The sequence below is a fragment of the Marinomonas posidonica genome (assembly GCF_043643765.1).
GTDB classification, from domain to species: Bacteria; Pseudomonadota; Gammaproteobacteria; order Pseudomonadales; family Marinomonadaceae; genus Marinomonas; species Marinomonas posidonica_A.
Genome location: NZ_JBHZSP010000003.1, coordinates 173,015 through 230,685 on the forward strand (window position 1 = coordinate 173,015; position 57,671 = coordinate 230,685).

Here is a 57,671-nt window from a genome sequence, read left to right on the forward strand (position 1 = left end):
CAAAGCCAAGTTGATGCGAAAAGAAGTCAATAATCGTATCTCGTTGGATTTGGATTTAATCTGGGACGGTGATGGTAGCAACCAAAATGCCGCTTTGACCATTTTCCGTCACTTCGATAACGCGTCGGTAGTGCGTGGTATGGTGGGGCAGCATCCTAAGACGGCTTGGGTCATAGATTATCCCTTGTTAGAGCGTATTCACTATTTGCTGGTGGCGGGGTTTGATGTGTATGGCAATGTGGGTCACCAATTGGTCACCCGTTTGTATATGGATTTCTTGCGCATGGAAGGGGAAATGAACTTCCTTATGTTGCTACCAAAAGAAGACCGAGAGCGTATTCGTCAATACTGGTATCGAGATGCCAACCAGATTATCAAAGACTACATTTTCAGTGATTACATCAAGGTTGGGATTCAGTCTAGCGTTAAATACAGCAGTTCGGATCGCCAAGCAGAACTTTATGAGATGCTGCGCACTAAATTGAGCGACATTTTGGATCAGAGTTATGATCTTCAGCAAAGTCAGCTGGCTTCGGACGATGTAACGGCATTATTGTCATTACAGCAAGTGCAAGGTGGTGGTATCCAGTATTTGCCCAATGTGGTTACCGTCTTGGTGACGCGCCAAGGCGAACCGCTTGAGGTACTGAGTGTGATTCACAATAAAGCCCACGCCAATATTTCCAGTTTGTTGGATGAAGAATCGACCCGTTTACCGCAAGAAGACGGTGTGACCATAGTGAAAGGCGTATTGGGGGATTACCCAAATGTGCTGATGCAAGTGGAAGCGTCGGAATTACAAAGTTGGGCAGCGCAAATTACCGCGATGCAAACTCGACAAGATTACCTAGAATTACTGAACGGTTTTGGTATTCGTCGTACCCATCCAAATTTCTGGTCAGTCAGTGACGCTATCGCACGCTTAAACAAACAAGATCGACCTAGAGAAAGTGGTATTCTGGACTTCAACCGTTTGGAAAATCGTTAAGCAAGGCGCTTATTAAATGGGTTTCAGTATTTGCTGCATGATTGATGACTTGTAACTGAGCGGCTCAGGGCCAACTATCAGGGTATTGTTTACATTCTTTGAGTAGGTTTTATGATTCCTTTCTCCATTCTCGATCTTGCGCCCGTTGCCGATGGCTTTTCGGTCGCAGATTCACTAAAAATGAGCGTCAAAATGGCGCAAACAGCGGAAGCTTTGGGCTACAAGCGCTTTTGGCTCGCTGAACACCACGGCATGGCTGGCGTCGCCAGTTCCGCCACCTCCGTGGTGCTGTCGCACCTTGGCGCACACACAAAAGACATTCGCCTTGGATCTGGTGGCGTCATGCTGCCTAATCACTCTCCCTTAGTGATAGCGGAACAGTTCGGCACCTTAGCGGAACTTTATCCGCAGCGTATCGATTTGGGCTTAGGGCGAGCACCTGGTACCGACATGATGACGGCGCGTGCTTTGCGTCGTAACATGGATGCAGGCGTGGATTCTTACCCTGACGATGTTCAAGAGCTGCAAGGTTATCTCAGTAACCAAGAGAAGAGCATTCGTGCCGTGCCAGGCTTTGGTACACAAGTGCCGATCTGGATGCTGGGCTCCAGCTTGTACAGTGCTCAAGTCGCCGCGCAATTTGGTTTACCTTATTCTTTTGCATCTCACTTTGCGCCTGACCAACTACACCAAGCCTTGACCACTTATCGACGTCATTTTAAAGCCGCCGAAGAGGGCGATCAGCCTTACGCTATGGCGGGTGTCATGGCGGTGGTGGCCGACACAGACGAAGAAGCACAATACCTGTTTACCTCAGCGCAACAGCAATTTGTTAACTTGCGCCGTGATCGAAATCGTCCGTTCCCGCGGCCAGTGGATTCCATGGACGGCATTTGGTCCGCGTCTGAAAAACACATGGTAGAGCACATGCTGCAATACGCTGTGGTGGGATCAAAAGCCTCCGTGGCCTTTCAATTAGAGCGCTTTATTGAGTCTACAGGGATAGATGAACTCATCATTTCCATGCCGATTCACGATGCTGACGCGAGACTTAAGTCCTTAACTCTGATGGCGGAAGTGAGAGACGAGATGGTGGGGTAGAGGGCGTTAGAGAGGCTACACAATAAAGGCCATTCATTTCAATAGCCCTGTGTCCAAAAGCCTTTTTGGTAATAAGCGTGTATAAAAGGGTCAGAGTGAATTTTTTAATTTTACTCTGACCCTTTTATTTTTATTATCTTTAGACTAAATTGTTGTCATATGCCTTCCAAACCTAAAGTGCATCCATTTTATAAGAGCTTATTATTACCTCTATATCTGTTGTGTTTACACTGCATATAAAATAAATATCTAATGTTATGATGAATTGAGGAGAATAATGGTGAAACTAAGTTCTGTACTAACCAAGCTTGTTATAATGTTATTTGTATTATCTATTGGTGGCTGTGCTAGCAGGTTATTAACCACCAATGAAACACAAGGCCTCAAAGAAGAATTCGCTAACTTAGTTGATTACAAGAAAATTAAAGTTTTTAACAAAAATGCTCAAAATAACGAAGTTTTCAAAAAAGAATTACAAACACTTCAATTAAACAATCCTTCTTTGACAAAAAAATCTTTGATCGATCGTCCTTTTGTTATTAATGATGACATTTACTATCCCGATGGTCAGTATTTAAAAGATTTTAAAATAGCAGGTGATTTTGTTGATTGGGGTGATTTTGTTCATGAGGTTTGTCATGTCGTTTCATATCACAAAAAACTTACCTCAAAAAAACATGATAACAAGCCCTATAATTGGAAGCTTGGGTTGTTAGAACAGGTTACTGTTGATCAAACTGAGCTATATAGAATCCCTGGACCTTCCCAATTGCCGAGTAATGCAAAGCTTTCAGACTATTATTTTGAACAACAATGCGAATTTTTTAGATCTTACGCAATGTATAAAAACAACCCAGCCTTCCAGCCTTATAAAAAAATGATTGATGAGGCCTTTGTAAAGGTAGCGATGGCAAAAAATCAAGTTGATCTGGATAGTGAATTAAATATTCAAGAAAATAACACATTACAAAATGGAAATTGGTCAATCGCTCCTGGAGAAGATCGCATTTCGCTTGTAGCAAGAACACGTATCAGCGAACCTGAAACTTCCTATCTTTTTAAAATAAGTTCGACGTCTCTTGATGTATTAGATGCCACTTTTAAGTTTATTGTGGATAAAAAAAGGTATATCCACCCTTACAGAGAAGGGAGTGAGATATTTATTGAAGGGAAAAGTATCGATATTGTGATTGATTCTCCGGGGGAAATACATGAGGGAAAATGGTCTATAGTTGATACGGTGCAATCAAACTCGATTACAACCAAAACTATTATCCTTCCCGCCAAGTATCCAAATGCTAATGTGGCTGTGTTTACTAAGCCACGGGATTTTGTTGTAACAGTTGGTGGGGGAAGCATTAAGCATGACTGTCAAAAAACAGTGAAAGTTGGTTTTAATATTGATGGTGCTGATGTGATTAACGGACAAAATAAAATTCTTTTTCTGGGAGTAGGCAGTAGTATGCTTGGGAAAGGGAAAAGTATAACAGCTGCTGTTATTTCTAGTGGGTGCCCAGCTAACTTTGAAGTCAGGATTGCAACTAAAATAGCCAAGCCAATATAAGCTTTTTATTATTTTATAGCATAGAATTAAGATGAAGTGGATTGTAAGTTATATTTAATTTTACTCTGACCCTAATTGTTTCTAATTGTTTCGCGGCCAGTGGATTCCATGGAAAGCATTTGGTCCGCGCCTGAAAAACACATGGTAGAGCACATGCTGCAATACGCCATAGTGGGATCAAAAGCCTCAGTAGCGTTTCAGCTAGAGCGCTTCATTGAGTCCACAGGCATAGACGAACTCATTATCTCTATGCCGATTCACGATGCTGATGCGAGGCTGAAGTCCTTAACTCTGATGGCGGAAGTGAGAGAAGGGTTGGCGGGGTAGAGGGGGATGGGTCAGAGTAAGGAGTATTTAATTTTACTCTGACCCTAACGCCCCACTCACCGGAATATCGGGAGCGGAGCGAGTGACATTTCCGTGTGCAGTGGTTTGTTATACCTGAAATTCAAAAGCATCAACAAATTTTTGAACTTCAATTGGGTTTGTAGTTGAAGCATTATAATCCGGGTCTTCCAAATAAGAATCATTTAGTTTTTCCGAAAGTAAATCCAGAAATCTTCCTATGTTTTCATCACTACAGAACGATAAAAAATCAACATCTTCTATATTTAGTTTTCTAAACAGTCCTGCCAGTATCATTGAAATTGAAACTTGAAACTTGTTACCCCTTTTTGAAACTCCATATATTTCTTTTGAAAAAGGAAACTCAGTATGCCTAGCTATTGACTTAATAAAATCATTAAACTTAGAAAATTGATCAAACGTTTTTTTTGTTAAAGCATCTAGATCATCATGTTCCGTCATTTCTAACCTTGACTTTTTCTCCATATAATACTCAGCATATTGAGGTGATTTATAGATTTTCTTAGGTTTTCCATCTTTATCTAGGACCTCTTGACTGACCCCATCTTCAATAATACTTAGAATAACAAACACATTCTCCTGACAAGTTTTCTTTTGATACCTATCCTTGGAAATTGCGTATGCTTTTGAAAGTGGATCTTTTGGATGATCCATCAACTCTTTACAGAATTTATTAACAAACTCATTAACTTTTGAATCGTATACAGCGTGTCTAATATCTTGAGGCGTAAGAGGTTTCGTACCCTTGTTATATCTGTTAAATATTTCCAGTTCAAAATCTTTACCGGGAAAGTCTCTAAAGGTAATTGTTGAAATATCCCTACTTTGAAGCGTATTTATATCATCAACATCAAGATCGTCGAAAAACATATTGTTTTTATTACTTTCAATGCTTAGGTCTGTAAGCTTAAATGAGTTTGAAAAGAAACGGTGGAATGCTCTTAGCCTATGCTGGCCATCAACAACATTTAGTACCTGAACACCTTTGTATTTAAAACTTGCCAAGAATATTGGTGGAATTGGAATTCCAATTAACGCAGATTCTATCAGTGAGCTTTCATCTGAAACACTTGAGCGATATTCTCTCTGATAATCAGGGGAAATTATTATTGCATCATTAAATTTTACGATTTGTTGTTTTGTTAATTCATCTTCTTTTAGCTCTTGAAGCTCATACCCTAGCTGAACTCGCTCAAATACTGTCTGCCAAGTTAAACCTATCGTAGTAGGGTTTATTTTAAAGTCATGACTCATTTTATTTATCCTCCCGCACTAGATCTGCGATATCTTGCTGCATCAATATATCCTTTGCTACTGAGGTTAGCTCTGGGTAAATATGGGTAAAACTGATCCCCATCGAATACAGAGATGCCAGCAATTCCTTCTTGCTCTCACCCTTGATGATAAGCTTTCGTAAAATTGAATCATCAAGGCTACTTTCTAGAGGTTTGTCATCGTCTTGAAATATAACAAAAAGGCCTTTTTGCGCATTCACTCTCGAATTAATTTTCCTGCCCTGAACAACAAATGGGCCATCATGTCCTTCACTACTTACAACAGTGTCACCAGATATGTTGATAATTTGCGATTGTTGTATTGATTTATTGTTCAATGCCGAGGGATTCAAGAAATAGACTACCGCATCATCATCACTTTCATCTTGAAATGATTTTTCAACTGCAAAAAGTAATGAAATAACATGTGACGTTGTAAAATCCATCAATTTCGTTGGTATTCCGTAATGCTGAGCATATAGCATCCACTCTATCTCATTTTTAACATCCCAAGGGGTATGCATGTATTGGTAGGAGTTTATTTTGAACTGATCTAAGAAATTTCTTATTACACGCTTACTATATTTTCTATTTTTCGATTCATCTAGGCGCAATGCACTTGGTAAGAGAGAATAGTCTTTGGACTGCCCTCTAGAAAGTGAAAACTCACTAGGTAACTCCTCAACATAGCTCATATATTCACTAAGCTTACTTATTTTCATTATCTATCCATTTATATTGATGCTTATTACTTCGCTTATATAGGTATAACATTTTTAATAGTGCGCATGCGCGTTTAGACAACTCAAAGACTTTGTTGATACCTTTGTAAATATCTGAAACTTAATGATTTTATGAAGATATTCACAAAAATTAACACTGGAAAAACGAGCCTGCGCGTTTACATATTTATCCACAGCGCGTTATTTCTGCTGTAGATATTCTTATCCATTGATACTAAAAGACTTTTTATTTTTCCGCCAGCGCAAACGCGCAATACTGTGATTGTTTTTTAGGCAAAGCGAGCCAATCATTGGCAACCTCAGAAATAAACTTTATCAAAGTATAGTTTTTGATGATTGCTCACAAGGTTTGTCTGATGGTGTTGCGCTTATCAAATCTACATATCGCTGTTTAAGGCGAGTAACTTTGAGGCTGTTGGACTAACCCCATCCTAACCTTGTATCTATCTTCCCCTTGAAAACATAAGGGAAAGGGACACGAGATTTGGTTTGGTTGTAGATGGTTTTGTCTGATGGCGCCGCGCTTATCAGGCCTGCATACTGTTGTTGGTGATGAATTCGTTTGAGGTTGCTGGACTAACCCCATCCTAGCCTTCCCCTTGAAAACATAAGGGGAAGGGACACGAGATTTGGTTTGGCTGAAACGCTTTTAAACGTAAAAAGAGGTAATGAGCAACTCAACCTTTGTCAGTTCGACGCGATCCTGATTGCGCGACCTTATGGTCTTCCCAAGTCAGTAACCGAAGACCTTTCTCCACCCATAATAACAGCTCAACACCTTACAATAGTGAACCCTGAGCAAAAATAGGAAGCCTTCGAAAGCAATGAGCCCTTATGATTCTGAAAAAGATTTTTTGGTTACTTTTGCATCGTTTGGCAAAAGTTACCCGCTCAGCAGAGCGGAAAAATGCTCCCCAATTAAAGCTAATAAGAGGAATCCAGAACAACCTAAGGAACAATGAATTTGAGGTTGCTGGATTAACCCCATCCTAACCTTCCCCTTAAAAAGGGGAAGGAACATGAGGTTTGGTTTGGTTGTAAATGGTTTTGTCTGATTGAGTGTATCTGATGGTGCTGCGTTGATCTGCCCTCTTAATATTCCTAATTTACGTTCATGTTTAGACCGATCTGTTGCTGCGGGCGCTGCGCATAAAACTCATTTGCCCGTAGCTGTGCCGCCGCCATTCTTTCTCTTGCCTCCTGAGCATTGAAAGATTTGACGGTAAAGATACAGCAGTCATCGGGTCTAGCACCTATTTCTGTAATATAACCTCGTTGTTGGTCTGGTTGACTATGGGGCTGATCCGTCCTGAAAAGTTGGTCGTAGGCGATGGCTCGATTTTGGGTAGTTGTTTCTGGATTAAACACTGCCACCATATTATTGCCGAAAGTCAGCAAGTTGACCGCAGCGGTACCAGCTTGTGCCGCCCACTGAGTTTCATCGAAGCGGCCGATAAAGCTTTGATGCTGGAAACCTTCGACATTATTGTCTTCGCTGGGTTGAATTTCGAGGCAAAACTCATGGCCATGGATTTGAACTTGTACGAACAGATGTTCTTGGTTGTTAGTTAAACCATCAAGATAGTTTTTCAAATGATTTGCACCGCTGCCTTGAATATACCCGTTTGATTCTGCGGCGGCAGCTTTGTCTTGACCGTTGTTTTTGCTTGTTGCATATACTTGATGTGCCTGCCATAACTGGGTAGAGGCATCGTTGCCGAGAAAAATTTTGCGATAGTTGGTGGCCGTTTGTCCGCACGCATCGTTTGGGCTTTGTCGCATGAGAGTGCGAAGCGCCGATGCCAATGGAAGCGTTAGCTCGGCATGTCCTGTCAGTATCTGCCTATATAGGTGGCCATTGGGATGCTGAGGATCAGGAGTGTCCAATACAGCGGTACCTTGCTGTGCGAGCAAGAGTGCGATATTTTGCGGTACCCAAGCGAATATATCGCGGATATTTTGAGCGGAAAGACCACCAAAACCAAGCGTGTTTTGCAATGTCATCATTTGGTTCATGCCGTGAGTGCTTCTCTCGGCGGCGGCTGCGTCATCGGTAGTATCAAATTGTAAGGCATAGGAGATGGAGCGCCGCATCATTTTATCGCCGCTACGCAGTGCGTGAAGAATCGAATTTGCCATCGTCGGTTTCCTTATTGAATTTCGCCATTGTTGAAGTAGTAGATCTCCAGTGTTGCTCCGTTGTCTTTGATCTGGTTGATGAAAGATTCTCTTAACCGGTCCAACATCCATTGCGTTTGAGCATTATTCGACAGAGTTTTCAACCCCATCTCTGGCCGCAGTATACGTCTTATCCAGCCGTTGCTCTGATAATTTTCAAACAGATAAAGCTGGCCTTTTGGGCCTATTTGTCCTACGCCGAAATCGAGATATTTATGAGGAGGAAGGCCTGTTCTGTTCGGTATTCCACCCCCCATGGCCTGTACTAACTGGGCTCGGCTGGCACCATTCCAACCAATGTTGTCATGTTGCAAAGGTCCAAGGACGGGCACGGGTAATTGATCTTGCAACCAAGCATTTTGAATATCTTCAATTTCCTGATTGGTAATGTTTTGCAGAACAAAGTGACCTGACATAGATGGCTCCTGTGTCGTCAAAAGCGTTATTTTTTATTAAACATTTACGTGAATTGAGTTGAGAGTGTATCGGTTTGACATCTTGATGGACTTGGGGGTATCTAGGGTTTATTGCTATAAAACGATGTTGTCAGTATTTATGTACAATAAGCTGTGGTAATTGCAGTGTCACAGGTGTTGGCGACATACTTGATCACTACAGACCAAGCTCATGCAAGGCTTCCCCTTGAAGACATAAGGGGAAGGGGCATGAGATTTGGTTTGGTTGTAAATGGTTTTGTTTGATGGCGCTGCGCTTATCAGGCCTAGAGATTGTTGTTTGTGATGAGCTGATTTGAGGTTGCTGGACTAACCCCATCCTAACCTTCCCCTTAAAAAGGGGAAGGGACAAGAAATTTGGTTTGGCTGAAATGCTTTTAAACGTAAAAAGAGGTAATGAGCAACTCAACCCTTGTCAGTTCGACGCGATCCTGATTGCGCGACCTTACGGGCTTCCCAAGTCAGTAACCGAAGACCTTTCTCCAACCATAATAACAGCTCAACACCTTACAATAGTGAACCCTGAGCAAAAATAGGAAACCTTCGAAAGCAATGAGCCCTTATGATTCTGAAAAAGATTTTTTGGTAACTTTTGCATCGTTTGGCAAAAGTTACCCGCTCAGCAGAGCGGAAAAATGCTCCCTAAACAAAGCCAATAAGAGGAATCCTGAATAGCCTAAGGAACAGTGAATTTGAGGTTGCTGGATTAACCCCATCCTAGCCTTCCCCTTGAAAAGGGGAAGGAACAAGAGATTTGGTTTGGCTGTATGTGGTTTTGTCTGAGGGCGGCTTATCAGGCCTGCTTACTGTTGTTTGTGATGAGTTCGTTTGAGGTTGCTGGATTAACCCCATCCTAGCCTTCCCCTTGAAAAGGGGAAGGGACACGAGATTTGGTTTGGCTGCCCTTGAAAAGGGGAAGGGACGCGAGATTTTATCAGGTGTACATAGTTATAAAACAATTCACCGCTTTTTAATCTTATAAGGTGAAGGGTCCTGCCGGTTCTTCTGCGTTTTAAACCGTCGGTGTGACCAGAAGTATTGCTCTGGCTTAGGTTCTATTTGTTTCTCTATTAACGAGTTGAGTAGGGTGGCATCCGCTACTTCGTCGCCACTTGGGTAGTTTTCCACTTCTTGTAATGACAGGAAGTAGCCATTTTGGGTGCGTCCGTAGTCGTACATGAGTATGGTGGCACCGGTAGATTTTGCCAAGCGGCTGATGTGGGAGATGGTGGCGCATTCGCGGCCATAGAAGGGCGCAAAGACGGAGTTTTTGCGTCCGTAGTCTTGGTCAACGGCGAACCAGACGGCTTTGTTGTCTTTTAATGAGCGAAAGATTTCTTTGGTGTTTTTGCGTTCAATGGTTTTGCTGAAAACCGCTTTGCGTTGACGCTCCATCACCCAGTTCATGACAGGGTTTCTTTGTAGCTTGTAAATAGGGTGGACATCGATAAAACGTGCCATCTGGGTGCCGCACAAGTCAATAGAGGAAAAGTGTGCGCCCACTATGATGGTGCCTTTGCCTTTTGCAACGGCTCTGTTTACTACGTCTTGGTCATTAAACGTGACTTTTTGTGCGGTTTTTTCTGGATTGCGAAACCAAGCGGTGAACATTTCAAACACGCCAATGGCCATGCTTTCAAAGTGGGCTTTGGCGAGTGTTTCTCGGTCGTCTGTTGGCAGGTCAGGGAAACAGATCTGCAAGTTTGTGTGGCAAATTTCCTTTCGACGACTGCTCAGTGCATAGTGTAGTTTGCCAAGGCATGTACCCAAGGCTTTTTGTATTGTCCAAGGAAGGAGGCTTAATGAATAGGCGACGCCCATGCCCAGCCAAGTCGGCCAATGTTGTGGGGCAATAAAGTGTTTGATGCTTTGGTTTAATGTGGTTTTTTTAGCCATGGTATCCTGCCAACAGCGCCGTCCATTGTGCGTCTGTTACTGTAAATTCGGGGTATTTGGTCGCTTCTTTGTCGAATGATCGCTTTAGTCGGTCAAGATTGCTTTGCATCCAACTTTGGTCGAGCTTTCTCTGGCGGCATTTGTCAAAGTCAATCAGCCAGACTTTGCTGGCGTTGTCTATCATGATGTTGTGACAGTTTAAGTCTGAATGAAAGATGCCAGCTTTATGGAATTGGGCAATAACCCGACCTATTTCTTTCCAGTCTAGTTGATCATTTTGTTGCTGCTTAATCAGGTCAAATAAATCTGTCGCGCCTTCTATTGTCTCAGTGAGTAATTCCGCTTGGTAAAAGCCTTTGTTTCGATGACAGATGGCGGCAATGGGGTTAGGAACGGGTAAGCCTTGATTGTACATGGTTTCGAGCAGGATCAGTTCTTGCCATGGGCGTGTACGCTGCAGTCCTGAAAACACGAAATGACGTTTGCTGAGTTTGGCAATCAAGCCGCCACGGCGATAGCGACGTAAAACAAATTTGCCGTATTGGCTATCGATAAACCACACATCGCCGCGGCCTGTTCCGGTTCCTTTCACGGCGTTTTGTTGTTGCCAGAAATCGGTATTAAACCAGTCTTGTGTGATGGGCAGTTGGGCGGCGCTCTGCATTAAGTAGCTATGAGCGTTCGTCTTAATCAGTTGTGGCATCTTGCTCGCTTAGGGTCATTCGTACTGTGTTCAGAAATTAGGACACTTTCCAGACTGGCTATTCTATAATACTTGCCGACGTTAAGCAGCCCTAGAGGAAGAGATGCAGCAAGATAAAATTCAACACCTAGCCGTGGTTCGTTTGTCAGCGCTAGGTGACGTTTGTCATGCCATGGCCGTGGTGCAGGCGATTATGAAGCAACACCCTGAGGTGCAGGTGACTTGGATAACCTCACCGCTGGAAGCCAATTTAGTGCGTTTATTGCCTGGGGTAGACGTCAAGGTATACAACAAAAAGACGGGGTTTAAAGGCATTTGGGCCTTGCGTAAAGCACTGGCTGGGCAGCAGTTTGATGCATTATTGCATTTACAATGGTCGTTGCGCGCCAGTTTACTGACACTGGCGGTGAAAGCCAAACGTCGTATTGGTTTTGCTTTGTCTCATTCTCGTGAAAAACAACATTGGTTTGTCAATGAATTGGCCCCTGAGCCACAGGGTGAGCATGTATTGGATTCGTTTCTTTCCATTGCCAGTGTGTTGGGTGTGACTACACCCAGTTTGCCCTGTGAGTTGACCTTGCCGGCTCATGAATTTGATCTGCCTGAACACTATGTGGTGATCAATCCTGCGGCATCTACTGCTGTGCGTAATTGGACCTTTGAGGGCTATAAAGCGTTGCTGTTGCATCTGTTAGCCAAGGGCAAGGTTCCTGTGTTGACGGGCGGGCCTGCTGACAATGAGCGAGAATTGGCGGACAAATTGGTCGCGCAAACGTCTTCTGAGGTGATCAACTTGGTGGGTAAAACGCCTTTGAATGCCATGTTGTCTGTGCTGAAAGGGGCACAATTTGTGATCAGTCCAGATACGGGGCCTGCGCACATGGCGACGTTGGTTGGTACGCCGGTATTGGGTTTATATGCTCATTCTAATCCTCAGCGCACCGGGCCTTACCGAGACTTGGACAAGGTGATCAGTGTGTATGAAGAGGGCATTGCGAAAGAATACGATAAACCTTTGGCAGAATTGCCTTGGTCGACTCGAGTGCATGACCCTGAGGCCATGCAGTCAATTGGTATCGAACGAGTATTGCAGCAAGTCGATTTGCTGATTTAGTAACTTATTAGTTAAGCCCTTGTTCGGCCAGTTTCAGATCCAAAGTGGCTTTTAGTAGGCGATACAGTTGTATAGAGGCGTCGATCTCTTCCTTACGGTTGGTCAAACTTTCAATGTTTAGACCCAGAGGTACGCCAAGCGGTAATGCCACTTCAATAATTTGCTCTAAGGCATTGCGGCAAATTTTAATGGATTCATCTAACGGTGTTTCCGAGTCCAAAATGCGATGTTTGGTGGCTTCTGGCACGGAGATGCCAAGCCATTCCATGAACTCTAGGGTTTTAGCGCTACCACAAGGCGTGAAAGTCAAAATAATGCGTTTAGGCGTGTTGCCTTCTTCTCTGCAAGTACGGGCATAGCGACTGATTAGGTCGGCTGTTGCTTGTGGGTTGTAGACGGCTTGCGAAATGAAAAAATCACAACCTGCGTTGGCTTTCTTGCTTAAGCGAAGGTGTTCGTCGCCTTTTTTCGCATGGCGCTCTGCGATGGTGACACCACCTAGGTTAAAGCCATGCTCGGAGGCGGCTAAGGTTTTGTAGGCTTCTGGTAAGGGCAGTTTGATGACGCCCTCAGAAGAGGGGGAGCCTACCAAGACGAGGTCACGAATACCGTAATCTTCCCACGCTTCGGTTAACCAGCCAGAAAAGGCTTCGGCGCTGCGTGAAGAAACGGACTTGTAAGTGACAACCGGTTTGTCTGAGGCCAGATGAAGACGTTTTGACCAAGCTCTTGGGTCGTGAGTTTCCATGAAAGGGAATGGGCGTGGCTTATCGATGCGACTGGTCTCGTCTTGGATGTCATAGACAATCAAGCCGTCTACATCAATGTCGGCTAATCGGTTTAGCAATTTAGCGCTGATTTCTTGTAGTTGCTCTTCTTGCACAGAGGATTTCGGTGGTGTCGTACCGATAAAATAGACGCCTCTGCTTGCGTCCTGAAACTTTCTTGCCAATTCCGATTTCATAATGTCACACTCTTATTCTGTGAGGCGGGGTTTAGGCCTCTACCTTGATTCAATAAGGTTATTCTATCAGTGAATGATTTTCACGGCTTCCATATGAAATTGAATAATATTGAAGTTAAAGTGAGGTGGGCTAATTTGTTGGCCCCATTATGAGGGGATTGTGGTCATGATTGACTTAAAACAGTTGCCGGATAACAAGGGTTTACCACCGGTACACCAATGGCAGCCGGATTTTTGTGGTGATATGGACATGTTGATTAAGGCTAATGGTGATTGGATTCATGAGGGTGGGAAAATTCATCGTCCAGCGATGGTGAAAATGTTCAGTCGGATTTTATGGCAAGAAGCGGGGGAACATTTTTTGGTGACCCCTGTGGAGAAGGTACGTATTCAAGTTGAGGACGCGCCTTTTCTGGTCACTCAGTGGCGTCGTATTGAAACGACAGCAGGGTGGGCTTATGAGTTTACCACTTCCACAGAGGATGTGCTGGTGTTAGGTGAAAACACAGACCTTTGGTTGGCAGACTTTCATGGTGAGCAGCGGCCTTACCTTGGTATGCGATATGGTATGAAGGCCTTAATGGGGCGCTCGGTATTTTATCATCTGATGGAATGTTTGGAGCCTGTCACCGTCGGAGAAGAAAGTGGCCTAGGCTTGATCAGTGCCGGGAAATCTTATCTATTAATGCAAGATGAATAAGGTATTTTTCTTTGTCTGAGTTATAATCACGACAATTCAGAAATTGACCCATTAGGGGTTATCTAGCAGACGTATTGAGGTGTTTTTTGTTATTCGAAGATTTTGGTTTTGATAATCGTATTTTAAAGTCCATTGGTCACCTTGGTTTTGATGAGGCGACGGAAATTCAAGCACGTGCGATTCCTGAAGCCATGGCTGGTCGTGATTTATTGGCCTCTTCGAAAACCGGTTCTGGTAAGACGTTAGCTTATATTTTGCCTGCCTTGCACCGAGTATACAAAAAGAAAGCCTTGTCGCGTCGTGATCCTCGTGTGGTTATTCTGGTGCCGACGCGAGAATTGGCCAAGCAAGTTTTTGGGCAGTTACGTTTGCTATTAGCGGGCAGCCGTTTAACGTCTGTGCTGATTTTGGGGGGGGAAAACTTCAATGATCAGCATAAGTCATTACAAAAAGATCCGCATTTCATTGTGGCGACGCCGGGGCGATTAGTTGACCATTTGAAACAGCGCCATGTGTATCTGGAAGGCTTGGAATTATTGATCCTTGATGAAGCGGATCGCATGCTGGATTTAGGCTTTGCGGATGCGATGAGAGCGATTAACAATGCGGCTAGTCATCGTCAGCGCCAGACCTTGTTCTTCTCGGCAACGTTGGATAATACTGATGTCAATGAGATGGCCGCGGAATTGCTAAAAGAGCCTTCTCGTGTGGCGATTGGTCAAGGTTACGATGAACACAAAGACATCGAGCAGCACGTGTTATTGTGTGATCATTTGGATCATAAGCAAGCTTTGCTGAAACACTTATTGTCAGAACAAAGCATCAAGCAAGCCATTATTTTTACGGCAACCAAGGCCGATACTGTGCGCTTAGCTGAGTTGGTTGCTGAATGGGGAATGACCACACAGGCATTGAATGGCGATTTGTCGCAAAGCGCGCGTAATAAGACCATGGAGAGTTTTGCTAAAGGTCAATTTAACGTCTTAGTCAGTACGGATTTGGCTTCCCGTGGTTTAGACATTGCCAGTGTGTCGCATGTCTTTAACTTCGATTTACCAAAACAAGCGGAAGAGTTTGTTCACCGTACGGGCCGTACGGGTCGAGCTGGCTTTAAGGGCGATGCGTATTCTTTGGTTGGGCCAAAAGATTGGTTGAATTTTAAAGCGATTGAAGCCTTCCTACAAAAAACCTTTTCACTTGAAAGCGTGGAAGGTCTGGAAGCGAAGTTTAAAGGCTTAGTGCCACCCAAACCCAAGAAGACCAATGCGACAGTTAAAAAGGATTCTAAAGCGCCTCGTAAAGCGTCTCAAAAGAAAAAGTCAGCGCCCGCGAAGAGGCGTTTTCATGAAGACCGTCAAGATGGTTTTGAGGCCTTTAAGTTGCCTGTGAAGCGAACGAAATCGCCGTTGTCCGATGAAGAGTAAATGATAACGAATGTTATTTATAATGAATCAAAAAAATCGCATGATATTGATCTAACGGTGATCTATATTCACATTACGAATTGATTCTATGGAGAAGAGCTTATTAATCGTTTACCCCCATTAAATTCATTAAGGTGTTTTGAATCGGCTGCTCGTCATGGCAGCTTTAATAAAGCGGCCAAGGAGTTGTCCGTTACACCTTCTGCGATTAGTCACCAAATTAAAGGCCTTGAAGGCTTTTTAGGGATTGAATTATTCCGTCGGACTAAGCGCAAAGTTATTTTAACGGAAGCTGGGGAGTCTTATCTAAAACCCATCAAGAGCATTTTTGAGCAACTAGAAAGTGCTACATCCGAATTAAAGAGCCAGCAGAAATCTGGTTCCTTGAGATTGGCGGTGGCACCGGCTTTCTTGACGCGTTGGTTAATGCCGAGAATGGAAAGCTTTCAAGAAAGCTATCCAGACATTGAAATTGAGATCAGTTCTTCAACGGGATTGGTGGATTTTTCAGCGAATGACATTGATATGGCGGTGTATTTTGGTAGTGGTGAATGGGAAGGCATTGAAGCTCATTATTTACGCCCTTCAAGATTGGCACCGGTTTGTAATCCGCGCTTGATTAAGCCTGATCGTCCGATTAACAAACCAGATGACATGCGTTTTTATCCTTTGTTACACGTGACAAAACGAAAAGACGAATGGAATGATTGGCTTAAACAGCACGATCTAGACCCAAATCAATTCCGCCGGGGGTTGATGTTTTCCAGTGGTTCTTTAACGGCAGGTGCGGCGGCTCAAGGCTTAGGTATTTCTTTGTCCGATCCTGAATTGGTGATGCCGGAAATTGTCGATGGTACTTTGCGGGTCTTGTTTGATCAGCATTTAATAACCGATAAAGCCTTTTATTTAGTGTATGAAAAACGACGTTCTGTGACCCCAGCCATGTTGGCGTTTAAGGAATGGATTATCGAAAAAATGGTGGTTGAGGATGAAGGCTAAAGCCAGAACCTTTTCAGTTATTTTAGTATGTTGAAATGAGAGAAAGATATGAGTAAGGCGTTAACGGTAAACAGTTATTTTGACGATCAAGTGAAATCAATTGCCTTGGATAATGCGGAAGGTATGTCTACAGTTGGTGTGATGCAAATTGGTGAGTACGAGTTTGGCACTAGCCAGCGTGAGTACATGACGGTTGTGTCGGGGAGTTTGACGGTAAAGTTACCAGGTGAGTCGGATTGGCAAACCTTTACCAAAAACCAAACCTTTATCGTCGAAGCCAATCAAAGCTTTGGTGTTAAAGTGACAGAAGTCACTGCTTATCATTGTCGCTACGAATAAAAGTTAAGCCTAATAAAGGTCGCAAAAAAAGGCTGATTCCGAATGGAATCAGCCTTTTTTAATAGTAATGTCGACGCTCAGTTTAGTGGCTGTCGTTGCGACTAGTTACCAGCCACCACATTGATCATCAGAGTAACGCGGTCACCCGGTTGGACGTATTTTTTGCTGCCCACTCTAGGGTTCCAGTCGCGAATGTCATTCACGGAGACTTTGAACTTATTTGCTACTTTCGCTAAGGAGTCACCTGAGCGAATGGTATAGACCACTTTTTTCATGACGCTGCGTTGCGCCGTTTGAGATTTTTTAGGTTCTAACCAAACTACCAGTTTTTTACCTGGCATGAGTGGGTCGCCTAAGCCCATACCATTCCAACGTGCTAAGGTTTTGCTGGTGGTGCCGTACTTGTTGGCTATCAGCCACAAGCTATCACCTGAATTCACCGTGTAGTTGATTTTGATTTTGTTACGATTAGGCGCTCTGGATTGCTTAGCAAGCAAGCGTTGGTGAGAGCTTAAGGTGTAACTTTCAATGTCATTACCCGCCACTGGAATCATCAACTCTTGACCAACTCGAATCAACGACGATGAAATTTTGTTAACGCTCTGTAGAACGTTCACTGTGGTGTTGTGTTGTTTTGCCACAAGCAACAAATTGTCGCCTGCTTTCACTGTATAACGAACCCAGGTGACACGTTCTTTATTTGGTATTTCGGCCAGTTTGGTGCGGAAGTTTTTTGCTTTGCTCACTGGAATTAATAGGCGATGAGGGCCATCTGGTGACGTTGCCCATTGGTTGAAGCCTGGGTTAAGCAAATACACTTCATCAATGCTGATGTCTGCCATTTGGGCCGCTTGCGCAAGGTCAAGCTGACCACCTATATTGACGACATCAAAGTAAGGCTTGTTAGGAATAAAGTACGTTTCATAATTGTACTTTTCCGGATGTTTGATGATTTTGGCTAGGGCAATCAGCTTTGGTACGTAAGCACGTGTTTCTCGTGGCAGATCCAAAGACCAGAAGTCGGTAGGTTTGCCTGCGCGTTTGTTCTTACGAATTGCACGCATTACCGTACCTTCGCCAGAATTGTAAGAGGCTAGGGCATGTAGCCAGTTGCCATCAAACATTTTGTGTAGACGAGTTAGGTAAGCAATGGCGGCCTGGGTGGAGCCAATGATGTCACGACGTCCGTCATACCACCAAGTTTGGTCCAAGCCATACATTTGACCGGTTGATGGAATAAATTGCCACGGGCCGGAAGCGCGTCCATGACTGTAACCAAATGGGTCAAAGCCACTTTCAACAATCGGCAGTAGGGCAATTTCGGTTGGAATGCCTGCTTTTTCTAACTCATCGACAATGTAGTACAAATAGCGCTCGCCTCGTTTAGACACTCGATCTAAATAGCGAGGGTGTGAGCTGTACCAACGAAGCTGTGAAGACAGACGTGGGCGGTCGATGTCTAAATTCAGCTGATAGCCAGCTCGAACGCGGTCCCAAATATCTTCTGGTTCTTTCGGCTCATTCGCCACAATGACAATGTCATCGGCTTCTTCTACTTCGATAATGTCATCGTCTGTCGCAGCGGCGAGCTCTTCTGTTGTTGCTTCATCGACATTTACTGTCGGAACCGTATCTATGATGCCGATGTGTTCGGGACTGGCTTCAACCACTTGTGCTTCTTCTGTGGTTTCAAGGTCGTCAGATGCGTTGCTTGTTTCGACCTTAGAGACCGTTTGGCACGCCGTTAGGAGTAGGCTTGTTAAACAAACCCATAATAATTTATATGTCATGAAGGGTCACAAAATTGAGTAAAGTTTGGCCATTTTATCGAGCTGAATATTCAGGTCAACTAAAACTGTCTTTTGCTCGCCTTACTTGACTGAAAGCGGCGCTCGGTTGACTGGCTACTTCTTCGTTAAGTTGCTGTGCCGCTTGAACTTTTACGGCCTTTATATGGGAACGTAAAAATGGATTGGTTTTTTTCTCTAATTTAAGATTGCTCGGTAAGGTGACTTGCTTTTGTTGGCGTAACGTTTGACAAGTTAGGTTCGCCTCTAACAGGCTTTGGTTTTGTGGCTCAAGAGACACAGCAAAGCGATAATTTGCAAGGGTATATTCGTGCGTACAATAGACCAGAGTATCATCCGGTAACGCTGAGATTTTCTGCATTGCTATTAACATTTGCTCCGCAGTGCCTTCCATGATACGCCCGCAGCCACCTCGGAAAAGGGTATCGCCGCTGAACAGTATAGGGGCGGGTTGTTCACTGAAATAACACAGATGATCCAGTGTGTGTCCTGGTGTTTCTAAGATGCGAAACGATCGCTCAAAAATGTTAACTTGGTCGTCTTCAGCCAGTGGGTGCGTAATCAGATGGGTTAAATGAGCGGGACCAAAAACCGGACATTGAAACGTTTCTTTTAGCTCAGCTACGCCACCTGTGTGGTCTTTATGATGGTGGGTGATCAGGATGCCAGCCAATTGTTTATCGTGTTGTTGGCAGTAATTTAACACGACATTGGCATCACCTGGGTCAACCGCCCAGATGAGGGAGGTATCATTGTGGCGGATTATCCAGATATAATTGTCTTGAAAGGCTGGAAGCGGAAAAATAATCATAAACTTTCTACTTTAATAAGAAGTCGATGTAAATCATGGCGTATCAAAGTTGGACTGGCGTCATGACGCGATAAAGAGATTTCATTGTATGTTGGATGATCAATCAAGACAATTGTTTCAAAACTGGTATGAAACGCCGCTTGGGGTGGATTTATTACAGTGTGAGTTACAGCAGATTGAAGCGGAATTGGACCTGGCCATTGGCTATTATTTGGTGTGCCAATCGCCTTTAAAACAGTTTTCCATAAAGCATGATCGATTGCGTGAAAGCTTGTTAATCGCGCCAACGCTGGAGCTGGGGGCGTCGGTTAACACTGTGGTGGCAAAAGCCTCTGAGTTGCCGTTTGAATCAGATGGCGTGGATGTGCATGTGTTTCACCATACGCTTGATGTGTCTTCTAGTCCCCACGATGATTTGCGTGAAGCTGCACGGACCTTACTGCCAAGCGGCAAGATAGTGATTGTTGGTTTTAACCCATGGAGTTGGTGGGGGATCAGAAGAGTATGTTCCAAGCGTGTCAAAGCGCCTTGGTGTGGACGTTTTATCCGCTATCAAAGACTGGAAGACTGGTTGAAAGTGGCGGGGTTGACTCTTGAGAGTAAGCATTTTATTTACTATGAGCCGCCACTTCAAAGTGCGAAATGGCGTAGTCGTTTTAACTGGTTAAATCGTTTGTTTAAAACATTGAAATTACCCTTTGGCGGGGTGTATGTGATGACCGCTACCAAGCATGTGAAACGTAATATTCCCTTAAGACCTCGTTGGTCAAGAGCGCGAGTGCGTGTTCCGCCATTAACCAAACCAACCGCAAAAGAGATAAAAGAGTGAAAGAAGTTGTAATTTATACCGATGGTGCGTGTAAAGGTAATCCCGGCATAGGTGGTTGGGGCGCTTGGCTGACCTTTGGGGGTCATGAGAAGCGTTTGTGTGGTGGCGAGCGTGACACGACCAATAATCGAATGGAATTAATGGGCGCCATCGAAGGCCTGAAAGCATTAAAAGAAGCTTGTGAAGTCACTCTGTATACAGACTCCTCTTATGTTCAAAAAGGCATCACGCAATGGCTTTCAGGATGGAAAAAGAAGGGGTGGATGACGGCTTCAAAGCAACCGGTCAAAAACAAAGACCTATGGCAGGCACTGGATGATGCTTGTCAAAAGCATCAGGTGACTTGGAAATGGGTCAAAGGTCATGCTGGTATTGAAGGTAACGAGATTGCTGATCAATTGGCGAATCAAGGCATTGAGGAGTTGAGGGCGCAATAATGAGACAAGTCATACTGGATACTGAAACAACGGGTATTGATCCGAAACAAGGTCATAGAATTATTGAAATTGGTTGTGTGGAAATGGTGGGGCGCAAGCTGACTAAAAATCATTTTCATGTTTACATCAACCCCGATCGTGAAATCGAAGAAGAAGCGTTTCGAGTTCACGGAATCAGTAATGAATTCTTAGCCGATAAACCCAGGTTCCATCAGGTCGCACAAGAATTTTTCGAGTTTATTAAAGGTGCAGAATTAATCATTCACAATGCGCCGTTTGATATAGGTTTTATCAACCATGAGTTTGCTTTACTTGGGGCAGGTTACCCGAAAGTTGCAGAGGTTTGTGGTGTCTTCGATAGCTTGGTTTATGCTCGTAAAAAGCATCCAGGTCAAAAAAATAATCTAGATGCCCTGTGTAAACGTTACGGCATTGATAATTCCCATCGTGATTTACACGGAGCCTTATTGGATTCGGAAATCCTAGCTGATGTGTATTTATTGATGACGGGGGGCCAAACCAGCCTTGGGTTGGCCAATAATTCGGATTCAGACTCAAGTGAAGAAGGCGATGCGGGTGAAATTCGCCGTTTATCCCCTGAACGACCAGCGTTAAAAGTGATTCGTGCCAGTGAAGAAGAGTTACAGGCACACGAAGAGCGTCTGGATTTGATTGAGAAGAAAGCAGGGCAAGCCTTGTGGCGAGCGAATCAATAAGCCCAATAAAGAATCCGATGATGTCATAAAAATGCCCGCTTACTTAGGCCTAAATTCAGGGGTAAGCGGGCATTTTTGTATCAAGCGCTTGCTGATTTGATTACAGTAAGTAGCTAACGCATAGGCCGCCAACGAGGCTCAATACGATTGTGTATGGCAAGGCCATCCAAACCATTTTGCCATAAGAAAGGCGCAATAGTGGGGCGATTGCAGAGGTTAGTAAGAATAAAAAAGCCGCTTGTCCGTTCGGTGTTGCCACACTGGGTAAATTAGTCCCTGTGTTAATGGCTACCGCTAACGTATTGAAGTGTTCGCGACTGATTAAACCACTGTCTAATGCTTCTTTTACTTCACCTATGTACACGGTCGCAACGAACACATTGTCACTGATCGCAGAGAGTAGACCATTCGCAATAAAGAACATGAGAGGTTGGGTTTCCGTTGGCAGATTGAGAACCACATCGATAATGGGCTGGAACAAATGCTGCTCGTGAATCACTGAAACAATGGTGAAGAACACCACCAATAAAGCGGTGAAAGGTAAGGCTTCTTCAAAAGCGTGACCGATTTGGTGCTCTTCTGTTATGCCGTTAAAAGCGGTCAGTAACACGATGACCATTAGGCCGACTAAACCCACTTCAGCGACGTGAAACGCCAGAGACAAAATCAGAATTAATGCCACAATGCCTTGGATAATTAATTGGGCTTTATGTCTAGGTGTACTCTTAAGAGATTCTTCTTTTTCGAAGTTCTTTAAAATGTTACGTACGTTCTCAGGCAAATGAGCGCCGTAGTCAAACCATTTGGTTTTTTCTAGAATAATCACAGTCAATAGACCGCATGCCAGTACAGGCATGGAGATAGGGGCAACTCGCGTGAAGAACTCTAAAAAGTCCCAGCCCGCCGTTTTGGCGATCAATAAGTTTTGCGGCTCTCCCACCAAAGTAGAAACACCACCCAGTGCGGTACCAATAGCGCCATGCATCAACAGACTACGTAAAAAAGAGCGAAATTCAGCGAGATCACTTTGGTTTACCGGTAGTATCTTGTCGTCGCTGTTTGGGTTGTGTTTGCCGCTGCTGGTCTGATCTGAGGCAACCTTGTGGTACACAGAGTAAAAGCCGACGCTGACGCTGATTAATACGGCAGTAACTGTTAAAGCATCTAGAAAGGCAGACATCACTGCAGCAGCGAAGCTGAAGACTAAGGAAATAATGACCTTAGAGCGGATTTTTACTAAGAGCTTGTTGAAAATAAACAACAGCATGCCTTGCATAAAGTAGATGCCCGCCACCATGAACATCAGCAACAATATGACATCGAAGTTTTTAATGACTTCGTGATACACACCATCGCTATTGGTTAGTCCTAATAATACCGCTTCTAATGCGATCAAACCGCCAGGCTGTAATGGGTAGCATTTCAATGCCATGGCAAGGGTAAAAATAAACTCGATGATAAGTAACCAACCGGTGATGAAAGGCCCTAATGTCACTACTGCAATGGGGTTTAGAATTAAAAAGGCGATCACTACTTGCTTGTACCAGAGAGGCGAACTGCCGAGGAAATTATTTCCCAGAGCATGGGATATAGAGGTTTTCATTAAGAGCTCCTTAAACGTAACTTGTGTGCAAGTTTTTTGCTTATTTTTAGATGCGCTGAATAATAAGGGATAAACAAGCTTGTATCTACGGTGAAAATGCATAAAAACCATTGTTATTTGCGTTTCATACCCCATTATTACAAAGACTTATAGAATTTAGAGGAAGATGATGTTGGAATTTCTAACGGACTATGCCGGTTTTTTGTTGAAGTTGGTCAGTGTCGCTATCGTGATTGGTGTATTGCTGGCGATGGTCGCAAATGGAAAACGTAAATCGCAGCCAGGCAGTTTGTCGGTGACTAAGCTGAATGAAAATTACGATTCCATGAAAGACGACTTGGATCGTCAATTGCTCGATAAGAAAACACTAAAAAGCCAGTTGAAAGAAAAGAAGAAGCAAGAAAAGCTAGAGAAAAAAGCCAATAAGAAGGCTCTGAAGGAAACCGAAGAAGCGCCGAAAAAACGCCTTTATGTGTTGGACTTCGATGGTGATATTAAAGCCTCAGCTGTGGCGTCAATGCGCGAAGAAATTACCGCTATATTGAGTGTGGCGACGGCAAAAGATGAAGTGGTCGTGCGTCTTGAAAGTGGTGGTGGTATGGTCCACAGCTACGGTCTAGCGGCGTCTCAATTGCAGCGTATTCGTGAAGCGAACATTCCCTTGACGATTTGTGTCGACAAGGTGGCCGCCAGTGGTGGTTATATGATGGCGTGTGTCGCCAATAAAATTGTCGCGGCGCCTTTTGCCATTTTGGGGTCGATTGGTGTGGTGGCTCAAGTGCCTAACGTTCACCGTCTGTTGGATAAGAGTTTGATTGACGTGGAGCTTCATACAGCTGGCAAATACAAGCGTACTTTGACTATGTTGGGTAAAAACACCGATGAAGGACGTGAAAAATTCAAACAAGACCTAGAAGACACTCATGGTTTGTTTAAGCGCTTTGTATCAGAGCAGCGCCCTCAGCTTGATATTGAAGAGATCGCAACGGGCGATACTTGGTATGGGCGTGAAGCGCTGGAAAATAAATTGGTTGATGACGTTATGACCAGTGATGCTTATTTGGTGGCGCAATATAAAGATTCAGAAGTTGTGCAGGTGTCTTATAAGCAGCCGAAAGGCATGGCCGAACGTTTTGGTTTGTCTGTATTTTCAGCGTTTGAACAAAAAGCGGTTACTTGGCTTGGTAAGTTGACTCAATCACGAGGCTTCTAAACACGCTAAGAACAAAAAGTCGCCCTGTTTGTTGCGGCGGCTTTTTATCCGCGCTTGGTATTTATTCTTCTCCCTTTGCCTGTCATCCTGACTGACGTTGATGCTATTCGGACCTTGTTATGATTTCCTTTTCTAAGTAGAAATACTGAATTCTGCTACGTAGTTTTTCCTTGTGTGTCGGTATTCGTACGAATTGTTTACACTTTTTATACGGGCGATGATCCATCCTGCTTGATCCAAACAATAAAAAAACAAGACAACAGGATGATAAAAACAATGAAGTCCTTAAAATTGACAACCCTTGTTGCTGCAACCGCAGTAACGCTAAGTGCGATTTCTCTGCCTGCCTTTGCTGCTGACAGAGTCTATAAACTGAAAATGGCCGAAACTTGGTCATCTAACTTTCCGATTTTTGGTGATGCGCCACGTAACATGGCTCGTATTGCTGATGAAATGTCGAATGGCCGTTTGAAAATCACCATCGATTCTGCCAACAAACACAAAGCGCCTTTAGGTGTGTTTGATATGGTTCGTTCTGGTCAATATGACATGGGTCACTCTGCGTCTTATTACTGGAAAGGCAAAGTGCCTAACACCTTATATTTCACAACCATGCCATTTGGTATGATCACCCCAGAACAATACGGCTGGTTCTACTACGGCGGTGGTATGGACTTGATGCAAAAAGTCTATAAACCATTCGGTTTGTTGTCTTTCCCTGGTGGTAATACGGGCAACCAAATGGGCGGCTGGTTTCAAAAAGAAATCAATTCTTTGGATGACCTGAAAGGTCTGAAGATGCGTATTCCTGGTTTTGCTGGTGAAGTGCTAGCGAAGTTAGGCGCTAAGCCAACCAATATTGCCTCTGGCGAGCTGTACACCGCTTTAGAGCGTCGTACTATCGATGCACTTGAGTGGGTGGGTCCTTCCCTTGATTTGCGCATGGGTTTCCACAAAATTGCACCTTACTACTACACAGGTTGGCATGAGCCAGCAACTGAGCTTCAATTCCTAGTGAATGAACGTACTTGGAAGAAATTACCAGACGATCTGCGTGAAATCCTTCGTACGTCGATGAAGTTAGCCTCTTATGATATGTACATTCAGTCTTATCATGAAAGTGCTGAAAACTGGGCGACGATGAAAACGGAATACCCGAATGTTCAGGTAAAAACCTTTCCGAAAGACGTGTTGCTGGCAATGAGAAAAGCCAACCAAGAGCTGCTTGATGAAAAAGCCGCGGAAGATCCTTTGGCGAAAGAAATTCTGGACTCTCAAGCAGACTACCTGAAAAAGGTACGTGTTTGGACCAACATTTCTGATCGCGCCTACCTTGATAGTGTTGATAGCCTAGCAGAATAAAACCTCTAAGCAGGGCGGATGGTCACCATTCGCCTTATTTTGTATAGGAGTTCGTAATGTTTTTAATCCACTTAGAGCGTGGCATTACTCGTTTTTCAAATGCGCTTGGTATGGTTTCAACCATATTGTTCATTGCTTTGCTGTTCAATGTTTTTTACGACGTGTTAATGCGCTATGCCTTCAATGATGTGTCCATTGCGATGCAAGAGTTAGAGTGGCATTTATACGCTGCTATTTTCTTGTTAGGCATTCCTTACGGGATACAGCATGGTGGTCATGTCCGCGTTGATTTGATCTATGAAAATTTAACCATTCGCGGTAAAGCTTGGATCGATTTGTTTGGCTGTGTGTTCTTCCTAATGCCATTCACCTTGTTGGTTGGCTATTACGGCATAAGCTTTTCTCATGAAGCTTTTTTGCTCGGTGAAACCAGTGGTGATCCAGGTGGTTTGCCTTATCGGTGGATTATAAAAGCGGTTATCCCTTTTGCCTTTTTCTCCATGGCGATTACTGGTCTTGGCATGATTATTCGCTGCATCAATGTGCTGCGAGGCGTGAGCGAAGAAGGTTTCTCACATCCGCCAATTCAGCATTAATTCTGGTCACCATTTTAAACTTGTAGGTTGTTTATGATTGGTATAATCATGTTTTTTGTTGCTCTGGTAATGCTATTACTGGGCTTCCCTGTTGCTTTTACCTTTGGTGGTATTGCTTTGATCTTTGGTGTCTTTGCCGAAGGTTTTGATATGTTTGCCTTTATGCCGTTCCGTATCCAAAGTTATATGGAAAATACGGTCATGATGGCGGTGCCTTTATTTGTCTTCATGGGCATCGTGCTGCAAAAGACACGATTGGCTGAGCAGTTACTTGAAGCCATGGGCAAACTGTTTGGTGGTGTTCGTGGCGGTTTGGCCATTTCGACTATTTTAGTTGGTGCTTTATTAGCGGCGTCAACTGGGGTAGTAGGGGCGAGTGTGGTGGCCATGGGGTTGATCTCTTTGCCGGTCATGCTGAAGTACAATTACAACAAGTCCTTAGCTTGTGGCACGATTTGCGCGTCAGGTACCTTAGGGCAAATTATTCCACCATCGATTATTTTGATCATACTCGGTGATGTATTGGGGATTCCAGTAGGGGATTTGTTTCAAGCCGCTCTCATGCCGGGTATGGTGTTGATTGGCTGTTACATCGCGTATATTTTGATTTTAACCTTTTTGAACCCTGATATGGCGCCAGCCATGCCTCAGGATTTGGATAAGGAAACTCGCGCGCAACAAATTCGCAGTGCTTTGAAAGCCATTATTCCGCCTTTGGCTTTGGTGTTAATTGTATTGGGTTCCATTTTTACGGGCATTGCGACGCCAACTGAGTCCTCTGCGCTAGGTGGTGTTGGTGCCATTGTTTTGGCGTTAATTTATCGTCAATTTAGTTGGAAAATGCTCTATGACAGTGGTCTAGAAACGGTCAAAGTCACTGCGATGGTGTTTGCTATCTTGATGGGGGCGACCGCTTTTTCCATGGCCTTCAGTTACACTGGCGGCGATTACATAGTGGAAGAGGCTTTGTTGAGCTTACCGGGTGAGAAGTGGGGATTTATCATTTTGGCCATGATCGCCATTTTGATATTGGGCTTCTTTATCGACTTCGTTGAAATTGCTTTTATTATCGTGCCGATTCTGGCTCCTGTTGCGGAAGCTTTGGGCATTAATATGGTGTGGTTCGCGATCTTGATTGCAATGAATTTGCAGACATCTTTCTTAACGCCACCTTTTGGATTCAGTTTGTTTTATTTGAAAGGGGTTGCACCCAGTTCAGTCAGGACAACGGACATCTATAAAGGGGTGACGCCGTTTATTCTGATTCAAATTCTTGTCTTGGCCAGTATTATGGTATTTCCTGGTTGGTATGGAATGAATTAGACTTAACCTATTCGTAAAGCACGATGTGTAAGCGGGTTTTGGCCCGCTTTTTCGCATTTTTACTTAACCGGTTTAATGTGTTGTGGCGGTTTGAGCGGCGCATAAAAATAAGAAATAAGGTGGTTTCGTGGGTCTAAAAAGTAAAATTATCTTACTTGCCATCGCCCCTTTGATTGCTGCGACGACGATCATTACCTATTTGGGCTTACAATCGGCCCGTGATTTGGCTTCTCAAGAGCTGTCTATCTACGAATTTAATTTGGTCAATGCTAAAAAGCAGGCGTTAAAAAATCACGTCAATATTGCCATGTCTGCGATTTTGCCAATACTTGAGAATACGGCTTTAACAGAGCAAGAAGCGCAATCTCAGGTGAAGGATATTCTGGCCAATTTGAGTTATGAAGACGACGGCTATTTTTTTGCTTACGAAATGACCGGGGTGAATTTAGTGCATCCTACTCAGCCGGATTTTGTGGGTAAAAACTTGTGGGATTTTCAGGATCGCTCAGGAAATTTCTTGATACAAGGTTTAATTCGCGCAGCACAAGCAGGTGGTGGCTATCATAGATACATTTGGGAAAAGCCACCGTTAATGATTCAGGAAGATAAAATTGGCTATGTGGTGGCGATCGATCGTTGGGATTGGATGATGGGTACTGGCTTATACTTAGACGATGTCTACGCTGAGTTGGCCAAAACCCAAGCGATTATGAATGATAATATTCAGCGCAGTTTTATCAGTGTCATTATTGTGGTCGTTATTACCGTGATTTTGGTGATTTTACTTGGGTTGGCGATTAACCTTCATGAACACAAATTAGCGGACTCCCGTTTGAAGGAAGTGGCGCAGCGTTTTATGCGTTTGCAGGTCAATGAGCGCCGTGGTTTTTCTCGAGAATTGCATGATGGAATTAATCAGTTGTTGGTGAGCTGTAAATTTCGCATTGAGTTGGCGGGTAATAAGCTCAAGCGAGAGCATGATAAAGACATAGTACAGCAGGAGCTCGTCAAAGCGAGTGATGTCATCGGTCAGACAATCAATGAAGTGCGGCAAATTTCACATAATTTGCGTCCCACTTTGTTGGACGATCTCGGTCTAGATACGGCATTGAAAGCGCTGATTGATCAATTTACGGAACGAACAGGGATTGAGGTGGAATATCATTTTCAGGTGCCGACTAAGTTACCTGACGAAATTGAGATTACCCTGTATCGACTGACTCAAGAGTCGTTAACCAATATTGAAAAACACGCTCATGCGACTTTGATTGAATTGCAAGTCTGGCAATCTGATCGATATATTGTCTTTGAGTGTTTGGACAATGGTAGGGGCTTCTCTCATAAAGGGGAATTATCTTCTGGCATTGGACTGATCAATATGCGAGAGCGATTAGAGTTGATTGGTGGTGATTTTATATTGGAATCTCAGCGTGGCAAGGGTACTAAGGTGCATGCTTCATTGCCGCTGGAGAAATCATTTTAGCAGATCAAAAAAAGAGCGATAAAAATGACAAAAAAAATCCGCGTTCTCTTAGTTGATGATCATATGTTGGTGCTGGATGGGCTGCAAGCGCGTTTGGAACTGGAAGATAATATCGACATCATAGCGACAGCTTCAAATGGTTTGGAAGCCTTAGAAAAAGCCCATGAATCAAACCCGGATTTGATCTTAATGGATGTTTCTATGCCTGTGTTAAATGGCTTAGAAGCGACGAAACGCTTTAAGGCTGAGTTGCCAAGCGTTAAAATTTTAATGCTCAGCATGCATCATGATAAAGAGTATATTTTGTCGCTGATCCAATCTGGCGCTAATGGCTACATACTCAAAGACGTGTCTTCTGAGGAGTTGGTGCAAGCGATTAATACGGTTTATCAGGGCGGAACGTATTTCAGTTCTGGTGCTTCAGATTCCTTGTTTTCCCCTGTCACTGAGTCGAAACGTTATGAAGAATTAACTAAGCGTGAAGTGGCGGTGTTAAAAGAAGTGGCCATTGGTTTGTCTAATAAGGAAATTGCCCAGTCTTTATCTATTAGCGTGAGAACAGTCGAAACTCACCGTCAGAATCTAAAGAATAAATTGGACATTCATACTTCTGCTGGGTTAATCAAATACGCTATAGAGCACGAATTAATTGATTGAGGCTTTGTGATCTTGTTTGTCTTATTGCGCTGTCACAACAAGACAAACAAGGTCTTTTTCGCTGGAGGATAAGGCGTCGGAAGCGCTATTCGCTTGGCGCAATTTGCAGCGGAGCGGTAATCGCCTGAGGTCGAGTGAGCTCATTGGTACTGTTTAACGTATCAAATGTGAGGCTTTGGCCCGTTTCAGGGGACATGGTTTTAAGGACAATTTTTTCAACGGCTTCTTCTAGTGCTAGCGGTTGAAAATACAGCAGCGTCCCAATGGTCGGGTGGTCTAAGTAGTTGAGTTTTTTGCTGGCGGTCTTGTTGTGTATGTCGAGTGTTAAAACAAGGGCGGGTTCAAAGGCTTTCAAATCTTTAGTGTTCGCTTGCTCAGATGCTTGGTTAGACTCCTGATTGGAGAAGAATAGGCGGTTTTGATTCTCGTCAATGGGGAGGGATGCATCCGGTTGGGTGAAACTATCAAATAAAAAGTGCTTGTATTGAATGTCTGATTCTAAGTAACGACCCAGTTTGATATGAATGTCGCCAGTCAATTCTGGGTAACCATCTTTTATTTCGTCGCTGTGAAACGATTTTTCAATGGTGTCACCAGGGTGTCGAAAGATCAAAGTCCATTGTTGATTCGATAAAATTCGAACATGCTGTCCTAATTTCGCTGCAATTTTGACCAATGGCTCAGGTAAGCCAGGCTGGCTTGCAGGTTCGGTCACTTCATTTTCTGTGACATTGGTTGGTGTTTCCTGTGTTGTCGCCGACGCATCGGTCATTGTTTCCGCGAGACGAAATAGACCTTCCGTAGTGAGGATGTTCTTGTAGTCAATTTGCTCACTGGTTTGATCATCTGGCCAAATGAAGGTGACGATGTAACCTTCATAGGCTCTGGCCGTATCAGGGTCGATGGGCTCATCAATCGCTTGACTTTGACTGCTGATAAAAAGCAGCGTGAAAAGAGTAAAGGCTAATTTTTTCAATGTAATAATTCCAACGTTTTGGTGGTCTGTTGGAAGCGATCTTCAGAACTGTTCATATTGGCAAGGAACTTGAGGGTATCCGAGCCAGCCAGTTTGTATGTCTCTGGCTTTTTCTGAATCAGGCTGATTAACTTCATTGGGTCAACAGGCGTTTTGCTATTAAAGAAGATTTTACCTTCTTTTGCGTTTGCTTCAATTTTATTAATGCCAAGTTGTTCGGCTTTTAGCTTTATTTCCGTTTGGCGGAACAAATTCTTCGTGGCATCGGGTAATAACCCAAAGCGATCAATCATTTCGACTTGCAAGTCTTTCAACTCTTCGCTGGTGTTGGCGTTGGCGATACGCTTGTACAAAATTAAGCGGGAATGCACATCGCCTAGGTAGTCTTCTGGGATCAGTGCAGGGACGCGCAGATTAATGTCGGTTTGTGCAGGTGTTGAGATATCGACATCGGGCGATTCGCCATTTTTCAGGGATTTCACCGCACGATCCAGCATTTCCATGAAAAGAGAGAAACCAACATGTTCAATGTGACCACTTTGCCCGTCGCCCAACAGTTCGCCTGTACCTCGAATTTCTAAATCGTGGGTGGCTAAGGTAAAGCCAGCGCCTAGAGTATCAGCTAAACTGATGGCTTCAAGGCGTTTCTCCGCATCTGGGGTGACTTTGCGGTCATTTGGTGTCAGTAGGTAGGCGTAAGCTTGATGATGAGAACGGCCCACGCGACCACGTAATTGGTGCAATTGTGCTAAGCCAAATTTATCGGCTCGCTCAATAATAATGGTGTTGGCATTGGGGATATCAATGCCAGTTTCGATTATGGTTGAACAAACTAACACATTAGCACGTTTGTGATAGAAATCAGACATGACTTGTTCTAGTTCTCGTTCGCGCATTTGACCATGGCCGACCATTACTCGAGCTTCTGGAATAAGTGTTTCTAATTCTTCTGCAGCTTTTTGAATGGTTTGTACTTCATTGTGTAAGTAGTAGACCTGTCCGCCGCGATGAAGCTCTCGTAAAATGGCTTCTTTGACTTGGTTTTCGTCTTTTTGTTTGACGAAGGTCTTAACTGACAGACGTTTGGCGGGTGGGGTGGCAATAATAGACAGATCACGAATGCCTGACAGGGACATATTAAGCGTCCGCGGGATCGGAGTGGCTGTTAACGTTAGGATATCGACTTCGGATCTGAGGGTTTTGAACTGTTCTTTTTGTTTGACTCCGAACCGGTGTTCTTCATCAATGATGACCAAGCCTAAATTGGCAAATCGAATGTCCCCTTGGATCAGTTTGTGTGTGCCAACCACAATGTCCGCTTTGCCACTTTCTAAGCGATCAATGGCTGTGGTGGTTTGTTTGCCGGAGCGAAACCGTGATAGCAATTCTACTTCGACTGGCCAATCAGCAAAACGATCACAGAAATTTTCATAATGTTGTTGAGCCAGTAGGGTGGTGGGGACTAACACGGCAACTTGCTTGCCATCTTGAACGGCAAGAAAAGCGGCGCGCATGGCGACTTCGGTTTTACCAAATCCAACATCGCCACAGACCAGTCTATCCATGGTTTTTGGGGATGACATGTCTTGTATGACCGCATCGATGGCCATTTGCTGATCTGGTGTTTCTTCAAAAGGGAAACCCGCTGCAAAAAGTTCATATTGGTCATCCGGTTTTGCAAAATTATGACCCACTTTGGATTCGCGTTTAGCATAGATTTCCAATAGTTCGGCTGCGGTGTCGCGGGCTTTTTCAGCGGCTTTCTGTTTGGCGACGCTCCATTTATCTGTGCCTAATTTATGCAATGGTGCAGTGTCTTCGTCGGCACCGGTATAGCGCGAAATAAGCTGCAATGAGGAGACGGGAACATAAAGCTTAGCGTCGTTGGCGTAGCCGAGTGTCAGCAGTTCGGTTTCTTGGCCGTCTATTTCTAAATTGGTCAGGCCAAGGTAGCGTCCCACACCATGGTCAATGTGAACTACAGGGGCATTCATGCGTAGTTCGGTAAGGTTACGAATGATGGCGTCTTCACTGATGTTCTGTTGTTTGTTGCGACGTCGGTGTTGTGAGACGCGTTCGCCAAGTATGTCGCTTTCAGGAATTAGTGAGACGTCATTTGAAATGGCGAAACCTCTTCCTATTCGCCCTGCTGTAATCGCGAGCGGATGATCTGTCTGTATGAAATCAGCCCAATCATTGACTTGTTTAGGCGCGATTTGATGTTTTTTGAGCAGGTCTAGCAGAGCCTCTCGTCGACCTGCGGATTCCGCCACGATCAACACTCGGTTCTGGGTGACGTTTAAATAGTGTTTTAATGCCGCTAATGGAGCGTCGGCTTTCGAATCAATTTTAACATTGTCGATGGCTTGGTATTGAGGGTGAACCCCTTGCGCGGAAAAGATGACATTGCTGTATTGATTGAGCAGACTGAAGACTTCGTTTTCTTTTAAGGTGACTTCATCCGGCGTCAAAATAGGGCGCTCTATGTTGTAGCTTAAAGATTCATAGCGACTGCGAAAGTCTAATTGCACACTGGCCAGTTGTTCATTGAAGGCGTCAGAGCGGATGATTAAGGTGTCGGTATTCAGGTAGTCGAACAGGCTTGATGTTTGTTCGAAAAATAAGGGTAGATAATATTCGATGCCTGCAGGCATTAGACCGCTGGAGATGTCCTGGTAAATTGGGCAAGACAAAGGGTCTACGTCGAATCGTTCTCGGAACGCTTTACGAAAGTGTTGAATGCTTTGGCTGGTGGTTGGAAATTCTCTTGCCGGTAGCATGTTAATTTCTGTGACTTTATTAATACTGCGCTGGGTGTCTGGATCAAACCAACGAATAGAGTCAATGTCATTATCGAACCAGTCAATTCGGACCGGGTTTTTTGCGCCAGTCGGAAAGATGTCCATGAGCGCACCGCGAATCGCGAACTCACCATGTTCATGAACGGTGTCTACATTTAAATAACCCGCTTTGCTTAGTTTGTCTGCCAATATTTCCACAGGCAGTTGTTGGCCTTCTTTCAGGTGAAAGCGTTCTCGATCAAGGTGCTGTTTCGGACATAGGCGAGTCATACAAGAGGCTACGGTGGCCAGTATGATCGGGTTGTTGCTCTCATTAATCTTGGCAAGCGTTTCGAGTCGTTGCGAGATAATGTCCTGATGGGGGGAGAAGGCGTCGTACGGTAAGGTTTCCCAATCACTGAATCTAAGTACTTGTTGTTGTGATGTTCTTAAAAAATGAATTTCATCCTCTAGCTCATTGAGCTCGGCAACCGTATTGACCATATAAAGGATGGGGGTGTTGTATTGTGCTGATATCGCGAGAAGTTGCAGGGCTTTGCGGCTGCCTTCTAGACCTTGGATGTGGTTTTTGAATCCCGGCTTTAGGGTAATGGACATGTTGTGTGTCATTGGGTTTTATTGTTCTCGAGTAGCGGAGAGGGTTAAAGAAACAGAGTCGGCGAATCTTAATGCGTGTGGCTTAGCCACTTCTACCTTGGCAAAGGTGACATGACTGGGCGACATGCAAATTTCCAATAAATCAGCTGTTAGCTTTTCCAGTAATAAAAAGCGATTGTTTTCAGTGTGGGCTATCATTTGTTTACAGATGGTTCGATAGTTAACCGCGTTTTCAACATCATCAGTATTATAGGCTTGATCGGCAGGGTAGTGAATCCAAGCGTTGATGACGACATCTTGTTTGTTGGTTTTTTCAGATTCATTGAATCCAATAAAGGTTCGTAGGCGTAAATTACTAATATGAATCTGAGCGTCAGGTTTGATCATAAAATTTTGCTTCCGTGTTTGATGGCCCACTGTTTATAAGTAAGCAATATTGTGGCGGTTTCGTTCTGCTATATCAACTTAGCAATCAGAATGCTTTTTTCTATACTGAAAAAAGTCGTCTTTGGATTGCTTTGTTTATGGATAACAGTAGGTCGTTAGAATTTCGTTGTGATAAACCAACAAAAAAGGCCTGTTTTTTGTACGGAAAATAGACGAATGAGAAAAAACTCGTAGTTTTCGATCAATCTTGCTGCTCAAAGACAGTGCGATACGCTGGTCAATGTCGACAATGATCATTATAATACGTCGGTTTTTAGGTGAAGTGAGTTTGTGTTTTTAGCTATCTTTACGTTAGCTAAACGCTTGTACATGCTTTCCCGGAGGGGGGTATAAGCAATGACGCATTACGCTTTTGTGTTCAATTTATTGTTGGGCAGAACATATGTATAAAATTACAAAAGGCCTTGATCTTCCGATCTCAGGTGCTCCCAAGCAAGTGATTGAGAGTACGTTAGCAGCAAAAACAGTTGCTTTGATCGGTCCTGACTATCATGGAATGAAACCGACCATGCTGGTTCAGGAAGGGGATAAGGTAAAGAAAGGGCAAGTTATCTTTACGGATAAAAAAACGGAAGGTGTAAAGTATACCGCCCCAGCCTCTGGTACCATCGCTGCGATTAATCGCGGTGAGCGACGTGTATTTCAATCTATCCTGATTAATGTAGAAGGTGACGAGTCCGAAACCTTCGCGGCTTATTCTGGATCAGAATTAAAATCTTTAGAGCGTAGTAAAGTGGTTGATAATCTAGTTGATTCTGGATTATGGACGGCATTCCGTACACGCCCTTTCTCAAAAGTTCCAGGTGTTGATACTGCACCGAGTTCTATCTTTGTTACGGCGATGGACACGAATCCATTGGCGGCCAACCCTGAAGTTGTCCTAGCTGAGCAGGCGGAAGCGTTTGCCGATGGTTTGACAGTGTTAACGCGTTTGACAGACGGCAAGGTGTTTGTTTGTAAAGCCCCGGGTGCGAAAGTGCCGACAACGTCTGATGTGGCCGTTGAAGAATTTGCAGGTGTGCACCCTGCAGGGCTTGCTGGAACACATATTCACTTCCTTGATCCTGTTAGTGATAAAAAAACGGTTTGGTCTATTAATTATCAAGACGTCATTGCCATCGGTAAATTGTTTGTTACGGGTGAGTTAAGTGTTGAACGTGTGGTGGCATTAGCTGGACCGCAAGTGAAAAACCCTCGTCTCGTCCGTACTCAACTAGGTGCAAGTCTAGAACAGTTAACTGCGGGTGAATTGTCAGAAGATGACAATCGTATCGTTTCCGGTTCTGTGTTGTCTGGACGTAATGCATTTGGTCCTTTTGCTTTCTTGGGTCGTTACCACCATCAGGTATCGGTATTGCGTGAAGGTCGTGAGCGTCAAATGATGCACTATCTTCGTGCCGGTGTCGAAAAGCACTCTCTAATGAATGTGTTTATTTCCAAACTGACAGGTAAAAAGTCATTTGAAATGTCGACGACAACCAATGGTAGTGACCGTACTATGTTGCCACTTGGTAACTTTGAACGCTTGATTCCGATGGATATTCTGCCAACTCAATTGCTGCGTGCATTGGTGGTGAATGACACAGAGCAAGCTCAAAAGCTAGGTGCGCTTGAGTTAGATGACGAAGATTTGGCACTTTGTACTTACAGTTGTTCTGGTAAGTTTGAGTACGGTCCTATTCTTCGTAGTTGCCTAACTCTAATCGAGAAAGAGGGTTAATTCATGGGACTTAGAAAAGTACTTGATAAAATGGAGCCTGAATTCCATTCAGGTGGTAAATACGAAAAGTGGTACGCGCTTTACGAAGCCGTTGATACTATTTTCTACCGTCCAAGCTCTGTAACGAAAAATGGTTCCCATGTTCGTGATGCGGTTGATATGAAACGTATCATGATTCTTGTTTGGATGTGTACTTTCCCAGCGATGTTCTTTGGTATGTACAACATTGGCTTACAAGCCAATACTGCCATGGAAGTAATGGGAGTGACTGCTGCAGATACATGGCGTCACGCTGTGATCGGTGGTTTAACAAATTATGACCCAAGTAGCATCTGGGACAACATGATTTACGGTGCGATGCATTTCTTGCCGGTTTATCTTGTGACCTTTGTTGTCGGTGGTTTCTGGGAAGTTCTGTTTGCTGCAGTGCGTAAGCACGAAGTAAACGAAGGCTTCTTTGTTACTTCTATCCTATTCTCTCTTTCTCTTCCAGCGACTGTGCCACTATGGCAAGTTGCCTTGGGCATCACTTTTGGTGTGGTTCTGGCGAAAGAGGTGTTTGGTGGTACAGGTAAAAACTTCTTGAACCCAGCACTTGCTGGCCGTGCTTTCTTGTTCTTTGCTTACCCAGCATCTATGTCGGGTGATGCGGTTTGGACAGCCGTTGATGGTTTCTCTGGTGCAACCGCGCTAAGTCAATTAGCGGCAAGCGGTGTACCTGGTGTGACGGTTGCTTGGTCTGATGCTTTCTTTGGCTTCATTCAAGGTTCAATGGGTGAAACATCAACCTTGGCGATCCTTATCGGTGGCGGTGCGTTGTTGATCATGCGAATTGCTGCTTGGCGTATTGTCGCTGGTGTCATGCTAGGTATGGTTGGCATGTCATTACTGTTCAACGTGATTGGTTCAGACACCAACCCTATGTTTGCTACCCCATGGTACTGGCATTTGGTATTGGGTGGTTTCGCGTTCGGTATGATGTACATGGCAACTGACCCTGTATCCGCGTCTATGACGAACCGAGGTAAGTGGTGCTATGGTGCGCTGATTGGTCTAATGGTTGTCTTGATTCGTGTTGTTAACCCAGCTTACCCAGAGGGTATGATGTTGGCAATCTTATTTGCGAATTTGTTCTCGCCATTTATTGACCACTTTGTTGTTCAAGCGAACATTAAACGGAGGATTGCACGCAATGGCTAGCAGTAACGATAGCATTAAAAAGACCATTCTTGTCGCGTTTGCTTTGTGTCTTGTGTGTTCTATTTTTGTCGCCGCCGCGGCAGTCGGTTTGAAGCCGATTCAGAATGCGAATAAAGATGAAGACCGCAAGCGTAATATTTTGTCCGCAGCCGGAATGCTTGAAGATGGTAAGTCGGTTGATGAGATCTTTGCGTCAGTAGAGGCTCGCATCGTCGATTTGCAAACAGGTGAATTCGCGTCAGCTGAAGAGTTGAAAGCGGAAGGTATCAACCCTGAGACGTTTGATCAGAAAGCCGCAGCGAAAGACCCAAGCTTGTCGATTGCTTTATCAGGTGAAAATGATCCAGCCGGTATTAAACGTCGTTCAAATTACGCATCTGTTTATTTGGTGATGTCAGGTGACGAAATTGAACGCGTTATTTTACCCGTTCATGGTTATGGCCTATGGTCGACTATGTATGGGTTTATGGCATTGGAGAGCGACTACAATACAGTGATCGGTTTTGGTTTCTATGACCAAGGGGAAACGCCTGGATTGGGTGGTGAAGTTGATAATCCTAACTGGAAAGCGCTTTGGAAAGGTAAGGAAGTTTACAATGATCAAGGTCAGGCGGTTATTGCGCTTGCTAAAGGTGGTGTAGACAGTTCTGATCCAGATGCCTCTCACAAGGTGGATGGCCTATCTGGTGCAACATTGACCAGTCGTGGTGTGACTCACCTTGTTCAATACTGGTTGGGTAAAGAAGGCTTTGGTCCTTTCTTATCTCATCTTCGTAGCGAAGGAGTTGAATAATGTCTGATGTTAAAAACGTCCTTTTTGGACCAATTCTGTCTAATAACCCGATTGCTTTACAGATTCTAGGTATTTGTTCTGCGTTGGCGGTAACAAGTAGTTTGAGTGTGTCTTTGGTTATGGCGATTGCCTTAACTTTGGTAACAGCGTTCTCTAACTTTTTTATCGCTATCATTCGAAACCATATCCCAAACAGCATCCGTATCATTGTACAGATGATCATTATTGCTTCTTTGGTAATTGTGGTGGATCAGGTTTTGAAAGCGTTTGCTTTTGAAATCAGTAAGCAATTGTCCGTATTTGTTGGTTTGATTATTACTAACTGTATCGTAATGGGGCGTGCTGAAGCCTTCGCTATGAAGAATGGCCCTGGTATGAGTTTCCTAGACGGTATTGGTAATGGTCTTGGTTACAGTGCGATGTTGATTATTGTTGCCTTTTTCCGTGAATTGTTGGGTGCGGGTAAATTGTTCGGTGTAGAAATTTTCGCGACCGTACAAAATGGTGGTTGGTATCAGCCAAATGGTTTGATGCTATTGCCACCAAGTGCATTCTTTGTCATCGGTTTGGTTATCTGGGCGCTACGTGCTTACAAGAAAGAGCAAGTAGAAGAGCCAGAGTTCAAAATTGCGGCTAATTCACGTGCGCAGGAGGCCCTATAAATGGAACACTTAATCAGTCTTTTTGTTAAGGCGGTATTTGTTGAGAACATGGCGCTTGCCTTCTTCCTTGGTATGTGTACTTTCTTGGCTTTGTCCAAAAAAGTAGAAACAGCCATTGGTTTAGGTATTGCTGTTATTGTGGTCTTAGCCATTACGGTTCCTTTAAACAATGTATTGTATAAAAACCTGTTGGCAGATGGCGCACTTGAGTGGGCGGGTCTTGGTAACGTGGATCTGAGCTTCCTTGGTCTATTGAGCTACATTGGTGTGATCGCCGCGGTGGTTCAAATCCTTGAGATGACTCTCGATAAATACATGCCGGCATTGTATAACGCCCTTGGGGTGTTCTTACCACTGATCACTGTAAACTGTGCCATCATGGGGGCGTCCCTGTTCATGGTAGAGCGTGACTATAACTTCAGTGAAAGTTTGGTTTACGGTGTGGGCGCTGGTGTTGGTTGGGCGCTTGCAATTGCCGCCCTTGCTGGTATTCGCGAGAAACTTAAGTATTCAGATGTACCTGCTGGTCTACGTGGTTTAGGTATTACCTTCATCACGGTCGGTCTGATGAGCTTAGGTTTTATGTCATTCTCTGGTGTACAGCTTTAATCGGCCGTACATTTGGACAACGAAGAATAGGGTTTAACTAACATGGTCAACTTAGAAATTATTCTAGGTGTGGTAATGTTCACCGCCATCGTGTTGGCGCTGGTAGCAATCATTCTTGCTGCTCGTGCTCGCTTGGTGAGTACGGGTGACGTTACAATCCGCATCAATGGTGAAAAAGAAGTGACAGCCCCAGCGGGTGGTAAGTTACTTCAAACATTAGCAAACAGTGGTGTTTTCTTGTCTTCTGCCTGTGGTGGCGGTGGTACTTGTGCACAGTGTAAATGTAAAGTGACAAGTGGTGGCGGTTCTATGCTGTCTACTGAGCAGTCACATTTTACACGTCGTGAGGAGAAAGAGGGTTACCGTCTTTCTTGTCAGGTGTCTGTTAAGCAAGATATGGACGTTGAAGTTCCTGAAGAAGTATTTGGTGTTAAGGCGTGGGAGTGTACTGTTGAGTCCAATCCAAACGTTGCGACTTTCATCAAAGAACTTACTTTGAAGTTACCTGAAGGTGAGAACGTTGACTTCCGTGCCGGTGGTTATGTTCAGCTTGAAGCACCAGCTCATACGGTTCACTACAAAGACTTTGATATTGAAGAAGAGTACCGTGGTGACTGGGATAAATTTAACTTGTGGAAATTCACGTCGAAAGTGGATGAAACGGTTATCCGTGCATACTCTATGGCGAACTATCCAGAAGAGAAAGGCTTGGTTAAATTTAATATCCGTATTGCTTCTCCGCCTCCAGGTAAAGATGATTTGCCGCCAGGTCAAATGTCATCTTATGTGTTTAGCTTGAAGCCAGGCGACAAGATCAAAGTATACGGTCCTTTCGGTGAATTTTTCGCGAAAGATACCGATGCAGAAATGGTCTTCGTTGGTGGTGGTGCTGGTATGGCGCCAATGCGTTCACATATCTTTGATCAGCTTAAGCGTTTAGAGTCTAAGCGTAAGATCTCTTTCTGGTATGGTGCGCGTAGTATGCGAGAGGCTTTCTACATGGATGAGTACGACAAGTTGCAAGAAGAAAACGATAACTTCGAGTGGCACTTGGCGTTGTCTGATCCTCAACCAGAAGATAACTGGGAAGGAAAAACAGGATTTATTCATAATGTTTTGTATGAAAATTATCTGAAAGATCACCCAGCACCTGAAGATTGTGAGTTCTACATGTGTGGGCCTCCAATGATGAACGCATCTGTTATTAAGATGCTAGAAGATTTAGGTGTCGAGAAAGAAAACATCTTGTTGGATGATTTCGGTGGCTAATGCCTGAATAAAGACCCACCATTCGGTGGGTCTTTGTTTTGTTGCTAACTAAAAAGATGTGTTATGCGTAAAAAAATATTATTGTCGGCGTTGGTCGTTATTCTGTTAGCGGTGGTTTATCGCTGCTCTTCTTTTACTCCCGAACTTGTTAGCTTCTCTGGCCCGACCATGGGCACGACCTATACGGTTAAATTTTATACCACGAGTGATATTTCAAATCCTTGGTCATTAAAAGAGAATGTAGATGCTGCTTTGGTTCGAGTGAATAAGCTGATGTCGACTTATGACCCGAGCTCTGAATTGTCTGGTTTTAATAAGATGCCTGCGGGCTCGTCTCTGATGATCAGTGATGAAATGTCTTATGTCATCGATAAGGCTTTGTTGATTAGTCAGATGACAAAGGGTGAATATGATGTCACCGTGGGGCCACTTGTTAATTTGTGGGGGTTTGGTCCAGGAAATCGAGAGGACAGAGTGCCAAGTGATTCTGAAATCGAAACCGCCAAATCTAAAGTGGATTATCAGAGTTTGATATTAGAGGGGAATAAACTCTCTAAACAAAAAGACTTGTATGTCGATTTGTCTTCGATTGCGAAAGGTTATGGTGTCGATGCGGTTGCCCAAGTCTTAGAAGACAATGGTATTGAAAGTTTCTTAGTGGAAGTGGGTGGTGAAATTGCGTCCAAAGGTGAAAAGCCTGATGGTGCAATGTGGCGAATTGCGATTGAAAGTCCAGCCGGTGGTCATGAAATAGCAGAGCGAGTGATTGAGTTAGATAACATGGCTGTGGCGACGTCAGGGGATTATCGAAATTATTTTGAGAAAAATGGCGTGCGCTATTCTCATACGATTAATCCTTTAACGGGCAAGCCCATTACTCATCGCTTGGTTTCTGTTACTGTTATAGACAAAACGACCACCATGGCAGACGGTTTGGCGACGGCCATTACTGTATTAGGTCCTGAAAAAGGGCTCGAGTTTGCCGAGCAAAATGGTATTGCGGCTTACTTATTGGTGAAAACAGATTTCGGTTTTGAAGAGCGTCCATCGGATGCGTTTAAGCCTTACTTGAACTAGGCTTAGTAGAATTATTTTGCTTTAGGAGGCGTTATGTTAACGGCTATTATCGTGTTTGCTGCGATGTTGTTGGTAGTAACTGCAATGTCGGTTGGTGTGTTGATGGGGCGTAAGCCTATTTCTGGATCCTGTGGTGGCATGAGTGCGCTTGGAATGGAAGTGGCTTGTGATATTTGTGGTGGCGATAAAGGTAAATGTGAAAAAGAAACGAAAAAAGCCGCGGCCGCGAAAGTCTCAGACGATGCATTTTACGACGCATCTAAATAATTGAACGAATAGAGGGTGTTATGACAACGAGACATTATGATGTTGTGGTTCTAGGTACAGGGCCTGCAGGTGAAGGCGCAGCGATGAGTGCGGCGAAAGCCGGTAAGAAAGTCGCTGTCATTGAAGCCAGTTCACAAGTGGGTGGTAGTTGTACGCATTTGGGAACCATCCCTTCTAAAGCTTTACGCCATGCCGTAAAAGAAATTATTGCCTTTAATACGAATACCATGTTTCGTGATATCGGTGAGCCGCGTTGGTTCTCTTTCCCTAAAGTATTGGACAGAGCAAATAAGGTTATTGATAAGCAAGTTGTAGGTCGTACTGAGTACTACGCACGTAACCGTATTGATATTTACTTTGGTCGAGGCAAATTTAAAGATGCAAACACCATAGAAGTAAACACCTATGAGCGTGGCCCAGAATTGTTGGTGGCTAAGCAGGTTGTGATTGCCACAGGTTCACGTCCATATCGTCCGGCCAATATCGATTTTTCTCATCCTCGTATTTACTGTTCAGACACTATTTTAAGTTTGAATCATACACCGCGTTCTTTGATTATTTATGGCGCAGGGGTAATTGGTTGTGAGTATGCCTCTATCTTCTGTGGTTTAGGGGTACGTGTTGAATTAATCAACCCGGGTAAGAAGCTGTTAAGTTTCTTGGATGATGAAATTACTGATGCGTTGAGCTATCACTTGCGTGATGGTGGTGTGTTGATTCGTCATAATGAAAGCTATGATTCGGTTGAGACAACAGAGCGTGGCGTAGTGATGCATATGGCGTCTGGTAAGAAACTGCGTGCGGATGCTTTATTGTTTTGTAATGGTCGTTCGGGTAATACGGATAGTTTGGGGCTAGATGCGATTGGTCTGGAAGCAAACGGTCGCGGTCAGTTGGCCGTTAACGATACTTATCAGACGCAGGTAGAAAATGTTTATGCGGCCGGCGATGTGATTGGTTGGCCAAGTTTGGCAAGTGCCGCCTACGATCAAGGTCGTGCGGCCGCAGCCAATATGTTTAACATGCCTGGTGGTGAGTTTATCAGTGAGGTGCCAACAGGTATCTATACCATTCCAGAAATCAGTTCTGTTGGTAAAACAGAAGCGGAATTGACGGCTGAAAAAGTGCCATATGAAGTGGGTCGTGCTTTCTTTAAAAATACAGCACGTGCTCAGATTACGGGTGAAGCGGTAGGGATGCTGAAAATTTTGTTCCATCGTGAATCGCTAGAGTTGTTAGGAATTCACTGTTTTGGTGACCAAGCATCTGAGATCGTTCACATCGGTCAGGCCATTATGAAGCAGCCTGGCGAGCAAAACACATTGAAGTATTTCTTAAATACTACGTTCAACTATCCTACGATGGCGGAAGCGTATCGTGTGGCTGCCTTGAATGGGTTCAACCGAGTTTTTTAAGCGATATGTTTAAACAGCGGTATTTAAAAAGGCGCCTTGCAATGCAAGGCGCCTTTTTTGTCGCTATCAGCCTGTGCTGAAATAGATGGGAGAAGGCTCTATTTAGCTGTCTTTAACCGCGTAAATGCCTTTTAAGTTACGGAAATAGCCTTTGTAATCCATGCCATAGCCAAACAAGAATCGATCGACAACATCCGTCCCTATGTAATCAGGCGTCATGTCTGTTTTACGGTTATGTAGTTTATTGATTACGGTCGCGGTATACACCGCGCTGCTTTCTTGTTCTTCAAGCCATTTACTAATGGCTTGCAGGGTGTGGCCTTGGTCGAAAATATCGTCAACTACTAGGATATGGCGACCCTTCAAACTGGTTTGTGGGTAGCTTAACCAGTTTAGGGAGGCGCCTTCCGTTTCCATGCCATAGCGTGTGGCATGGATGTAATCTAACTCAAGTGGAAAGTTTAAACGCTCAATAAGTGCTGCAGTTGGGATTAAGCCGCCATTCATAACACACAAAACAAGAGGGAGTTTGTCTCCCAAGTCCGCGGTTATCCGTTGTGCCATTTTATTTAGCGCGGCATCGATTTGATGCTCGTCTACAAGACAGTCAGCTTCGTCTAAAATTTGGTTGAGTTGGTCAATCGTGTTAGTCATTTTAGGCTCTGTTTTTAAAAATAGGCGCGATTCTACATCAAACTTGACCAGATGCTAAGTTTTAATCTTATGTAGTGTGGCACACAAACAAATTGAAGCAAGAATGATCAGCCATGACAACTGTAACCAGATTAAAAAAATTGGCAAAGCAGCAAAGGCACCATATACAATTTGGTAGTTGGTAAAAAATTGCGCAAAAGAACTAAAGATATAATTGAGAATCACCAAACCAATGCTGCCGAAAAGGGCGGCGATACTGGCGAGCTTAATGGAGACCTCTTCATTTGGTGTTAAATAATTTAATGTCAGTAGCATTAAGAAATATAGCACCAGGCTTCCTAACTCAAGTAGGTTGTTGAGCCATGAGCTTGTCTCATCCTGTTGAAGCTCAAGTGAGATTAAGGTGCCATAAAGGCTAAGTGTTGTTGCGAATAGAATGGGGCCTAGGGTTAGAATGGCCCAATAGGTCAGTAGACGTTCTCTGATTTTTCGGCGTTGCTGAATCTGCCAGATCGATTGAACGCTGGATTCAAAGTTGTTTAGCAATAGTAGTGCCGTTAGAAAAAGAGCGATGATCCCTGCAATCGGTAATTTCTTAGATTGCTCAGAGAATTGAATTAAATACGGCAAAACTTGTTCACTTGAGCCTGGTGCCAAATGCAACTCAATGAAGTTCAGTAATTGCGTTTGCATGGTTTGCAGGGTTGGAGTGAAACTCAAAATGCCGAGGATAATGGTGATGATGGGCACAGCGGCTAATAAGCTGGATAAGGTAAGCTGCGCTGCTTTTTGGGATAAAGCACTTGTTTTAAAGTGGTTTAAGGTCAGTAATCCATATCGTTGAAAAACAGTGATTAAATACAAAATACGATCGGTCATTATCTTTGCTTGCTTTGCTCGGTAAGAAACAGAGTTATTACCATAACATAGGCCGACGGACTAGGTAATAGAGTGTGGATTTATGCACAATGCACAAGAAGAGTGCAACGTGCTATTTTATGGCGCATTCGTGTTGTTTTTGCAGGACGTCGGTAGTATTATCTGTTTCGTTCCTTTTGTGATATTTGTGCTGCGGAGTAGTAGAGTTTAACTATTCTCGGTTCCTTGGTAACAAATAGTCATTTTAGCCCAGTTTAACTGGGCTTTTTTATGTCTATTGGTTGACGATTGCTATTCCATCCCTATAATAGCCCACCACAAGAAATGTAATGAGTATTGCGCCTGTAGCTCAGTCGGATAGAGCATCCGCCTTCTAAGCGGACGGTCAGGGGTTCGAATCCCTTCAGGCGCGCCATTTCAGCCCATTACTTTAATAAGTTTAGGTTTTGTTGGCTGTATTACATGAGTGACCTTTTAGGTCGAATTGCAACCAACAAATTAAAGCAAGTTCCCGAGAGGAAATTTTATGCAAGTTTCTGTAGAGACAACGTCTCCAATTGAGCGCGTACTGAATATCACTGTTCCAGCAGCTCGTGTAGACGAGAAAGTAAATACTGAAGTGGCGAAAACAGCCAAAACTATCCGTATGGATGGTTTCCGTAAAGGTAAAGTGCCAGTGAGTGTTGTAAAAAAACGCTATGGCCAAGGTATTCGTATTGATGCTGTAGAGCAAATCATGCGTGATGCGTATGTTGAAGCGATTCAAAAAGAAGACATTCAGCCAGCCGGTATGCCAGCAATTGAGCCTAAGAACTTTGCTGAAGGCGCTGATCTTGAGTTTGTTGTTAAAGTTGAAGTCTACCCAGAAGTGGTATTGGCAGATAATGCTGCAATCAAAGTTGATCGTGTCATTTCTGAAGTAACGGATGCAGACGTTGACACTATGTTAGAAACATTGCGCAAGCAAAATGCAGAGTGGAATGCGGTTGAGCGTGAAGCGGCTGACGGCGATCAAGTGACCATCGATTTTGTTGGTTACCTAGGCGATGAAGCCTTTGAGGGTGGTGCAGCGGAAGGACATAAATTGGTCCTTGGCTCTAACACTATGATTCCTGGTTTCGAGACTGGTATTCTTGGTGCGAAAGCGGGCGAAGAGCGTTCTATCGAAGTCACCTTCCCAGAAGATTATCAAGCTGAAAACCTAAAAGGTAAAGAAGCGACGTTCAAAATTACTGTTTCAGAAGTGGCTGAGCAAGTATTGCCTGAGCTTGACGATGCTTTCGTTGAGAAGTTTGGTCTAGAAGAAGCGACACTTGATGCTTTGCGTGCTGAAGTACGTAAAAACATGGAGCGTGAGTTGAACCAAGCGGTTAAGGCTAAGCTGAAGACGGCTTTGTTTGACGGTCTTTCTTCTATCAACGAAGTGGAAGTACCTTCTGCATTGGTTGATCAAGAAGTGGATGCGCTTCGTAAGCAAGCTGCTCAACAATTTGGCGGTGAAGGCTTTGATGCTTCTCAGCTTCCTGCAGAACTGTTCCAAGATGAAGCGAAAAAACGCGCTAAACTTGGTTTGTTGATTTCTGAAGTTATCAAGAAAGATGACATTAAAGTAGACGATGATCGTGTACGTGCTTTCTTGGAAGATATGGCTCAAGCTTACCAAGAGCCACAGCAAGTTATTGACTTCTACTTGAAGAACAAAGAGCAGTTGGCTCAAGTTCAATCTGCTGTACTTGAAGAGCAGGTTGTTGATAAACTGTTGGAATCCGCTCAAGTAACTGAAGTAACTTTGGGCTATGAAGACGCTATCAAGCCAAACGCTCAAGCTGAAGAAGCTGGAGAAGAAGCATAAGACTTCCGTCTTATCTTTTTTGAATAAGGTCGACATAGCTTAGGTTATGTCGACTTTTTTGTTTTAAGGAATGCGATATGAATTTGACGAACCCAACAACTGGTCCCGTAGCAATTACAAGTAATGGCCTTGTTCCTATGGTCATTGAGCAAACCGCTCGTGGCGAAAGGTCTTTTGATATTTACTCTCGCTTGCTGAAGGAGCGAGTTATCTTTTTGGTTGGTCAGGTCGAAGATCACATGGCGAATCTGGTGGTGGCTCAGCTGTTGTTTTTAGAATCTGAGAACCCAGATAAAGACATTCATTTGTATATCAACTCGCCTGGTGGCTCTGTGACGGCCGGCATGTCTATTTATGATACAATGCAGTTCATTAAGCCAGATGTGAGCACTATGTGTATTGGTCAGGCGGCGAGTATGGGGGCGCTTCTGTTGACAGCAGGTGCGGCTGGTAAGCGTTATTGTCTACCTAATTCTCGTGTCATGATTCACCAGCCGCTTGGTGGCTATCAGGGGCAGGCATCAGATATTGAGATCCATACACGTGAGATCTTGAGTATTAAGCATAAGCTTAATGAAATTATCTCATTCCATACTGGTAAGCCAATAGATCAGGTTGCTGTTGATACGGATCGGGATAATTTTATGAATCCTGAAACGGCAAAAGAGTACGGGTTAATTGATGATATTTTACAAAAACGTACAGTTTAATTTTTTTTAAGGGTGGAATAAATGTCGGATGATAATTTTAGCCGTGGCGACCACTCCGATCGGTTATTGTATTGCTCTTTCTGTGGCAAAAGCCAAGATGAAGTTAAGAAGCTTATAGCCGGTCCATCGGTTTATATTTGCAATGAGTGTGTCGATTTATGTAATAACATCATCACGCAAGAGTTGTCGCAAGTAGATGGTGAGTCTGCTTCAGAAGATGAGTTGCCAACGCCAATGAAATTAAGCACGGCGCTTGATGATTACGTTATTGGTCAAGATCGTGCGAAGCGAGTGTTAGCGGTAGCCGTTTATAATCACTATAAGCGTCTGCGTCATCAAGGTAAGTCGGATACTGGTGTTGAGTTGGGCAAGAGTAACATCTTGCTAATCGGCCCCACTGGTAGTGGTAAAACATTGTTAGCACAAACGTTGGCGCGTGTATTAGATGTACCGTTTACGATTGCGGATGCGACGACCTTAACGGAAGCGGGTTATGTTGGTGAAGACGTTGAAAACATCATTCAAAAGCTTCTGCAGAATTGTGACTACGATGTTGAGAAAGCGCAGCGCGGTATTGTTTACATTGATGAGATCGATAAGATTTCTAGAAAGTCAGACAATCCATCGATTACCCGTGATGTATCTGGCGAAGGTGTTCAGCAAGCGTTATTGAAATTGATTGAAGGCACGGTGGCATCGGTGCCACCGCAAGGTGGTCGTAAACATCCGCAACAAGAGTTTTTGCAAGTCGATACCTCTAATATCTTGTTTATATGTGGTGGTGCGTTTGCGGGTCTTGAGCGTGTGATTGGTGAGCGCACAGAGAAAAGTAGTATTGGTTTCTCTGCTAAAGTAAAAAGTAAAGACGAAGGTCGGTCCTTCTCTGAAACCGTTCATAATGTAGAAACGGAAGACTTGGTGAAATTTGGTCTGATTCCGGAGTTTGTTGGTCGATTGCCTGTCGTGGCAACCTTGTCTGAGCTGGATAAAGAAGCACTTGTTACTATCCTGAGCGAGCCAAAAAATGCTTTGGTCAAACAATATCAGCATTTGTTCGAGTTGGAGGGTGTGGCCTTAGAATTTACACCTGAATCTTTGTTGGAAGCTGCCTCGTTAGCACTAGAGCGTAAAACGGGAGCGCGTGGCTTGCGTAGTATCTTGGAGTCTGCTTTGTTGGATTGCATGTATGATCTGCCAACACGACAAGATGTGGTTAAAGTGGTGATGGATGCGCCGTCTATTCGCGGCGAATCTGCCCCATTAATGGTAATAGAAAAGGAAGATGTGGCGAAAAACGCCTAGTCTCATTGCCTGTTTTAAAAAGCCGAGTTTAAGTTCTTCTTAATCTCGGCTTTTTTGTTTTTCGCTTTTCATGTCGATCTAGGCTAAATTGAATGTATATAAGCGCTTGTATTTTTCTGCTTTGCCCTTATCTCTTTCTTAATCCTCAATTTAATAGATAGTAAGTGCGCCTTTTGTGAATGCGCCCAAGTTGGAAATTTATATGTCAGACTCTTTGCTTCTTCCAATGTTGCCATTACGTGATGTAGTGGTTTATCCCCATATGGTATTGCCGTTATTTGTTGGTCGCGCTAAATCCATTGCCGCGCTTGAGTCCGCGATGGAAGGGGATAAGCATGTTTTTCTTGTGGCTCAGCAAGATGCGTCAAAAGATGATCCTACAACAGATGATTTATATTCAATCGGTACGACTGCAAAAATAATGCAGTTATTACGTCTTCCTGATGGCACCGTCAAGGTCTTGGTTGAAGGGGTTAAGCGTGCGCGTCTTGAGTCCATGAAAGATGAGGCGGAGTTTGTCCTTGGCGAAGTGACTGAGCTAGAACAGATCGAAGAAGATCAGGCTGAATTTGATGTGATTCGAAGTGCGTTATTAAAGCAATTGGATGAATACGTTGCTGGTAGCAAGCGCATTCCATCTGAAGTCGTGGCTTCTCTCAAGTCCATCGACGATTTGGCTAAATTGATCGATAACATCACTGGCCATATGAGCCTGAAGCTTGAAGATAAGCAAAAAGTGCTTGAAGTGGATTCTTTGGTGGGGCGTGGTGAATATCTGATTGGTTTAATGGATGGCGAGCTGGACATTGCTCATCTTGAAAAAAACATCCGTAGTCGCGTTAAGAAGCAAATGGAGAAGAGTCAGCGAGAATACTATTTGAATGAGCAAATGAAGGCCATTCAAAAAGAACTTGGTGATATGGAAGACGGTAGCAATGAATTGGATTTGCTGCAGGAAAAAATTGCCGAAGTTGGCATGACGGAAGAGGCCAAAGACAAAGCCGAAGCGGAGTTGAAAAAATTGCGCATGATGTCGCCTATGTCGGCCGAAGCAACCGTGGTACGTGGTTACATTGATTGGTTAGTATCACTGCCTTGGAAGCAGCGTAGTAAGGTTCGTAATGATTTGGCGTACGCTGAAAAGGTATTGAACCAAGATCATTACGGCTTGCAAGATGTGAAAGAGCGCATCTTGGAGTTCTTAGCGGTTCAGCAGCGTGTTAAGAAAGTAAAAGGGCCGGTATTGTGTTTGGTTGGGCCGCCGGGTGTGGGTAAAACGTCCTTAGGTCAGTCGATTGCCAAAGCGGTTAATCGTAAATACGTTCGTATGGCGTTAGGTGGGGTACGTGATGAGGCTGAGATTCGTGGTCACCGTCGTACTTACATCGGTTCTATGCCAGGTAAGCTGTTGCAGAAGTTAACCAAGGTGAAGGTGAAAAACCCACTTTTCCTATTGGATGAGATCGATAAGATGGGCATGGATCAACGTGGTGATCCAGCCTCAGCTTTGTTGGAGGTGTTGGATCCAGAGCAAAACCATACCTTTAATGATCACTATTTAGAAGTGGACTACGATCTGTCTGATGTGATGTTTATTTGTACGTCTAACAGCATGAATATTCCGGGTCCATTATTGGATCGCATGGAAGTGATTCGTATCCCAGGTTACACAGAAGACGAAAAATTAAACATTGCCAAGCGTTACTTGTTGCCTAAGCAGGTGAAGTTGGCTGGTCTTAAAGCCAGTGAGATTGATATCACAGATGACGCTTTGATGGATGTAATCCGTTATTACACCAAAGAGGCTGGGGTGCGTGGTTTAGAGCGTGAGATCAGTAAAATCTGTCGTCGTGTGGTAAAAAAACAAGCTTTGACTAAGGCGAAAAAACCGGCAGCCGTTTCGGTGACCAGTGACAATCTTGAGGATTTTTCTGGTGTTCATAAGTTTAGTTACGGTAAGGCAGAAGAAAAAAATCAAATTGGTCAGGTCACAGGTTTGGCTTGGACATCGGTTGGTGGTGAGTTATTAACCATTGAAGCGGCGGGTGTACCAGGCAAAGGTCGTCATGTGAAAACGGGTTCCCTTGGTGATGTGATGCAAGAGTCCATCCAAGCGGCTTTGACTGTGGTACGAAGTCGAGCCTCTGGACTGGGAATTGATGAAGATTTTCATGAAAAAGTTGACTTGCATTTGCATGTGCCTGAAGGCGCTACGCCGAAGGATGGGCCGAGCGCAGGTGTGGCAATGTGTACTGCTATTGTATCCGTGCTTGCAAAAGTCCCTGTTAAAGCCTCTGTGGCGATGACAGGCGAGATTACGCTGCGTGGAGAGGTGCTACCTATAGGTGGTTTGAAAGAGAAGCTTCTAGCGGCTCATAGGGGCGGTATTAAAACCGTCATTATTCCGCAAGAAAACAGTCGTGATTTGAAAGAGATTCCAGACAATATCAAAGCGGATATTGAGGTTGTCCCAGTAAAATGGATTGATGAAGTGCTGGATATTGCTTTAGAGTATATTCCTTCACCAAAAAAGGTAGAAACATTGCCTTCGAGTGAAAAAACTGTTGATGAACAAGAGTCTGTAAGTCATCATTAGATCCATCCTGTGTTGACAGGGAGTAGGTTAGGCTTGTATAACTGCTCGCTCGGCCTTGTCGGTTGGCATATATATACTGCGCCGAAATTAAAACTAAGGAACCACGAAAATACTGAAGGGGTACAACGTGAACAAATCTGAATTGATTGATGCTATTGCAGCGTCTGCTGATTTATCTAAAGCTTCTGCGAGCAATGCTCTTGACGCTACTTTAAAAGCAATTGAAACGGCTTTGGCAAAAGGTGACCAGGTAACACTTGTAGGTTTTGGTACTTTTGCTGTTAAAGAACGTGCCGCACGCACTGGCCGCAACCCTCAAACTGGTGCGGAAATCCAAATTAAAGCCGCTAAGGTTCCTGGCTTTAAAGCCGGCAAAGGTCTAAAAGACGCTGTAAACTAATGCATTTGGAGCAGTAGTTCAGTTGGTTAGAATACCTGCCTGTCACGCAGGGGGTCGCGGGTTCGAGTCCCGTCTGTTCCGCCATTAGATACAAAAAGGTGTATTCCAAGCGGAATACACCTTTTTTATTAGGTAATTTATTAATTTCATGTGGAGGCAGTAATGCTCCAAGATATCAGAGATAAGTCACAAGGCATTGTTGTCAAGATCATTGTTGGTTTTATCGTCGTGACTTTTGCTCTATTTGGCGTTGACGCCTTGGTTACGAGTTTTAATTCTTCAGATAAAGTGGCCGAAGTAGATGGTGTTGACATTACCCGTACACAAATGTTGCAAGGCGCGGAAACTCAACGTCGCCAGTTGATTTCCATGATGGGAAGTCAGATTAATCCGGCGCTATTGGAAGACAATTTATTACAGCGTCGCGCTTTGGATGAACTTATCCAGCGTGCCGTATTAGCCAATCAAGCCGACGTGCTTGGTTTGGGTGTGTCAGATGAGCAGGTGAATGCGTATTTGTTACAGGCTGAACAATTTCAGACCAACGGACAATTCGATCAAACCAAGTATCTGAACTTTTTGCGCTCTTTAGGTTTTACGCCTTTGGCATTTAAAGAACGTATCAAGCAAGATGTTTTAATTCAGCAGCCACGTAATGCCATTGCGGGTTCTGAGTTTGTGTTGCCTTATCAAACGGATGTGGTAACCAATTTGCAGTCTCAAGTGCGTAGTTATGATTATGTTTCGTTTTCTTTGGCGGATGAGTCCGAACAAACCAGCGTCACAGATGCAGAACTACAAGCTTACTATGATGAGCATAAGGACAGCTTTAAAACACCTGAACAGGTGAAAGTGGATTATGTTGTCGTATCCAGCACTGATTTCGCGAACAAGGTGCAAGTCTCAGATGCAGAGTTGCAAAATGCGTATCAAGCTTTGGTGGCCGAAACCGCACCAGAAGAGCGTTCGGCTTCTCACATACTGATTGAAACGGCTGATCGTTCGTCAGAAGAAGCGCAAGCTATTGCGAAAGAAGTGGAAGGCAAGCTAGCGGCAGGTGAAAGCTTTGCAAGCTTGGCAGCGGAGTATTCAGATGATATTGGCTCTAAAAATGATGGTGGCTATTTAGGCTTCATTGAGAAAGGGTCAATGGATGAAGCTTTTGAAAATGTCTTGTTCTCTATGCAGCAGGGCGATGTAAAAGAAGCTAAAACGGATTATGGTATTCATCTAATTCAACTAGATGACGTCTCTAAAGTGGATGTGCCTAGCTTTGAGTCTGAAAAAGCGCAACTCACTGACTCCTTAATGGCAGACAAAACGCGTGATGCGTTACTGACTGCTCATGAGGACATTACCGATTTGGCCTATGCCAGTGATAACCTAGAAGGTATTGCTAAAGAATACGGTGTTGATGTGTTGCAGAGTGCTTACTTTGGTCGCCAAGGTGGTACGGATGATGTAACGGCCAATGCTGCTGTGATTGCGGCAGCGTTTGGAAATTCAGTATTAGAAGACGGTCAAAACAGTGATTTGATTGAATTAAATGATGACGAAGTGGTTGTTATTCACCTCAACGATCATCAGCCGGAGTCTGTACAAAGTTTTGACGAAGTAAAAGACCAAGTAGCGTCCATTGTTATTCAGGATAAAGCATTGGCATCGTTGAAAGAAAAAGCGCTTGCAGCGAAGGCTTCTTCTTCAACGCAGTGGACGAGCGTTGAAAGTGCTAAGCGTGGTCAAGATGAAATCACGTCATTGGCTTTTTCTTTACCGCACCCTGAACAAGGTCCTGTTACGGATATTAAAGACATGTCGAACGGCGATATTGCTTTGATTCGCTTGAATCAAGTTGATGTTGGTACAGAGCCTGTTTCAGAGGAGCAGCAGCAAGCCTACCAGCGTTATTTGAGTCAGAATCAAGCCAGTTTGAGTACACAGTCTCAACAGGCTTATCTAACGAATCAGGCAGATATTGAGCGTTAATAGTTATTAAGTGATTGTTATAAAAAAGCCACTTCAGAAGTGGCTTTTTTGGTTTTGTCTGTCCTGTCCTGAGATACCTTGTTCGAGGGTATTCAGTTTTTATATCGTGTTTGTTATGACTGGAATTTATTGAACCAGACATTGGCTGGTATAAAGAAAGCTTGAGCTGTTTTGGCTGTGGTGTATTTCATTAGGTGATCTGTGTGACCTTGTTCGTCGCCTAAGATCATGCTTTCTAGCATGAGATTAAAGTGGCTTGCGCTCTTGCCGTAACTTGCAAACATTAGGCCCTGATCCGTTAGGTTGCCATATGGCATGCTTTGGCGAAGAATTTCAATGGATTTGCCATCTTCGTCTTTTAGTGAAGTGCGCTTGGTGTGGGCGTTAGGGGATTTATCAGCAGACGGATATTCTTCGTTGTCTTCTTTGGTGCGACCGTATGTGTCTTCTTGTGTTTTTAAATCTTCTTTTTGCCACTTGGTAAGGTTGTGTGAAAAGCGCATCAAGTTGAAATATGAGCCGTGGCGGTAGTCTGCATCCTCGTCGCCAACTAAGGCAACCGCTTTACGCTGTTCTCCCTGAGGGTTTTCTGTACCATCGACAAAGCCTGTTAGGTCACGGCTGTCTTTATAAAGAAAACACTGCACTTCTTCGACAAGTTCGACGCTATCACCGAAAAGAGCGAACAAGCTTTGAGTGAGTTGGAAGCTAGCATCATGACGCATTGCACGTATGTGTAAAACCAAGTCGACATCCGTCGGTATGATCTCGGTTTCTGGGCCTTTAAGAGCTGGAAATAGATCGAGTTCCTGCGGCTGCTTGTTGTCCAATTCTGACCAAATGAGTTTGCTGAATCCTATGGCGGCATGTAATTCGGCCTTTGGAAATTGCGCTTGGATTTGGCTCACCAAGTCTGGAATCATGACTAATGATTGTTTGAATTCCGTCATTCGTGAGCGCTTGACATTAAGAGTGACAAAACACGCATCACTAGAGGGTTCTGCGATGATGCCAGATTGATATGGTGTCATGTCTTTATTTCCTTTGAAGATCTAACTTTAAAAATTCGGATATAAGGCTTTTAGCTGACTCGCTTGCGATGGCTTTGCTTGGCCGCTTGAATATTCCTCAAGCGCATCAGCAAGTGGATTGCCTTGCCATTCGTGCAGCGGATTGTTGGAATACATCATTAACTCGGCTTCCATTAGTAACTGCGTTACCTGTACAGAAGTTAAGCGTTTGATGTCATCTAGCGTACGAATTTCATGGTCTCCCCAGCGATGGCGAGCCCATTCTAGCAGGTTTGCGCGTAACTCAGAAAGTTGATTTTGTCGGCAGCACTGAATCAAAATGTTGAAAGCACTGGCTTCATCAGGCGTGGATAAAGGAGCAAATTCCTGCAAAGTAGGGACACTGGTTTCCGTGGGGAGGTCTGTTTCTGATTTTTTAAAGCGCTTATACAGACCAGCGATCAAAAGTAGGCCAGCTACCGTTAAAAGTGCATAGATAACCCAGTCACGAGGTGACAGTGAAGTGCTTTCTTGTTGTTCCAGTGCCGAAGCCATGCTTGCTTGATCACCCAATGTTGCTGCTTTTGCCGGTTCGGGTTTTTTTACCAAGGATATAGGCGCGGTGGAGCTAGGTTGTGCGGGCAGTGGCGAGGTATCTATGTCGGGTTTCGTCGGTGTGATTTGCCCTGTTGGTAATGCTGCAATTGTGACACCTTGTGTCTTGGCTTTGGCATGAGCGATCTGTCGTGTTTTGGTATTCCAATAGGTAATATCAATGTCCGGCAAAATGAGTTCGCCTTCAGCGGTTGGCACGACTTCAACCTGTATGTTTTGTTCTCCTGTGACACCTATGATGGTTTTTTGATTGCTAAATTTAGGCGGTTGAGGATACAGCTTATATTGACGGGTGCTATTGAAATCCAAGGTTGGGATTTGTTCTGGTAATGAGCCTTTCGCGCGAACATTAATTTCCCACATTAGGGTATCGCCAATTCTTGGCGTATCAGTGGCCGCGGTCAGTTTAGTGCTTATTGCTACCTCTTCGCTGGGTAACCAAGAATCGGCTGTATAGCTCGCTGGTATGGGCAGAACCTGTAAATTTAGGGGCTCACTTTGTACCTTGATGAGCTTTCGTCCCGAGGATGTATTGATCATGGCTTGTACGCTTTGTGGCGGGATGGTCATCGGGCCACTACGTTGAGGGAAACTCAGGTATTCACGAGTGATGACCTGATATTGTGTGCCATTGATGGTTTCATAATTCATTTGGTCATCAATGAGGCGTTCAATGACTAGATTGGGTTGCGCTGGCACAGAGCGGTTGGCGTTTTGTAGGGCAACGGAGGTATAGAGTTTAACGCTCAGGATGACTTGTTGTTGTAAATAAGGTTCAACATTGGAGGCCTGCAGTTTCATGATGACTGGCGGATTGCCATTGTCGTCGAGTAGTTGAGGGGCACTGTTGACCTGTAATTTAATGGCTTGTGACTGATGATCGCCAATCTTAATGGGTGGAATCTCAAGGGTGCCAACCGATTTTGGCATGAGTGAAATCACCCAAAAATTGAGTGCTTTGCTGGTACCGAGGTTGAAACTAAATTGACTGTTTTGGCTTTTGCCGAGGATTTCGAAGTCTTTTTGTAGTGGAGACAACTCGGGTCCGTTTCCAGTATCGCTAAAGTCAGCTCTTAAGGTCAGTTGTACAAGTGAGTTTTCAGTAACAACATTTTTATTTAGACTGGCGGTCACGCTGGCGGCATACAGCGAGGACTGAGTCGCAATCAATAGACTTATGACCAGACAAGACTGCAATGCAGATCTTAAGCGTGACTGGAATAAAGTGAATTGTGACTGACGACTTACCATGGGTTCATCCCATCCTCTTGCATTAATAAATTTTGATTGCGTTTTTCTTGGTGCAGATACTCTAGTTTGCGCTGTAATAAGCTGCCAGGGTCGTCTTGAATCTGACGTAACCACTGTTCCAGAGCTTGTTTGCTTTCCATGTTTTGCTGAGTATTTGTTTGTGCAGGTTGCTTATTACCTGTCTCCGCTTGCCCATTATCCTTTGGTGGTTGGTCTTTGTCTTGTGTTTCGTTCGTTTTGTCAGATTTTTTTGTGTCGTCTGAGTCATCTGTTTGTTTGGATTGCTGTTCATCAGATGATTTGTCTTGTTGCTGATCCTTGGTTGACGACGGCTTGTTAGTATCTTGTGGTGGTTGATTGCTTTGCTGTTGCTGCTTTAGGTACTCAAGATTCTCTTTTGCGGCTGTCAGCTGTGGGTCTTGTTCAAGCGCTTTTTCGTAGGACTCTATGGCTTTGTTTGTTTGGCCTGCAAGTGCATAGGCATTGCCAAGGTTGTAGTTATCAGTAGCCTGGCGGTTAGATTGCTCTAACAGTTTGATGGTGCGGTCGTATTTTTCTAGTGCGTATGACGAAGCCGCTTGCCAGTCTGGTCGCCTGAAGAGTTTTTCTGCTGTTTGCCAGTCGCCTTGATTAACCGCTTGTTGTGCTTGTTGATCTGGCGTTTTAAACCAATCCAGCGGGGAGGCATACAGTGGTTTACTTGGCGTTGAAAAAATGCCGATTAATAGAAGAAAAAGCACGCCACGGCGGAATTGGTAAGCGAGCCAAATTAAAAAAGGCAAAGCAAACCAGTGACCTTGATCTTGCCATGTGATGCTTTTGTTATCGGCCTGTTTATTTTGATGTCGTTGAGGCTGGTGGCGATTGATTTGTTGCAACGCTTGTTGATTTAGGCGGCCATGGTAAAAATGTCCACCTAGGTCGTTGGTGAAGTTTT

At 44.1% G+C, this 57,671-nt stretch carries 51 protein-coding genes and 2 tRNA genes (2 of these 53 running past the window's edge); 35 read left to right on the forward strand and 18 right to left on the reverse strand.

Annotated features, from left to right (window positions below):
• From ACHUFM_RS04730 to ACHUFM_RS04745, 4 genes are all read left to right on the forward strand, one after another.
• Positions 1–988, forward strand: the 3' portion of a protein-coding gene (locus tag ACHUFM_RS04730; protein WP_394180067.1) for a fatty acid cis/trans isomerase. 1,361 nt of this gene lie to the left of the window's left edge; only the last 988 of its 2,349 coding nucleotides appear in the window; the start codon falls outside the window, past its left edge; the stop codon is at positions 986–988.
• A gap of 111 nt (positions 989–1,099) precedes the next feature.
• The gene (locus ACHUFM_RS04735; RefSeq protein WP_394180069.1) at positions 1,100–2,089 is read left to right on the forward strand and encodes an LLM class flavin-dependent oxidoreductase; all 990 of its coding nucleotides are present in this window, start codon (positions 1,100–1,102) and stop codon (positions 2,087–2,089) included.
• Between the two features lie 277 nt (positions 2,090–2,366).
• Positions 2,367–3,653: a hypothetical protein gene (locus ACHUFM_RS04740; protein ID WP_394180071.1), complete on the forward strand. Its 1,287-nt coding sequence runs from the start codon at positions 2,367–2,369 to the stop codon at positions 3,651–3,653.
• 108 nt (positions 3,654–3,761) lie between these two features.
• Positions 3,762–3,980, forward strand: a complete 219-nt coding sequence (locus tag ACHUFM_RS04745; RefSeq protein WP_394180073.1) for an LLM class oxidoreductase — start codon at positions 3,762–3,764, stop codon at positions 3,978–3,980.
• A 108-nt stretch (positions 3,981–4,088) separates the two neighbouring features.
• Here the strand turns inward: ACHUFM_RS04745 and ACHUFM_RS04750 are convergent, their stop codons facing one another.
• The 6 genes from ACHUFM_RS04750 to ACHUFM_RS04775 all read right to left on the reverse strand — a co-directional run bounded on the left by ACHUFM_RS04750 (position 4,089) and on the right by ACHUFM_RS04775 (position 11,268).
• Positions 4,089–5,273 (reverse strand): DUF262 domain-containing protein, encoded by a 1,185-nt coding sequence (locus ACHUFM_RS04750; RefSeq protein ID WP_394180075.1) that lies wholly within the window; start codon positions 5,271–5,273, stop codon positions 4,089–4,091.
• Position 5,274: 1 nt separating this feature from the next.
• On the reverse strand, positions 5,275–6,015 hold the full coding sequence (locus ACHUFM_RS04755; protein ID WP_394180077.1) for an FRG domain-containing protein: 741 nt from the start codon (positions 6,013–6,015) through the stop codon (positions 5,275–5,277).
• Positions 6,016–7,137: 1,122 nt separating this feature from the next.
• On the reverse strand, positions 7,138–8,175 hold the full coding sequence (locus tag ACHUFM_RS04760; protein ID WP_394180079.1) for a hypothetical protein: 1,038 nt from the start codon (positions 8,173–8,175) through the stop codon (positions 7,138–7,140).
• Between the two features lie 11 nt (positions 8,176–8,186).
• Positions 8,187–8,630: a hypothetical protein gene (locus tag ACHUFM_RS04765; RefSeq protein WP_394180081.1), complete on the reverse strand. Its 444-nt coding sequence runs from the start codon at positions 8,628–8,630 to the stop codon at positions 8,187–8,189.
• A 999-nt stretch (positions 8,631–9,629) separates the two neighbouring features.
• On the reverse strand, positions 9,630–10,565 hold the full coding sequence (locus ACHUFM_RS04770) for a lysophospholipid acyltransferase family protein (protein ID WP_394180082.1): 936 nt from the start codon (positions 10,563–10,565) through the stop codon (positions 9,630–9,632).
• Positions 10,558–11,268, reverse strand: a complete 711-nt coding sequence (locus tag ACHUFM_RS04775) for a 3-deoxy-D-manno-octulosonic acid kinase (protein WP_394180084.1) — start codon at positions 11,266–11,268, stop codon at positions 10,558–10,560. The genes ACHUFM_RS04770 and ACHUFM_RS04775 overlap by 8 nt, the downstream gene beginning before the upstream one ends.
• Positions 11,269–11,371: 103 nt before the next feature.
• On the opposite strand from ACHUFM_RS04775, the gene ACHUFM_RS04780 reads away from it, so the two are divergent.
• On the forward strand, positions 11,372–12,382 hold the full coding sequence (locus ACHUFM_RS04780) for a glycosyltransferase family 9 protein (RefSeq protein WP_394180086.1): 1,011 nt from the start codon (positions 11,372–11,374) through the stop codon (positions 12,380–12,382).
• A 7-nt stretch (positions 12,383–12,389) separates the two neighbouring features.
• Here ACHUFM_RS04780 and ACHUFM_RS04785 read toward each other — a convergent pair whose 3' ends face one another.
• Positions 12,390–13,346: a methylenetetrahydrofolate reductase gene (locus ACHUFM_RS04785; protein ID WP_394180088.1), complete on the reverse strand. Its 957-nt coding sequence runs from the start codon at positions 13,344–13,346 to the stop codon at positions 12,390–12,392.
• Between the two features lie 166 nt (positions 13,347–13,512).
• On the opposite strand from ACHUFM_RS04785, the gene ACHUFM_RS04790 reads away from it, so the two are divergent.
• The 4 genes from ACHUFM_RS04790 (at position 13,513) to ppnP (ending at position 16,808) form a co-directional block, all read left to right on the forward strand.
• Complete coding sequence (locus ACHUFM_RS04790; RefSeq protein WP_394180090.1) at positions 13,513–14,046, forward strand: DUF1285 domain-containing protein; 534 nt, start codon at positions 13,513–13,515, stop codon at positions 14,044–14,046.
• An 86-nt stretch (positions 14,047–14,132) separates the two neighbouring features.
• Entirely contained in the window at positions 14,133–15,470 is a 1,338-nt protein-coding gene (locus ACHUFM_RS04795; RefSeq protein ID WP_394180092.1) for a DEAD/DEAH box helicase, read from the forward strand.
• Between the two features lie 102 nt (positions 15,471–15,572).
• Positions 15,573–16,469 carry a transcriptional regulator GcvA gene (gcvA, locus tag ACHUFM_RS04800; RefSeq protein ID WP_394180330.1) on the forward strand — a complete coding sequence of 299 codons (897 nt, stop codon included), beginning with the start codon at positions 15,573–15,575 and terminating at the stop codon, positions 16,467–16,469.
• A gap of 48 nt (positions 16,470–16,517) precedes the next feature.
• Entirely contained in the window at positions 16,518–16,808 is a 291-nt protein-coding gene (gene ppnP, locus ACHUFM_RS04805; RefSeq protein WP_394180094.1) for a pyrimidine/purine nucleoside phosphorylase, read from the forward strand.
• A gap of 101 nt (positions 16,809–16,909) precedes the next feature.
• Here ppnP and ACHUFM_RS04810 read toward each other — a convergent pair whose 3' ends face one another.
• Both ACHUFM_RS04810 and gloB read right to left on the reverse strand, forming a co-directional pair.
• Positions 16,910–18,598 (reverse strand): lytic transglycosylase, encoded by a 1,689-nt coding sequence (locus tag ACHUFM_RS04810; RefSeq protein ID WP_394180096.1) that lies wholly within the window; start codon positions 18,596–18,598, stop codon positions 16,910–16,912.
• A 55-nt stretch (positions 18,599–18,653) separates the two neighbouring features.
• Positions 18,654–19,427, reverse strand: coding sequence for a hydroxyacylglutathione hydrolase (gene gloB / locus ACHUFM_RS04815; RefSeq protein ID WP_394180098.1), 774 nt, complete (start codon positions 19,425–19,427; stop codon positions 18,654–18,656).
• Positions 19,428–19,515: 88 nt separating this feature from the next.
• Here gloB and ACHUFM_RS04820 point away from each other — a divergent pair, with 88 nt between their 5' ends.
• The 3 genes from ACHUFM_RS04820 to dnaQ are packed head-to-tail and all read left to right on the forward strand — an operon-like array spanning position 19,516 to position 21,409.
• A complete protein-coding gene (locus ACHUFM_RS04820) occupies positions 19,516–20,256 on the forward strand; it encodes a class I SAM-dependent methyltransferase (protein WP_394180100.1) in 741 nt (246 codons plus the stop codon).
• Positions 20,253–20,693: a ribonuclease HI gene (rnhA, locus tag ACHUFM_RS04825; RefSeq protein ID WP_394180102.1), complete on the forward strand. Its 441-nt coding sequence runs from the start codon at positions 20,253–20,255 to the stop codon at positions 20,691–20,693. The genes ACHUFM_RS04820 and rnhA overlap by 4 nt, the downstream gene beginning before the upstream one ends.
• On the forward strand, positions 20,693–21,409 hold the full coding sequence (gene dnaQ, locus ACHUFM_RS04830; protein WP_394180104.1) for a DNA polymerase III subunit epsilon: 717 nt from the start codon (positions 20,693–20,695) through the stop codon (positions 21,407–21,409). Before rnhA ends, dnaQ begins: the two co-directional genes overlap by 1 nt.
• 100 nt (positions 21,410–21,509) lie before the next feature.
• Here the strand turns inward: dnaQ and nhaB are convergent, their stop codons facing one another.
• Complete coding sequence (nhaB, locus tag ACHUFM_RS04835; RefSeq protein ID WP_394180106.1) at positions 21,510–23,012, reverse strand: sodium/proton antiporter NhaB; 1,503 nt, start codon at positions 23,010–23,012, stop codon at positions 21,510–21,512.
• A gap of 169 nt (positions 23,013–23,181) precedes the next feature.
• Here nhaB and sohB point away from each other — a divergent pair, with 169 nt between their 5' ends.
• From sohB to ACHUFM_RS04865, 6 genes are all read left to right on the forward strand, one after another.
• On the forward strand, positions 23,182–24,225 hold the full coding sequence (gene sohB, locus ACHUFM_RS04840; RefSeq protein ID WP_394180332.1) for a protease SohB: 1,044 nt from the start codon (positions 23,182–23,184) through the stop codon (positions 24,223–24,225).
• A gap of 276 nt (positions 24,226–24,501) precedes the next feature.
• Positions 24,502–25,587, forward strand: coding sequence for a TRAP transporter substrate-binding protein (locus ACHUFM_RS04845; RefSeq protein WP_394180108.1), 1,086 nt, complete (start codon positions 24,502–24,504; stop codon positions 25,585–25,587).
• 56 nt (positions 25,588–25,643) lie between these two features.
• Positions 25,644–26,183: a TRAP transporter small permease subunit gene (locus tag ACHUFM_RS04850; protein WP_394180110.1), complete on the forward strand. Its 540-nt coding sequence runs from the start codon at positions 25,644–25,646 to the stop codon at positions 26,181–26,183.
• A gap of 33 nt (positions 26,184–26,216) precedes the next feature.
• The gene (locus ACHUFM_RS04855) at positions 26,217–27,506 is read left to right on the forward strand and encodes a TRAP transporter large permease (RefSeq protein WP_063333420.1); all 1,290 of its coding nucleotides are present in this window, start codon (positions 26,217–26,219) and stop codon (positions 27,504–27,506) included.
• A gap of 127 nt (positions 27,507–27,633) precedes the next feature.
• Positions 27,634–28,989, forward strand: a complete 1,356-nt coding sequence (locus ACHUFM_RS04860) for a cache domain-containing protein (protein WP_394180112.1) — start codon at positions 27,634–27,636, stop codon at positions 28,987–28,989.
• Between the two features lie 24 nt (positions 28,990–29,013).
• Positions 29,014–29,646 (forward strand): response regulator transcription factor, encoded by a 633-nt coding sequence (locus ACHUFM_RS04865; RefSeq protein WP_394180114.1) that lies wholly within the window; start codon positions 29,014–29,016, stop codon positions 29,644–29,646.
• An 85-nt stretch (positions 29,647–29,731) separates the two neighbouring features.
• Here the strand turns inward: ACHUFM_RS04865 and ACHUFM_RS04870 are convergent, their stop codons facing one another.
• From ACHUFM_RS04870 to folX, 3 genes are read right to left on the reverse strand one after another with little or no spacing between them, the layout of a single operon-like run.
• The gene (locus ACHUFM_RS04870) at positions 29,732–30,622 is read right to left on the reverse strand and encodes a hypothetical protein (protein ID WP_394180116.1); all 891 of its coding nucleotides are present in this window, start codon (positions 30,620–30,622) and stop codon (positions 29,732–29,734) included.
• Positions 30,619–34,032: a transcription-repair coupling factor gene (gene mfd / locus ACHUFM_RS04875; RefSeq protein WP_394180118.1), complete on the reverse strand. Its 3,414-nt coding sequence runs from the start codon at positions 34,030–34,032 to the stop codon at positions 30,619–30,621. The genes ACHUFM_RS04870 and mfd overlap by 4 nt, the downstream gene beginning before the upstream one ends.
• A 6-nt stretch (positions 34,033–34,038) precedes the next feature.
• Positions 34,039–34,407: a dihydroneopterin triphosphate 2'-epimerase gene (folX, locus tag ACHUFM_RS04880; RefSeq protein WP_394180120.1), complete on the reverse strand. Its 369-nt coding sequence runs from the start codon at positions 34,405–34,407 to the stop codon at positions 34,039–34,041.
• Positions 34,408–34,849: 442 nt separating this feature from the next.
• On the opposite strand from folX, the gene ACHUFM_RS04885 reads away from it, so the two are divergent.
• From ACHUFM_RS04885 to sthA, 9 genes are all read left to right on the forward strand, one after another.
• Positions 34,850–36,187 carry a Na(+)-translocating NADH-quinone reductase subunit A gene (locus ACHUFM_RS04885; RefSeq protein WP_394180122.1) on the forward strand — a complete coding sequence of 446 codons (1,338 nt, stop codon included), beginning with the start codon at positions 34,850–34,852 and terminating at the stop codon, positions 36,185–36,187.
• 3 nt (positions 36,188–36,190) lie between these two features.
• A complete protein-coding gene (locus tag ACHUFM_RS04890; RefSeq protein WP_394180124.1) occupies positions 36,191–37,387 on the forward strand; it encodes an NADH:ubiquinone reductase (Na(+)-transporting) subunit B in 1,197 nt (398 codons plus the stop codon).
• The gene (locus ACHUFM_RS04895) at positions 37,380–38,180 is read left to right on the forward strand and encodes a Na(+)-translocating NADH-quinone reductase subunit C (protein ID WP_394180126.1); all 801 of its coding nucleotides are present in this window, start codon (positions 37,380–37,382) and stop codon (positions 38,178–38,180) included. The genes ACHUFM_RS04890 and ACHUFM_RS04895 overlap by 8 nt, the downstream gene beginning before the upstream one ends.
• Entirely contained in the window at positions 38,180–38,842 is a 663-nt protein-coding gene (locus tag ACHUFM_RS04900; protein ID WP_353668048.1) for an NADH:ubiquinone reductase (Na(+)-transporting) subunit D, read from the forward strand. Before ACHUFM_RS04895 ends, ACHUFM_RS04900 begins: the two co-directional genes overlap by 1 nt.
• Positions 38,843–39,451, forward strand: a complete 609-nt coding sequence (gene nqrE / locus ACHUFM_RS04905; RefSeq protein ID WP_394180128.1) for an NADH:ubiquinone reductase (Na(+)-transporting) subunit E — start codon at positions 38,843–38,845, stop codon at positions 39,449–39,451.
• 42 nt (positions 39,452–39,493) lie between these two features.
• Positions 39,494–40,720, forward strand: a complete 1,227-nt coding sequence (gene nqrF / locus ACHUFM_RS04910) for an NADH:ubiquinone reductase (Na(+)-transporting) subunit F (RefSeq protein ID WP_394180130.1) — start codon at positions 39,494–39,496, stop codon at positions 40,718–40,720.
• Positions 40,721–40,783: 63 nt separating this feature from the next.
• Positions 40,784–41,797 carry an FAD:protein FMN transferase gene (locus tag ACHUFM_RS04915; RefSeq protein ID WP_394180132.1) on the forward strand — a complete coding sequence of 338 codons (1,014 nt, stop codon included), beginning with the start codon at positions 40,784–40,786 and terminating at the stop codon, positions 41,795–41,797.
• Positions 41,798–41,830: 33 nt separating this feature from the next.
• Complete coding sequence (nqrM, locus tag ACHUFM_RS04920) at positions 41,831–42,064, forward strand: (Na+)-NQR maturation NqrM (protein ID WP_394180134.1); 234 nt, start codon at positions 41,831–41,833, stop codon at positions 42,062–42,064.
• Between the two features lie 20 nt (positions 42,065–42,084).
• A complete protein-coding gene (gene sthA, locus ACHUFM_RS04925) occupies positions 42,085–43,479 on the forward strand; it encodes a Si-specific NAD(P)(+) transhydrogenase (protein WP_394180136.1) in 1,395 nt (464 codons plus the stop codon).
• 102 nt (positions 43,480–43,581) lie between these two features.
• On the opposite strand, the gene ACHUFM_RS04930 is transcribed toward sthA, so the two are convergent.
• Entirely contained in the window at positions 43,582–44,133 is a 552-nt protein-coding gene (locus ACHUFM_RS04930) for a hypoxanthine-guanine phosphoribosyltransferase (RefSeq protein WP_394180138.1), read from the reverse strand.
• 54 nt (positions 44,134–44,187) lie between these two features.
• Positions 44,188–45,012, reverse strand: a complete 825-nt coding sequence (locus ACHUFM_RS04935) for a YihY family inner membrane protein (protein WP_394180140.1) — start codon at positions 45,010–45,012, stop codon at positions 44,188–44,190.
• Between the two features lie 338 nt (positions 45,013–45,350).
• Between ACHUFM_RS04935 and ACHUFM_RS04940 the strand changes: the two genes are divergently transcribed.
• The 8 genes from ACHUFM_RS04940 to ACHUFM_RS04975 all read left to right on the forward strand — a co-directional run bounded on the left by ACHUFM_RS04940 (position 45,351) and on the right by ACHUFM_RS04975 (position 53,858).
• Positions 45,351–45,427: transfer RNA gene (locus ACHUFM_RS04940), tRNA-Arg, on the forward strand.
• A gap of 111 nt (positions 45,428–45,538) precedes the next feature.
• Complete coding sequence (gene tig, locus ACHUFM_RS04945) at positions 45,539–46,864, forward strand: trigger factor (protein WP_394180142.1); 1,326 nt, start codon at positions 45,539–45,541, stop codon at positions 46,862–46,864.
• Between the two features lie 77 nt (positions 46,865–46,941).
• Positions 46,942–47,574, forward strand: coding sequence for an ATP-dependent Clp endopeptidase proteolytic subunit ClpP (gene clpP / locus ACHUFM_RS04950; protein ID WP_063333402.1), 633 nt, complete (start codon positions 46,942–46,944; stop codon positions 47,572–47,574).
• A gap of 21 nt (positions 47,575–47,595) precedes the next feature.
• Entirely contained in the window at positions 47,596–48,876 is a 1,281-nt protein-coding gene (clpX, locus tag ACHUFM_RS04955; protein WP_063333401.1) for an ATP-dependent protease ATP-binding subunit ClpX, read from the forward strand.
• Positions 48,877–49,078: 202 nt separating this feature from the next.
• Positions 49,079–51,472, forward strand: coding sequence for an endopeptidase La (lon, locus tag ACHUFM_RS04960; protein WP_394180145.1), 2,394 nt, complete (start codon positions 49,079–49,081; stop codon positions 51,470–51,472).
• 127 nt (positions 51,473–51,599) lie between these two features.
• Complete coding sequence (locus tag ACHUFM_RS04965) at positions 51,600–51,872, forward strand: HU family DNA-binding protein (protein ID WP_013796597.1); 273 nt, start codon at positions 51,600–51,602, stop codon at positions 51,870–51,872.
• A 7-nt stretch (positions 51,873–51,879) separates the two neighbouring features.
• Positions 51,880–51,956: transfer RNA gene (locus ACHUFM_RS04970), tRNA-Asp, on the forward strand.
• A gap of 78 nt (positions 51,957–52,034) precedes the next feature.
• The gene (locus tag ACHUFM_RS04975) at positions 52,035–53,858 is read left to right on the forward strand and encodes a SurA N-terminal domain-containing protein (protein WP_394180148.1); all 1,824 of its coding nucleotides are present in this window, start codon (positions 52,035–52,037) and stop codon (positions 53,856–53,858) included.
• A gap of 113 nt (positions 53,859–53,971) precedes the next feature.
• On the opposite strand, the gene ACHUFM_RS04980 is transcribed toward ACHUFM_RS04975, so the two are convergent.
• The 3 genes in view from ACHUFM_RS04980 to ACHUFM_RS04990 are tightly spaced (at most 27 nt apart) and all read right to left on the reverse strand, a layout consistent with a single transcriptional unit that may run on beyond the window.
• Complete coding sequence (locus tag ACHUFM_RS04980) at positions 53,972–54,889, reverse strand: Dyp-type peroxidase (RefSeq protein WP_394180150.1); 918 nt, start codon at positions 54,887–54,889, stop codon at positions 53,972–53,974.
• 27 nt (positions 54,890–54,916) lie between these two features.
• Positions 54,917–56,734: a BatD family protein gene (locus tag ACHUFM_RS04985; RefSeq protein WP_394180152.1), complete on the reverse strand. Its 1,818-nt coding sequence runs from the start codon at positions 56,732–56,734 to the stop codon at positions 54,917–54,919.
• Positions 56,728–57,671: the 3' portion of a VWA domain-containing protein gene (locus tag ACHUFM_RS04990; protein WP_394180153.1), read on the reverse strand. Its footprint extends 769 nt past the window's final position; only the last 944 of its 1,713 coding nucleotides appear in the window; the start codon falls outside the window, past its right edge; it ends in the stop codon at positions 56,728–56,730. The genes ACHUFM_RS04985 and ACHUFM_RS04990 overlap by 7 nt, the downstream gene beginning before the upstream one ends.

Coding starts and splice junctions, on each gene's coding strand:
- ACHUFM_RS04780 (WP_394180086.1), top strand. CDS start 11,372: ATGCAGCAAGATAAAATTCAACACCTAGCCGTGGTTCGTTTGTCAGCG.
- clpX (WP_063333401.1), top strand. CDS start 47,596: ATGTCGGATGATAATTTTAGCCGTGGCGACCACTCCGATCGGTTATTG.
- ACHUFM_RS04885 (WP_394180122.1), top strand. CDS start 34,850: ATGTATAAAATTACAAAAGGCCTTGATCTTCCGATCTCAGGTGCTCCC.
- clpP (WP_063333402.1), top strand. CDS start 46,942: ATGAATTTGACGAACCCAACAACTGGTCCCGTAGCAATTACAAGTAAT.
- nqrM (WP_394180134.1), top strand. CDS start 41,831: ATGTTAACGGCTATTATCGTGTTTGCTGCGATGTTGTTGGTAGTAACT.
- nqrF (WP_394180130.1), top strand. CDS start 39,494: ATGGTCAACTTAGAAATTATTCTAGGTGTGGTAATGTTCACCGCCATC.
- ACHUFM_RS04735 (WP_394180069.1), top strand. CDS start 1,100: ATGATTCCTTTCTCCATTCTCGATCTTGCGCCCGTTGCCGATGGCTTT.
- nqrE (WP_394180128.1), top strand. CDS start 38,843: ATGGAACACTTAATCAGTCTTTTTGTTAAGGCGGTATTTGTTGAGAAC.
- ACHUFM_RS04975 (WP_394180148.1), top strand. CDS start 52,035: ATGCTCCAAGATATCAGAGATAAGTCACAAGGCATTGTTGTCAAGATC.
- folX (WP_394180120.1), bottom strand. CDS start 34,407: ATGATCAAACCTGACGCTCAGATTCATATTAGTAATTTACGCCTACGA.
- dnaQ (WP_394180104.1), top strand. CDS start 20,693: ATGAGACAAGTCATACTGGATACTGAAACAACGGGTATTGATCCGAAA.
- mfd (WP_394180118.1), bottom strand. CDS start 34,032: ATGACACACAACATGTCCATTACCCTAAAGCCGGGATTCAAAAACCAC.
- tig (WP_394180142.1), top strand. CDS start 45,539: ATGCAAGTTTCTGTAGAGACAACGTCTCCAATTGAGCGCGTACTGAAT.
- ACHUFM_RS04935 (WP_394180140.1), bottom strand. CDS start 45,012: ATGACCGATCGTATTTTGTATTTAATCACTGTTTTTCAACGATATGGA.
- ACHUFM_RS04810 (WP_394180096.1), bottom strand. CDS start 18,598: ATGACATATAAATTATTATGGGTTTGTTTAACAAGCCTACTCCTAACG.
- ACHUFM_RS04900 (WP_353668048.1), top strand. CDS start 38,180: ATGTCTGATGTTAAAAACGTCCTTTTTGGACCAATTCTGTCTAATAAC.
- sohB (WP_394180332.1), top strand. CDS start 23,182: ATGTTGGAATTTCTAACGGACTATGCCGGTTTTTTGTTGAAGTTGGTC.
- ACHUFM_RS04865 (WP_394180114.1), top strand. CDS start 29,014: ATGACAAAAAAAATCCGCGTTCTCTTAGTTGATGATCATATGTTGGTG.
- ACHUFM_RS04785 (WP_394180088.1), bottom strand. CDS start 13,346: ATGAAATCGGAATTGGCAAGAAAGTTTCAGGACGCAAGCAGAGGCGTC.
- ACHUFM_RS04890 (WP_394180124.1), top strand. CDS start 36,191: ATGGGACTTAGAAAAGTACTTGATAAAATGGAGCCTGAATTCCATTCA.
- ACHUFM_RS04775 (WP_394180084.1), bottom strand. CDS start 11,268: ATGCCACAACTGATTAAGACGAACGCTCATAGCTACTTAATGCAGAGC.
- ACHUFM_RS04850 (WP_394180110.1), top strand. CDS start 25,644: ATGTTTTTAATCCACTTAGAGCGTGGCATTACTCGTTTTTCAAATGCG.
- lon (WP_394180145.1), top strand. CDS start 49,079: ATGTCAGACTCTTTGCTTCTTCCAATGTTGCCATTACGTGATGTAGTG.
- ACHUFM_RS04760 (WP_394180079.1), bottom strand. CDS start 8,175: ATGGCAAATTCGATTCTTCACGCACTGCGTAGCGGCGATAAAATGATG.
- ACHUFM_RS04790 (WP_394180090.1), top strand. CDS start 13,513: ATGATTGACTTAAAACAGTTGCCGGATAACAAGGGTTTACCACCGGTA.
- ACHUFM_RS04745 (WP_394180073.1), top strand. CDS start 3,762: ATGGAAAGCATTTGGTCCGCGCCTGAAAAACACATGGTAGAGCACATG.
- ACHUFM_RS04855 (WP_063333420.1), top strand. CDS start 26,217: ATGATTGGTATAATCATGTTTTTTGTTGCTCTGGTAATGCTATTACTG.
- ACHUFM_RS04750 (WP_394180075.1), bottom strand. CDS start 5,273: ATGAGTCATGACTTTAAAATAAACCCTACTACGATAGGTTTAACTTGG.
- ACHUFM_RS04845 (WP_394180108.1), top strand. CDS start 24,502: ATGAAGTCCTTAAAATTGACAACCCTTGTTGCTGCAACCGCAGTAACG.
- ACHUFM_RS04895 (WP_394180126.1), top strand. CDS start 37,380: ATGGCTAGCAGTAACGATAGCATTAAAAAGACCATTCTTGTCGCGTTT.
- ACHUFM_RS04930 (WP_394180138.1), bottom strand. CDS start 44,133: ATGACTAACACGATTGACCAACTCAACCAAATTTTAGACGAAGCTGAC.
- ACHUFM_RS04980 (WP_394180150.1), bottom strand. CDS start 54,889: ATGACACCATATCAATCTGGCATCATCGCAGAACCCTCTAGTGATGCG.
- nhaB (WP_394180106.1), bottom strand. CDS start 23,012: ATGAAAACCTCTATATCCCATGCTCTGGGAAATAATTTCCTCGGCAGT.
- ACHUFM_RS04820 (WP_394180100.1), top strand. CDS start 19,516: ATGTTGGATGATCAATCAAGACAATTGTTTCAAAACTGGTATGAAACG.
- ACHUFM_RS04985 (WP_394180152.1), bottom strand. CDS start 56,734: ATGGTAAGTCGTCAGTCACAATTCACTTTATTCCAGTCACGCTTAAGA.
- ACHUFM_RS04770 (WP_394180082.1), bottom strand. CDS start 10,565: ATGGCTAAAAAAACCACATTAAACCAAAGCATCAAACACTTTATTGCC.
- ppnP (WP_394180094.1), top strand. CDS start 16,518: ATGAGTAAGGCGTTAACGGTAAACAGTTATTTTGACGATCAAGTGAAA.
- ACHUFM_RS04915 (WP_394180132.1), top strand. CDS start 40,784: ATGCGTAAAAAAATATTATTGTCGGCGTTGGTCGTTATTCTGTTAGCG.
- sthA (WP_394180136.1), top strand. CDS start 42,085: ATGACAACGAGACATTATGATGTTGTGGTTCTAGGTACAGGGCCTGCA.
- ACHUFM_RS04765 (WP_394180081.1), bottom strand. CDS start 8,630: ATGTCAGGTCACTTTGTTCTGCAAAACATTACCAATCAGGAAATTGAA.
- ACHUFM_RS04755 (WP_394180077.1), bottom strand. CDS start 6,015: ATGAAAATAAGTAAGCTTAGTGAATATATGAGCTATGTTGAGGAGTTA.
- ACHUFM_RS04740 (WP_394180071.1), top strand. CDS start 2,367: ATGGTGAAACTAAGTTCTGTACTAACCAAGCTTGTTATAATGTTATTT.
- gloB (WP_394180098.1), bottom strand. CDS start 19,427: ATGATTATTTTTCCGCTTCCAGCCTTTCAAGACAATTATATCTGGATA.